General features: G+C 65.0%; 56 protein-coding genes (1 of these 56 running past the window's edge). 27 read left to right on the plus strand and 29 right to left on the minus strand.

The window, feature by feature from the left end; all coding sequences use genetic code 11:
- The first annotated feature begins 254 nt into the window (after positions 1-254).
- Complete coding sequence (locus tag ASE02_RS13990; RefSeq protein ID WP_056735155.1) at positions 255-686, plus strand: Rrf2 family transcriptional regulator; 432 nt, start codon at positions 255-257, stop codon at positions 684-686.
- On the opposite strand, the gene ASE02_RS13995 is transcribed toward ASE02_RS13990, so the two are convergent.
- Complete coding sequence (locus tag ASE02_RS13995) at positions 683-1,111, minus strand: CBS domain-containing protein (protein ID WP_056735156.1); 429 nt, start codon at positions 1,109-1,111, stop codon at positions 683-685. The genes ASE02_RS13990 and ASE02_RS13995 overlap by 4 nt on opposite strands.
- Before the next feature lie 75 nt (positions 1,112-1,186).
- Positions 1,187-1,822, minus strand: a complete 636-nt coding sequence (locus tag ASE02_RS14000) for a rhomboid family intramembrane serine protease (protein WP_200957679.1) — start codon at positions 1,820-1,822, stop codon at positions 1,187-1,189.
- A 217-nt stretch (positions 1,823-2,039) separates the two neighbouring features.
- Between ASE02_RS14000 and hfaA the strand changes: the two genes are divergently transcribed.
- The 5 genes from hfaA (at position 2,040) to ASE02_RS14025 (ending at position 8,604) form a co-directional block, all read left to right on the plus strand.
- Entirely contained in the window at positions 2,040-2,429 is a 390-nt protein-coding gene (hfaA, locus tag ASE02_RS14005; protein ID WP_056735157.1) for a holdfast anchoring protein HfaA, read from the plus strand.
- A complete protein-coding gene (gene hfaB, locus ASE02_RS14010; protein ID WP_056735158.1) occupies positions 2,422-3,426 on the plus strand; it encodes a holdfast anchoring protein HfaB in 1,005 nt (334 codons plus the stop codon). Before hfaA ends, hfaB begins: the two co-directional genes overlap by 8 nt.
- A complete protein-coding gene (hfaD, locus tag ASE02_RS14015) occupies positions 3,356-4,597 on the plus strand; it encodes a holdfast anchor protein HfaD (protein WP_056735159.1) in 1,242 nt (413 codons plus the stop codon). The genes hfaB and hfaD overlap by 71 nt, the downstream gene beginning before the upstream one ends.
- Positions 4,598-4,691: 94 nt before the next feature.
- Positions 4,692-7,568, plus strand: coding sequence for a pitrilysin family protein (locus ASE02_RS14020; RefSeq protein ID WP_056735160.1), 2,877 nt, complete (start codon positions 4,692-4,694; stop codon positions 7,566-7,568).
- Between the two features lie 292 nt (positions 7,569-7,860).
- A complete protein-coding gene (locus ASE02_RS14025; RefSeq protein WP_056735161.1) occupies positions 7,861-8,604 on the plus strand; it encodes a VOC family protein in 744 nt (247 codons plus the stop codon).
- Here the strand turns inward: ASE02_RS14025 and ASE02_RS14030 are convergent.
- Complete coding sequence (locus ASE02_RS14030; protein ID WP_200957680.1) at positions 8,601-9,455, minus strand: hypothetical protein; 855 nt, start codon at positions 9,453-9,455, stop codon at positions 8,601-8,603. The genes ASE02_RS14025 and ASE02_RS14030 overlap by 4 nt on opposite strands.
- 199 nt (positions 9,456-9,654) lie before the next feature.
- Here ASE02_RS14030 and ASE02_RS14035 point away from each other — a divergent pair, with 199 nt between their 5' ends.
- Positions 9,655-10,200 carry a PAS domain-containing protein gene (locus ASE02_RS14035; RefSeq protein ID WP_056735163.1) on the plus strand — a complete coding sequence of 182 codons (546 nt, stop codon included), beginning with the start codon at positions 9,655-9,657 and terminating at the stop codon, positions 10,198-10,200.
- 10 nt (positions 10,201-10,210) lie between these two features.
- Here the strand turns inward: ASE02_RS14035 and ASE02_RS14040 are convergent, their stop codons facing one another.
- The 3 genes from ASE02_RS14040 to ASE02_RS14050 all read right to left on the minus strand — a co-directional run bounded on the left by ASE02_RS14040 (position 10,211) and on the right by ASE02_RS14050 (position 13,499).
- Positions 10,211-10,804, minus strand: coding sequence for a TetR/AcrR family transcriptional regulator (locus ASE02_RS14040; protein ID WP_056735200.1), 594 nt, complete (start codon positions 10,802-10,804; stop codon positions 10,211-10,213).
- A gap of 61 nt (positions 10,805-10,865) precedes the next feature.
- A complete protein-coding gene (locus ASE02_RS14045; protein ID WP_056735164.1) occupies positions 10,866-11,813 on the minus strand; it encodes an aldo/keto reductase in 948 nt (315 codons plus the stop codon).
- A gap of 27 nt (positions 11,814-11,840) precedes the next feature.
- The gene (locus ASE02_RS14050; RefSeq protein ID WP_056735165.1) at positions 11,841-13,499 is read right to left on the minus strand and encodes a choline dehydrogenase; all 1,659 of its coding nucleotides are present in this window, start codon (positions 13,497-13,499) and stop codon (positions 11,841-11,843) included.
- Between the two features lie 224 nt (positions 13,500-13,723).
- Between ASE02_RS14050 and ASE02_RS14055 the strand changes: the two genes are divergently transcribed.
- Positions 13,724-15,370, plus strand: a complete 1,647-nt coding sequence (locus tag ASE02_RS14055; RefSeq protein ID WP_056735166.1) for a HAMP domain-containing sensor histidine kinase — start codon at positions 13,724-13,726, stop codon at positions 15,368-15,370.
- Between the two features lie 8 nt (positions 15,371-15,378).
- Here the strand turns inward: ASE02_RS14055 and ASE02_RS14060 are convergent, their stop codons facing one another.
- The 5 genes from ASE02_RS14060 to ASE02_RS14080 all read right to left on the minus strand — a co-directional run bounded on the left by ASE02_RS14060 (position 15,379) and on the right by ASE02_RS14080 (position 19,419).
- Positions 15,379-15,843: a hypothetical protein gene (locus ASE02_RS14060; protein WP_056735167.1), complete on the minus strand. Its 465-nt coding sequence runs from the start codon at positions 15,841-15,843 to the stop codon at positions 15,379-15,381.
- Between the two features lie 79 nt (positions 15,844-15,922).
- The gene (locus ASE02_RS14065) at positions 15,923-17,440 is read right to left on the minus strand and encodes an acetyl-CoA hydrolase/transferase family protein (protein ID WP_056735168.1); all 1,518 of its coding nucleotides are present in this window, start codon (positions 17,438-17,440) and stop codon (positions 15,923-15,925) included.
- Between the two features lie 44 nt (positions 17,441-17,484).
- On the minus strand, positions 17,485-18,036 hold the full coding sequence (locus ASE02_RS14070; RefSeq protein ID WP_156406058.1) for a helix-turn-helix domain-containing protein: 552 nt from the start codon (positions 18,034-18,036) through the stop codon (positions 17,485-17,487).
- A 14-nt stretch (positions 18,037-18,050) separates the two neighbouring features.
- The gene (locus ASE02_RS14075; RefSeq protein WP_235536699.1) at positions 18,051-18,848 is read right to left on the minus strand and encodes an enoyl-CoA hydratase-related protein; all 798 of its coding nucleotides are present in this window, start codon (positions 18,846-18,848) and stop codon (positions 18,051-18,053) included.
- Positions 18,849-18,888: 40 nt separating this feature from the next.
- On the minus strand, positions 18,889-19,419 hold the full coding sequence (locus ASE02_RS14080) for a gamma carbonic anhydrase family protein (protein ID WP_056735170.1): 531 nt from the start codon (positions 19,417-19,419) through the stop codon (positions 18,889-18,891).
- Between the two features lie 321 nt (positions 19,420-19,740).
- On the opposite strand from ASE02_RS14080, the gene ASE02_RS14085 reads away from it, so the two are divergent.
- A complete protein-coding gene (locus ASE02_RS14085) occupies positions 19,741-20,511 on the plus strand; it encodes a PhoH family protein (protein ID WP_056735171.1) in 771 nt (256 codons plus the stop codon).
- Positions 20,512-20,600: 89 nt separating this feature from the next.
- Positions 20,601-21,302 carry a DUF4336 domain-containing protein gene (locus ASE02_RS14090; protein WP_056735172.1) on the plus strand — a complete coding sequence of 234 codons (702 nt, stop codon included), beginning with the start codon at positions 20,601-20,603 and terminating at the stop codon, positions 21,300-21,302.
- On the opposite strand, the gene ASE02_RS14095 is transcribed toward ASE02_RS14090, so the two are convergent.
- A complete protein-coding gene (locus ASE02_RS14095) occupies positions 21,303-21,695 on the minus strand; it encodes a DUF1801 domain-containing protein (RefSeq protein WP_056735173.1) in 393 nt (130 codons plus the stop codon). It lies immediately after the preceding gene.
- A gap of 290 nt (positions 21,696-21,985) precedes the next feature.
- On the opposite strand from ASE02_RS14095, the gene ASE02_RS14100 reads away from it, so the two are divergent.
- Positions 21,986-24,943 (plus strand): S8 family serine peptidase, encoded by a 2,958-nt coding sequence (locus ASE02_RS14100; RefSeq protein ID WP_056735174.1) that lies wholly within the window; start codon positions 21,986-21,988, stop codon positions 24,941-24,943.
- 57 nt (positions 24,944-25,000) lie between these two features.
- On the opposite strand, the gene ilvD is transcribed toward ASE02_RS14100, so the two are convergent.
- Positions 25,001-26,848, minus strand: coding sequence for a dihydroxy-acid dehydratase (gene ilvD / locus ASE02_RS14105; protein WP_056735175.1), 1,848 nt, complete (start codon positions 26,846-26,848; stop codon positions 25,001-25,003).
- A 97-nt stretch (positions 26,849-26,945) separates the two neighbouring features.
- On the opposite strand from ilvD, the gene ASE02_RS14110 reads away from it, so the two are divergent.
- Positions 26,946-27,857: a LysR family transcriptional regulator gene (locus ASE02_RS14110; RefSeq protein WP_056735202.1), complete on the plus strand. Its 912-nt coding sequence runs from the start codon at positions 26,946-26,948 to the stop codon at positions 27,855-27,857.
- Positions 27,858-27,928: 71 nt separating this feature from the next.
- On the opposite strand, the gene ASE02_RS14115 is transcribed toward ASE02_RS14110, so the two are convergent.
- Positions 27,929-28,462 (minus strand): PEPxxWA-CTERM sorting domain-containing protein, encoded by a 534-nt coding sequence (locus tag ASE02_RS14115; protein ID WP_056735176.1) that lies wholly within the window; start codon positions 28,460-28,462, stop codon positions 27,929-27,931.
- A 320-nt stretch (positions 28,463-28,782) separates the two neighbouring features.
- Here ASE02_RS14115 and ASE02_RS22665 point away from each other — a divergent pair, with 320 nt between their 5' ends.
- Complete coding sequence (locus tag ASE02_RS22665) at positions 28,783-28,929, plus strand: hypothetical protein (RefSeq protein ID WP_200957681.1); 147 nt, start codon at positions 28,783-28,785, stop codon at positions 28,927-28,929.
- Positions 28,930-29,058: 129 nt separating this feature from the next.
- Here the strand turns inward: ASE02_RS22665 and ASE02_RS14120 are convergent, their stop codons facing one another.
- From ASE02_RS14120 to ASE02_RS14130, 3 genes are all read right to left on the minus strand, one after another.
- Complete coding sequence (locus ASE02_RS14120) at positions 29,059-29,409, minus strand: hypothetical protein (protein ID WP_156406059.1); 351 nt, start codon at positions 29,407-29,409, stop codon at positions 29,059-29,061.
- A gap of 96 nt (positions 29,410-29,505) precedes the next feature.
- A complete protein-coding gene (locus ASE02_RS14125) occupies positions 29,506-30,231 on the minus strand; it encodes a DNA alkylation repair protein (RefSeq protein ID WP_056735178.1) in 726 nt (241 codons plus the stop codon).
- 34 nt (positions 30,232-30,265) lie between these two features.
- Positions 30,266-30,472: a DUF3126 family protein gene (locus ASE02_RS14130; RefSeq protein WP_056735203.1), complete on the minus strand. Its 207-nt coding sequence runs from the start codon at positions 30,470-30,472 to the stop codon at positions 30,266-30,268.
- Between the two features lie 244 nt (positions 30,473-30,716).
- On the opposite strand from ASE02_RS14130, the gene ASE02_RS14135 reads away from it, so the two are divergent.
- On the plus strand, positions 30,717-31,889 hold the full coding sequence (locus ASE02_RS14135; RefSeq protein WP_056735179.1) for a hypothetical protein: 1,173 nt from the start codon (positions 30,717-30,719) through the stop codon (positions 31,887-31,889).
- Here the strand turns inward: ASE02_RS14135 and cysE are convergent.
- Positions 31,882-32,712 (minus strand): serine O-acetyltransferase, encoded by an 831-nt coding sequence (cysE, locus tag ASE02_RS14140; RefSeq protein ID WP_056735180.1) that lies wholly within the window; start codon positions 32,710-32,712, stop codon positions 31,882-31,884. The genes ASE02_RS14135 and cysE overlap by 8 nt on opposite strands.
- Positions 32,713-32,740: 28 nt before the next feature.
- Entirely contained in the window at positions 32,741-33,355 is a 615-nt protein-coding gene (locus tag ASE02_RS14145) for an NUDIX hydrolase (RefSeq protein WP_056735181.1), read from the minus strand.
- 80 nt (positions 33,356-33,435) lie between these two features.
- Here ASE02_RS14145 and ASE02_RS14150 point away from each other — a divergent pair, with 80 nt between their 5' ends.
- Positions 33,436-34,047: a nitroreductase gene (locus ASE02_RS14150; protein WP_056735182.1), complete on the plus strand. Its 612-nt coding sequence runs from the start codon at positions 33,436-33,438 to the stop codon at positions 34,045-34,047.
- A gap of 286 nt (positions 34,048-34,333) precedes the next feature.
- Here the strand turns inward: ASE02_RS14150 and queF are convergent, their stop codons facing one another.
- Complete coding sequence (gene queF, locus ASE02_RS14155) at positions 34,334-34,789, minus strand: preQ(1) synthase (protein ID WP_056735183.1); 456 nt, start codon at positions 34,787-34,789, stop codon at positions 34,334-34,336.
- A gap of 79 nt (positions 34,790-34,868) precedes the next feature.
- On the opposite strand from queF, the gene ASE02_RS14160 reads away from it, so the two are divergent.
- The 4 genes from ASE02_RS14160 (at position 34,869) to ASE02_RS14175 (ending at position 39,774) form a co-directional block, all read left to right on the plus strand.
- On the plus strand, positions 34,869-35,672 hold the full coding sequence (locus ASE02_RS14160; protein WP_056735184.1) for an SDR family NAD(P)-dependent oxidoreductase: 804 nt from the start codon (positions 34,869-34,871) through the stop codon (positions 35,670-35,672).
- Positions 35,673-35,872: 200 nt separating this feature from the next.
- Complete coding sequence (locus ASE02_RS14165) at positions 35,873-36,571, plus strand: TorF family putative porin (RefSeq protein WP_056735185.1); 699 nt, start codon at positions 35,873-35,875, stop codon at positions 36,569-36,571.
- A 358-nt stretch (positions 36,572-36,929) separates the two neighbouring features.
- Positions 36,930-38,720 carry a nucleoside-diphosphate sugar epimerase/dehydratase gene (locus tag ASE02_RS14170; protein ID WP_156406060.1) on the plus strand — a complete coding sequence of 597 codons (1,791 nt, stop codon included), beginning with the start codon at positions 36,930-36,932 and terminating at the stop codon, positions 38,718-38,720.
- 31 nt (positions 38,721-38,751) lie between these two features.
- Positions 38,752-39,774, plus strand: a complete 1,023-nt coding sequence (locus ASE02_RS14175; RefSeq protein ID WP_056735187.1) for an NAD-dependent epimerase — start codon at positions 38,752-38,754, stop codon at positions 39,772-39,774.
- Here the strand turns inward: ASE02_RS14175 and ASE02_RS22385 are convergent.
- The 3 genes from ASE02_RS22385 to ASE02_RS14185 form a co-directional block, all read right to left on the minus strand.
- Positions 39,771-39,923 (minus strand): hypothetical protein, encoded by a 153-nt coding sequence (locus ASE02_RS22385; RefSeq protein ID WP_156406061.1) that lies wholly within the window; start codon positions 39,921-39,923, stop codon positions 39,771-39,773. The two genes, ASE02_RS14175 and ASE02_RS22385, sit on opposite strands and share 4 nt — an antisense overlap.
- Positions 39,924-39,996: 73 nt before the next feature.
- Positions 39,997-41,286 carry a nucleotide sugar dehydrogenase gene (locus ASE02_RS14180; protein ID WP_056735188.1) on the minus strand — a complete coding sequence of 430 codons (1,290 nt, stop codon included), beginning with the start codon at positions 41,284-41,286 and terminating at the stop codon, positions 39,997-39,999.
- A gap of 12 nt (positions 41,287-41,298) precedes the next feature.
- On the minus strand, positions 41,299-42,468 hold the full coding sequence (locus ASE02_RS14185; RefSeq protein ID WP_235536701.1) for an AGE family epimerase/isomerase: 1,170 nt from the start codon (positions 42,466-42,468) through the stop codon (positions 41,299-41,301).
- Positions 42,469-42,811: 343 nt separating this feature from the next.
- On the opposite strand from ASE02_RS14185, the gene ASE02_RS14190 reads away from it, so the two are divergent.
- The 7 genes from ASE02_RS14190 (at position 42,812) to welK (ending at position 51,652) form a co-directional block, all read left to right on the plus strand.
- Positions 42,812-43,096: an XrtV sorting system accessory protein gene (locus ASE02_RS14190; protein ID WP_200957682.1), complete on the plus strand. Its 285-nt coding sequence runs from the start codon at positions 42,812-42,814 to the stop codon at positions 43,094-43,096.
- Positions 43,097-43,180: 84 nt separating this feature from the next.
- On the plus strand, positions 43,181-45,781 hold the full coding sequence (locus ASE02_RS14195; RefSeq protein WP_056735189.1) for an AMP-binding protein: 2,601 nt from the start codon (positions 43,181-43,183) through the stop codon (positions 45,779-45,781).
- A 234-nt stretch (positions 45,782-46,015) separates the two neighbouring features.
- Positions 46,016-47,491: an ATP-binding protein gene (locus ASE02_RS14200; RefSeq protein WP_082602079.1), complete on the plus strand. Its 1,476-nt coding sequence runs from the start codon at positions 46,016-46,018 to the stop codon at positions 47,489-47,491.
- Between the two features lie 129 nt (positions 47,492-47,620).
- Complete coding sequence (gene rfbB / locus ASE02_RS14205) at positions 47,621-48,685, plus strand: dTDP-glucose 4,6-dehydratase (protein ID WP_056735191.1); 1,065 nt, start codon at positions 47,621-47,623, stop codon at positions 48,683-48,685.
- Positions 48,682-49,584: a dTDP-4-dehydrorhamnose reductase gene (rfbD, locus tag ASE02_RS14210; RefSeq protein WP_056735192.1), complete on the plus strand. Its 903-nt coding sequence runs from the start codon at positions 48,682-48,684 to the stop codon at positions 49,582-49,584. Before rfbB ends, rfbD begins: the two co-directional genes overlap by 4 nt.
- A gap of 8 nt (positions 49,585-49,592) precedes the next feature.
- Positions 49,593-50,489 carry a glucose-1-phosphate thymidylyltransferase RfbA gene (gene rfbA, locus ASE02_RS14215; RefSeq protein WP_056735193.1) on the plus strand — a complete coding sequence of 299 codons (897 nt, stop codon included), beginning with the start codon at positions 49,593-49,595 and terminating at the stop codon, positions 50,487-50,489.
- A 98-nt stretch (positions 50,490-50,587) separates the two neighbouring features.
- On the plus strand, positions 50,588-51,652 hold the full coding sequence (gene welK / locus ASE02_RS14220) for a beta-1,4-glucuronosyltransferase WelK (protein WP_082602080.1): 1,065 nt from the start codon (positions 50,588-50,590) through the stop codon (positions 51,650-51,652).
- Here the strand turns inward: welK and ASE02_RS22040 are convergent.
- The 4 genes from ASE02_RS22040 to ASE02_RS23235 all read right to left on the minus strand — a co-directional run bounded on the left by ASE02_RS22040 (position 51,636) and on the right by ASE02_RS23235 (position 54,953).
- Positions 51,636-52,346, minus strand: a complete 711-nt coding sequence (locus ASE02_RS22040; protein ID WP_082602081.1) for a methyltransferase domain-containing protein — start codon at positions 52,344-52,346, stop codon at positions 51,636-51,638. The genes welK and ASE02_RS22040 overlap by 17 nt on opposite strands.
- 97 nt (positions 52,347-52,443) lie before the next feature.
- Complete coding sequence (locus tag ASE02_RS22045; RefSeq protein ID WP_082602082.1) at positions 52,444-53,364, minus strand: glycosyltransferase family 2 protein; 921 nt, start codon at positions 53,362-53,364, stop codon at positions 52,444-52,446.
- Positions 53,365-53,369: 5 nt separating this feature from the next.
- Complete coding sequence (locus ASE02_RS14225) at positions 53,370-54,251, minus strand: glycosyltransferase family 2 protein (RefSeq protein WP_200957683.1); 882 nt, start codon at positions 54,249-54,251, stop codon at positions 53,370-53,372.
- 54 nt (positions 54,252-54,305) lie between these two features.
- Complete coding sequence (locus ASE02_RS23235) at positions 54,306-54,953, minus strand: CatB-related O-acetyltransferase (protein ID WP_156406062.1); 648 nt, start codon at positions 54,951-54,953, stop codon at positions 54,306-54,308.
- Positions 54,954-55,230: 277 nt separating this feature from the next.
- Between ASE02_RS23235 and ASE02_RS22050 the strand changes: the two genes are divergently transcribed.
- Positions 55,231-55,791 (plus strand): PEPxxWA-CTERM sorting domain-containing protein, encoded by a 561-nt coding sequence (locus tag ASE02_RS22050; RefSeq protein WP_082602083.1) that lies wholly within the window; start codon positions 55,231-55,233, stop codon positions 55,789-55,791.
- Here ASE02_RS22050 and epsI read toward each other — a convergent pair.
- The gene (gene epsI / locus ASE02_RS14235) at positions 55,772-56,467 is read right to left on the minus strand and encodes an exosortase-associated protein EpsI, V-type (RefSeq protein WP_056735195.1); all 696 of its coding nucleotides are present in this window, start codon (positions 56,465-56,467) and stop codon (positions 55,772-55,774) included. The genes ASE02_RS22050 and epsI overlap by 20 nt on opposite strands.
- On the minus strand, positions 56,464-56,885 hold the 3' end of the coding sequence (xrtV, locus tag ASE02_RS14240) for an exosortase V (protein ID WP_156406063.1). 454 nt of this gene lie beyond the right edge of the window; 422 of the gene's 876 nt are visible here — the last part of the coding sequence; its start codon lies off the right edge, out of view — the gene reads right to left on this strand; its stop codon occupies positions 56,464-56,466. The genes epsI and xrtV overlap by 4 nt, the downstream gene beginning before the upstream one ends.

The following is a 56,885-nucleotide window of genomic DNA, read 5'->3' on the forward strand; positions in this document are numbered from 1 at the left end:
TCAGGATCACTCCCAAGGCTCACTCAAGCGGCTCGATCGCCACCCCCAGTCACAAACCTTTCCAAAACAAAATCAACGACTTGTCCGCCGCCAACCCCGTCTCCGTCCGGCCCGTTTCCGAGCGAGGGCGGCTTCTACCCAGAGGTTTTTGAGTCCGCAAGCCCCGATGACGAGATCACGACAAAAGAGGCTCCTGGCTTGTGGAAAAGCCAGCATCATCCTTTAAGGGACAGGCTTAGGAGGCTCTCTAGAGAATGCTGTCGCAAAAGGCTCGCTACGCGCTACGCGCCCTTGTCGAACTCGCCAGGGCCGACGGAGCCCAGGTTACGTCTGGTGAACTGGCCAGTCGCGCCGATGCGCCGCGCAAATTCCTCGAGGCGATTCTGCTGGAGCTCGCCCGTAATAAGGTGGTGGTCAGTCGGCGCGGGAAGTTCGGCGGCTACACCCTGGCTCGCGAGGCCGCTCAGATCAGCTTCGCCGAGGTGATCCGCATTATAGATGGACCGCTCGCCCTGGCCCCCTGCGTCAGCCGCCTCTCCTTCCGGAAATGCGACGACTGCCCCGACCTGGCGACATGTTCCTTGCGCGAGGCTCTATTAAGAGCCCGCGATGCGACCTCGGAGGTGCTGGAAGGCTACAGCCTCGCCGAAGCCGCCACGGGTCAAGGGGCCGAGGTCTTCTCCTAACCGGCGGCGATATAGGCCTTCAGGCCGTCGGCCTCGGTCTCGACCTCGTCGATCTTCCACTTCACCAGGTCGCCGATCGACACGATCCCGACCAGCCGCTCGTTCTGGCAGACCGGAAGATGGCGGATCCGCCGGTCGGTCATCCGGCTGAGCAGGGAATCGATCGTTTCGCTCGGCTCTGCGAAGATCACGTCATGGGTCATGCAGGAGGAGATCGGCTTGGTCAGGGCCGCCGCGCCCTCTTCGGCGAAGGCGCGCACCATATCCCGCTCCGAAACGATCCCCACCACGCGGTCGCCGTCCATCACGACCATCGCGCCGACCTTGCGGGAATAGAGCAGAGCGCAGATCGCGCCCACCGTCTCCGCGGGCGAGGCCGTAAACACCAGGTCGCCCTTGGTCTTAAGGATCTGAGACACCAACATAAGCGCGTTCTCCCTAATTCCGAGGGATACAGCGTCGCTCAGGACGCCTTGAAAATCAACGCTCTCACAAAGGTGTCAGGCGCTCTGCGGACGGGCGACCCAACCGAACAGATCGATGAGCACCAACCCCGCCAGATAGCCGAAGATGTGCGCCTCCCAGGCGACCCCGGCGTTGCCGAGGCCAGGCGCGAACCCGACCAGAGCCAGCAGCAGGTTCACCACGATCCACCCGACGGTCATGCTGATCACTGGGGGGCTCAGATACTTGCCCGGCTCCCCCTGCCCCGCCATCAGCCGCGCCGCGGCGCCGACCAGGCCGGCCACCGCGCCGGACGCGCCGACCATCAAGGCGGTTCCGCCCGGGTTGGACAGGCCATAACCCAGGCTCGCGAGCCCGCCACACAATAGATAGAAGACCAGGAAGACCAGCGCCCCTTTCAGGCTCGCGCCGAAATAGCGGGCCACCGGGGTTCCGAAGGCCAAGGCCGCGCCAGCGTTCATCAGCGCGTGCGCCCAGCTGCCGTGCAGGAAGATCGCCGTGAACAGCGTCGGCCAACGTCCTGCATCGAGGGCCGCCGAGGAGAAGGCGTAATTCCGCAGGAGCCAGTCCTGGGGCAGGAACGTCTGGAAGAAGTAGCCGACAACAATGACCAGGGTCGCCATGACCGCTGGCCACGGCGCGTTGAAGATAGGCTGGCGCTCTTCGTTCAAAACCGGCTCTCCACGCACGCTCAATAAAAAGACCAATGTTCGCCTTCTCACGCCGGCCTTAACCAAATCGCGAGGGTCTTGTCCCTTAGATACGCACAAGTTCGGCGTCGTCGCGCCTCTGGCGTGCGGTCTGACTTAGTCATTTTCGGGGTGGGGTCCACAACAGGTCATGGCCGCAGCTATCTTCGCAACATCGCGAGCGCTGGCATGCGCCTGCATGGCGAGCGCCCTGTTGGCCGCCGCTCCGGCGCACGCCCAGAGCATGTCGACCAATTCCGCGGACTTCAACGCCGGCTACGGCCGCCGCGCGGGTTCTGAGAACCATCCGGTCAATGTCGCCACCCGCGACGCCAACGGCAACCGGGTCATCATCGACGGCGTCATCCAGAGCGGCGAGGACCAGTCGGGCTTCTCCTTCGCCTCCGGCGCGGCCGACGCCTATGCCGGGGTCGGCTCGTTGGGCGGCGGCTCCACGGCCATCGGGAACAACCTCGTAGTGGTCACCCAGGGCAGCCACAACACGGTCATCGTCAACTCGACCCAGATCAACAATGGCAAGGTCTCGGCGGGTACGACCCTCAACGGAGGGGTCGCTCCCAATGATTAAGCAGAGCATCACCCGCGCCAGCGCGATGTTGAGCGTCGCGGCCCTGGCGCTGTCGGCCTGCGCCACACCGGTGGCCGGCCCCAGCGGGAACTACGCCCGCAGCATCGGCACGGCGCCGGTGACCGTGAACCCGACACCCTATTCCGACGCCCTGGTCTGCATGGCCGGCTATGCGCGCAGCACCCGGCTGGTCGCGCCCCGCATCGCGGTCGGCCGCATCGCCGACTATACCGGCAAGTCGGAGTCCGACGGCTCTGGCCGCAAGATCACCCAAGGCGCCTCGCTGATGGCCATGTCGGCCTTCGCCAAGGCGGGCATGCCGCTGGTCGAACGCTTCGACACCTCGGTCTCCGAGCTGGAGCTGAAGTACGCCAACAACAAGCTGATCTCCGATGCGCCCAACCCCGCGCCGGACCAGGCCGCCGAATACCGCCGCATCCTGGCGGGCCAGGTGCCGGGCTCGGACTTCTATGTGGCCGGCGGCGTCACCGAGCTGAACTACAACATCCGCTCGTCCGGCTTCGACGCCGCGGGCGGCGATCCCGACCCCACCGCGGCCAAGGGCTCGTTCCGCGGCCGCCTGTTCGTCATGAACATCGGCATGGACCTGCGCCTCATCAATACGCGCACGCTCGAGGTGGTGGACGTCATCTCCTACCAGAAGCAGGTGATCGGCCGCGAAGTCGGCGTCGGCTTCTTCGACTTCCTGAACGGCAACGTCTTCGACATCTCGGCCGGCGCCGGGGCTCTGGAGCCGATGCAGCTCGCCGTGCGCAGCCTCGTTGAACGCGCCGTGGTCGAGATGACCGCCAACCTCTACGGCATGCCCGGGCCCCAGGGCTGCCTGACCTCCGACCCGCTGGGCGGCGGAACTGTCGGCCTCACCGGCGGATACGTGCCGGCCTACAACAACCTGGGTACGAACAATGGCCAGACGCGCGAAGATCCTTCTCGTTGGAACGCTCGCCGCGATTCTGCCGTGCGGGGCCGCTACTAGCCAGACCGCGCCCAGCTCGGTTCTGAACAACCAGATCCAGCTCGGCGACGTCTTCAGCCAGCAGACCCTCAACGTCGTCGAGGTCACCGACCAGACCGTGGGCGCCACGACTGCGACCGGTAACGGTTTCACGGCCGGCGCCGACCGCTACGACGCCGACGTGCGCTCCTATCAAGAAGTGAACGGCGCGGTCAGCGCCGACACCCGCGTCAATGTCACCGGCCATTCGGGCGACGTCGTCAGCCTGTCCACCACGGCCACCGGCAACTCCGGCTTCGCCAACGGCTATGGCGCGACCATGACCGGCGTCTACACCCAGGCCACCACCGCAGGCGCCTCCGTCACCGGCCACAGCCATGTCGAGGCGCCCGACGGCTCGGCCGGCGAGATCTCCAGCCAGACCCAGGCCGCCGGCAACGCCCAGACCGTCGGGCTCGACTACGCTTCGACCGGCGCACGGATCGGCCAGAACAACGCCGCGACCGTCACCACCGATGGCGGCGGGATCTATGGATATGTGTCGGGGACAGCCAGCTTCGGGGCCACGACGGCGGCGAACGACGTCACGCTGTCTGGCGCCAACGGCTCGGCGGCGCGGGTGATCGTCGACCAGAACAATGTCGCGGGCTTGACCCAGGCGGCGCAGTTCACCGCCTTCGGCAACGTCCAGAACGCCCTGACCACCGCCACGGCCGCGGGCAACAACATCAACGCCAGCAACCAGGGCCATCTGCTGGACGTCGACGCGCGGCAGAGCAACACCGCCTATGTTCGCGCCCAGGCTGACTCCAACGCCTATCAGTATGGATCGGGCTCGGCGGTCGCCTCGGGCGTCGGCAACTCCATCGTCGCCGGCGACATCGGCGGCGAACTGCTGATCGACACCACCCAGTATAACGACCAGGGCGGCATCGAGGCCGTGGCGAGCTTCACCGGCGCGGAAGGCTATGACGCCTCGGCCAACGCCAGCGCCGTCGGCAACTCGGTGATGGGCTACGCCTGCTCCGACTGCGAGGGCCGGATGAGCGCCAACAACAGCCAAATCAGCAATGCCGATGTCGGCGCCCAGAGCCTCGTCACCGTCACCGGATCGGGCCGTTCGGCGCATGGCGTATCCAACGCGATGGGCAACTCGGCCACCTATTACGTCAGCCGTCCTTCGGGCCAATAAAGGCCCCAATCCCCGCCCCTATCGCGCCTTGCGAAGGCCACGCTGGCCAGCGCATGGTGCCGGGCCTAATCGCTCGCGGAAACTATAACGCTCAATGATACGTCTGTTCGGCGCGGCCTCCGCGCTCGCCATCGCCCTGGCCCTGCCCACGGGCGCATCGAGCTTCCCCTTGCCAAAATTCGGGTTTGGGAAGGAAGCTCCCGCGGCGGCGACGGTCCAGCCGAAACCCGGCGAATGGGCCCAGGCGAGATCCGACGTGGCTCCCGATCCTAACATCCGCTTCGGCGCCCTGCCCAACGGGATGCGCTATGCGATCCGCAAGCAGCAGGTCCCGCCCGGCCAGGCCGCCGTCCGCCTGCGCTTCGACGCCGGCTCGCTGATGGAGACCGACGCCCAGCAGGGCTTGGCCCACTTCCTCGAGCACATGGCCTTCAACGGCTCCAAGGCGGTGCCCGAGGGCGAGATGATCAAGATCCTGGAGCGCCTGGGTCTGGCCTTCGGCGCCGACACCAACGCCTCGACCAATTTCGACGAGACCATCTACAAGCTCGACCTGCCGCGCACCAATGACGAGACGGTCGACGCCGCGCTGATGCTGATGCGCGAAACGGCCGGAAACCTCACCCTCGACCAGGGCGCGATCGACCGCGAACGCGGCGTCGTGCTGTCGGAGGAACGCGCCCGCGATACGCCGCCCTATCGCATCTATCAAAAGCGGCTGGAGTTCTTCCTCAAGGGCCAACGCCCGCCGACCCGCTATCCCATCGGCAAGGTCGAGGTGCTGCAGACCGCGCCGGCCAAGGAGCTCGCCGACTACTACACTCACTATTACCGGCCCGCGCGCGCGGTGCTGGCCGTGGTCGGCGACTTCGACCTCGACGCCATGGAAGCCAAGATCAAGGCCAAGTTCGGCGACTGGACGCCGGTCGGCCCGGCCGGCGCTGAGCCCGACCTCGGCCCGGTCCAACCGCGCAAGACCGAAGCCAAGCTGGTCATCGAGCCTGGCGCGCCGCTGTCCATGCAGTTCGCCTGGCTGCGCAAACCCGACACCTCCCCCGACACCCTGGCCAAGCGCAAGCGCGAGCTGATCGAGCAACTCGGCTTCTCGGTCATGAACCGCCGCCTGCAGGGCCTGGCTCGCGGCGCCCAGCCGCCGTTCCTCGGCGCGGGGGTCTTTGAGAGCAACGAGTACGACGCGGCCGAGATGACCATGGTCATCGTCAACGCCGAGCCCGCTCGCTGGCGCGAGGCGCTGAACGCCGCCGAGCAGGAACAACGCCGCGCCGTTCAATACGGCGTACGTCAGGACGAACTCGACCGCGAGATCGCCGAATACCGGGCGAGCCTGAAGGCCGACGCCGCCGGCGCCGCCACCCGCACGCCCGGCCAGCTGGCCGGGGAGATCATCGGCTCGCTCGGCGAACACGAGGTGGTCACCAATCCCGGCCAGGACCTCTCCCTCTTCGAGGAGACGGTGAAGGACCTGAAGGCCGAACAGGTCTCAGCCGCGCTGACGGCCTCCTTCAAGGGCGACGGCCCGTTGCTGTTCATGGCCTCACCGAAGGCCATCGACGGCGGCGAGACCACGTTGCTGTCGGCGCTGGAAGCCTCACGGAAGGTCGCGGTCGCTGAGCCCAAGGCCTCAGTCGAGGTCGCCTGGCCCTATGAGACCTTCGGCGCGCCCGGCAAGGTCGTGGAGACCAAGGACGCCGTCGATCTCGACACCACCTTCATCCGCTTCGAGAACGGCGTGCGCCTCACGGTCAAGCCGACCCGCTTCAAGGACGACGAGGTCCTGGTCCGGGTGAATGTCGGCGGCGGCAGGCTGGACCTGCCGAAAACCGAGCAGAGCCTGAGCTGGGCGTCGGGCGCCTACATCGAAGGCGGGCTGAAGCAGATCAACGCCGAGGACATGGAACGCGTCCTGGCCAGCAAGGTCTATGGCGCGCAGTTCTCGATCACCGACGAAGCCTTCGTGTTCTCCGGCTCCACCCGGCCCGACGACCTGGACGTCCAGATGCAGGTCCTGACGGCCTATGTCGCCGAGCCCGGCTGGCGCGCGGAAGCCTTCAAGCGCCTGCAAGGCGCGGGCAAGACCATCCACGACCAGTACGAATCCACCGATTCCGGCGTGGTTTCCCGCGACCTGGCCTCTCTCCTCCACCCCAACGATCAGCGCTGGGTCTTCCCGACCCGCGAGCAGATCGCCGACGCCAAGCTGGACGACTTCAAGGCGGTCGTCGAACCGGCCCTGACCGCCGGCCCCATCGAAGTCGTCGTGGTCGGAGACATCACCGTCGAGAAGGCGACTGAGGCCGTGGCCCGCACCTTCGGCGCCCTGGCCCCTCGCCCCGAGAAGACCGCCGTCACCGGCCAGCGCGACATCAGCTTCCCGGCCGGCGTCGATAAGCCTGTGGTCCTGACCCACAAGGGCCGAGCCGACCAGTCGATCGGCTACATCGCCTGGCGCACCAACGACTTCTTCGCCAACCCGCAACGGGCCCGCGACACCGCGGTCATGGGCGAGGTGCTGGAGCTGCGCCTGATCGAAGAACTGCGCGAGAGCCAGGGCGCGACCTATTCGCCCAACGTCGCCTACAGCCACAGCTTCGTCTGGCCAGGCTGGGGCTATGTTTCGGCCAGCGTCGAGATCCCGCCCGCCAAGCTGCCTGCCTTCTTCGACGACGTGAAGAAGATCGCCGCCGACCTGCGGACCAAGGAGATCAGCCCCGACGAACTGGCCCGGGCCAAGAAGCCGCGCGTCGACCAGATCGAAAAGGCTCGTGAAACCAACGGCTACTGGCTGTCGGAGCTCGCCGGCGCCCAGAACGATCCGCGCCGCCTCGAGGCGACCCGCGCCATCATCTCGGGCACCGAACGCGTCACCGCCGCCGACGTGCAGCGCGCCGCCCAGGCGGCGCTGAAGGACGACGCCATGTGGAAGCTGGAGGTTCGTCCCGCCGGAAAATAGTGTCGCACGGGATGACGCGCGACAAACCGTCGTCTGGCCCGACTCCCGGGGCGATGGCTCTATCCGGCCCAGCGAACTCGCGGCTTGTCGCGGGACTGGAACGGCAGTTGGGGATGTTCGCCCGTCTCAGCGACCCATCGCTATATCCTCCGTCGCGCAGGCTGCGCGCGGAGGCGAGGAGGTGAGCCGGCGCCCCGCGCCGCGTTCACCGCCTTCGAAATCCAGCACAATCTACGCTGGCGATTTCCCCGGTCCGGAACGATGCTTTCCGCACTGAAGGAGACGCCGCTCCATGCTGCAGCTCGACCACCTGCCGTTCACCACGGGTGATCTCCGCGCCCTGACCGACGCGTTTCAAAGGCTGGGTTTCGTGGTCTCGCCGCGCGGCGCCTACACCTCGCCTGAAACGCCGGGCGCCAGCTGGAGCAACCACAGCATCTTCCTGCGGAAGGGCTGGCTCGACCTGTTGCACAATCCCAAAGCCGCCGCCGACGCCGGCGCGTCCCCCGGCGGCTGCCTGTTTCTGACCGATGATTTGGAGGCGGCCCTCGGCGCGCTCGAGGGTCTGCGGACCCGGCCGCCCTATCGCCTTGAACGGCGCTGGCGCGAGGATCTTGGCCTGCCGCCGGAAGCCTTCGCCCTGCTTGAGATCCGCGAACGCATCAGCCCGCTGGGGCTGGCGGTCATCGCCCATCACTACCCCTGCCACGACACCCTGACGGCCTGGTTCGAACACACCAACTCCGCCGAAGAAATCGCGGGCCTGATCTTCGGCGCCGCCGCGCCGGGTCCGATGGCCGAGCGCGCAGCACGGATTCTCGACATTTCAGGTTTTCACTATTGGGAAGCCGCGCGCTTCACCGCCGCCTTCGGCGCCGGCCAGCCGCAGGTCGCCCTGCGCGTCCGGGTCCGTTCCCTGGTCGAGGCCAAGGCCACGTTCCACATCGCCGGGATCGCCTTCGTGGAGACCCGCGAAGGCCTCCACGTCACGCCGCCGGCTCCATTGGCCTGCGGCTTTCAGTTCTTCCAAGCCTAGTAGACGTAACCGCCCACGCCGCCGTCGAGGCTCATGCTGGTGGAGACCGACTCGGCCACGCGCTCTTCTTCCTCGCGATAGGCCGTGTACTTTTCGATCTCGGTGATGGTCAGCACCTTGATCCCGGCGCCGAACCGGCGAAGCAGCGAACGCTCGTTGCAGTCACGGGCGCGGGTTTGCGGGCGGCAAGTCACCTTGCCGTCGCGGCCATGATAGAGCGCGTCGCCCTTGCCGCAGGCCAGGGTCTTGCCGCCGCTGAAGTCCACCTTGCGGTCGAAGTCGGCGATGGTCGCCTGCAGCCAGGTGCCGGCGATGCAGCGATAGAGCTCGCCGTCATAGGAGGAGTCGATGTCGCGGTCGGGGCGGACCTGCGAGGCCGGATGCGGAATCTGGCGAGCGTCGAGGCAGACCGCCTGGATGACCACGCGGCGCGTGCGCATGCGGCTGGCCTCATAGGAGATGCGCTTCATGCGCTTGCCCGCGTCGACGTTCAGTTGAACGACGCCGGTCGCCATCGGCGGCGAATAACCGCCGCCATAACCACCGCCGCCATAATAGACGGCCGCGCCCGCGCCGGCGCCGGCTCCAGCCCGCGCGCCTGCGCTGGCGCCGGCCACCGCGACGCTGACGCTCGAGACGTGGACATTGATGTTGGGCGTGCCCGGCGTGCAGCAGGGCGTGCTCGGCGGCTGCGGCGGAGGGGGCGGCGGCGTGCAGCACGGCGGCTGCGGCGGCTGGCAGCAAACCGGCGGCGGCGGGGGCGGCGCGCAGCACTGCGCGGCCGCAGCGCCGGCCAGCGTCAGAAGGCCAAAGCCCAGCAGAAAGCCCAACAGGGTCGAACGCGTCTTCATGGACGGCCCCTCCAAGGCCCGCTGACCGCCGAGGCGGAAAAGTCGATGCCGGCAGTAAACCTTGTTCAGCTTAAGAATCTCTGAGCCGCCGCAGCCGGTTTGCACCTTGCACCGTCCCGATCTGAAACGCCGGGCGACTGGCGCCGATCTGCTTGCAAGCCCCATGCGGCCACGTCCGGCCGCATCCGGAGGTGTCGAAATGTTTCATTCGAACACTCAGAAGATGATCGATTACTGGCGCAGCCTTGGCGGCTACGGCGGCCTTCCCGTGCGCGCGGCGATCAACCCGGCCGACTTTTCGACCCTGATGCCCCAGACCTTCATGCTCGGACGCACCTCGTCGGGCGTCTATCCCGTGCGCCTGTCGGGCGGACTGGTGGCCGACCTGCATCAACGCGACCTGCGCGGCCAGAACATGCTGAGCCTGGTGAGCGAGCGCGACCGCTTCAACCTGCACACCGCGCTGGAGACCGCGCGCCGCCGTCCCGAGCCGATGGTCGCCGAGATGGAAGGCCGCACCGAGGGTGCCTCGCTGATCCTGGAAATCCTGTTCGCGCCGCTCGCCGGCGCTCCGGGCTCGCCCGAGCGGTTCCTCGGCCTCTATCAACCGCTGTCGCTGGTCGCCAAGCTCAACGACATGCCGATCCGCGACCTCGCGGTGCGTTCGATCCGCGGCGTCGGCCCGGCCAATGAAGAAACCCACCGGCTGAAACTCGCCACCCTGGACGGCCGCCGCGTCGCCTAGACGCTGACGATCAGGCCGCCTGCTCGGCGTCGTCGAGGATCCGGGACACGGCCTCCTCGGCCCGCGCCCGGGCGTTGGGCGCGCGGAACAGCTTGGCGTGCTGTTGATAGGCCAGGCTGACCCCCACCAGTTCGAACACCACCTGGCGGCAATAGTCCGCCGGCGCCTTGCCAGCCTTCGGCAGGTCGGCGGCCACGCGCGCCAGGGTCTCGTGCCACTCTTTCTGCGACGCCACCAAACGGTCGCGGATCGCGCCGGGCCGCTCGTCATATTCCTGGCATGAGACGACGAACAGGCAGCCGCGCATGTCCGGCTCGCCCTCCATCCAGTCCAGCCACCGGCTGACCATCGCCTCCATCCGGACCCGACCACGCGGCAGCGCCAGGCTGGGCTCGATGATGCGGACCCGGAACCGCTCGACGGCCTCGTTCAACACCGCCAGTTGCAAGGCTTCCTTGGACTTGAAGTGCGCGAACAGCCCGCTCTTCGAAAGCTCCAGGCTCTCGGCCAACGGCCCGAGCGACAGCCCCTCCAGGCCCAGCGCCACCGCCTGGTCCAGGGCCCGGTCGACAATCGCCTCACGCGTAGCTGCGCCTTTTCTCATGCGCATCATTTAGCACGATCGGTCGTTTTTTCAACCATCCCGATAGAATTGCGCCGTGCGGTTAGGCCGCCGACGCCTTGTCCAGCAGCGCCAGGTCTTCTGCGTCCAGCCTCATCCGCGCCGAGCCCATCAGTTCGTCAAGCTGCTCCAGGCTGGTGGCCGAGGCGATGGGGCCGGTGAGACCCGGCTGGGCCATCACCCAGGCCAGGGCGACCTGCGCCTGGCTGGCGCTCTTGCCGGCCGACACCTGATCGAGCGCCGCCAGGATCGCCATGCCGCGCTCATCCATCATGCGCTTCACGCCGCGCCCGCGCGGGCTCTTCGAAAGGTCGGCCTCGGTACGGTACTTGCCGGTGAGGAAGCCGGAGGCCAGGCCGGAGAACGGGATCACCCCGACCTCGTTCTCGATGCAGGTCTGCTGCAACGCGCCCTCGAAACCCTGACGGGCATAGAGATTGTAGAGCGGCTGCTCGCTGTTGTAGCGCGCATAGCCGCCGCGCTCGCTGACCTCCAACGCCGACTTGAGCCGCTCGGCGGTGAAGTTCGACGAGCCGATGGCCCGCACCTTGCCGGCCTTCACCAGCTTGTCGAAGGCCTCGGCGGTCTCTTCCTGCGGTGTGTCTGGGTCGTCGCGGTGCGATTGGTAGAGGTCGATCCGGTCGGTCTGCAGACGCGTGAGCGAGGCCTCCACGGCTTCGACCATGTAGGCGGCTGAGAGGCCCTTCTTTCCCTCGGGCATCTCCATGCCGAACTTGGTGGCCAGCACCACCTTGTCGCGCTTGCCCGACTGCTTCAGCCAGGCGCCGATGACCTTTTCCGAGGCCCCCGCGCCGGCTGGCGTCCAGGCCGCATAGACGTCGGCGGTGTCGATGGCGTTGAAGCCGCCATCGACGAAGGCGTCGAGGATGGCGAACGAGGTCTTCTCGTCCGCCGTCCATCCGAACACGTTGCCGCCCAGCACCAGGGGGGCGATCTTCAGCTCCGACTTTCCAAGCCTGCGCAGTTCCATCGCCGTCTCCCCAATCTTGATGACGCCCTAGGCGGCTGCCTGGCCGTCCTCAAATATGGGCGCATCCTCGGCTGGCAAGGCCGCGCGGCCGCGCAACATGTCGGCGGCCTTCTCGGCGATCATGATGGTCGGGGCGTTGGTGTTGCCGCCGACCAGGGTCGGCATGACCGAGGCGTCAATGACCCGCAGGCCCTCGACGCCGCGCACCTTCAATTCGCCGTCGACCACCGCCATCTCGTCGGAGGCCGCGCCCATCTTGCAGGTGCCCACCGGGTGATAGATCGTCTCGGCGTGCTTGCGGATCCAGGCGTCGATCTGCTCGTCGGTCTCGATCTCCTTGCCAGGGAACAGTTCCTGGCTGCGATAGGGATCAAGCGCGGCCTGCGAGGCTACGTGGCGCATCATCCGAACGCCCTCGCGCATGGCCCGGCGGTCCTCGTCGGTGGCCAGGTAGTTGGCGAAGATCGCCGGATCGGCGAACGGATCGGCCGACTTCAGCCCCACCCGGCCCCGGCTCTCGGGGCGAAGCTGGCAGACGTGGAAGGTGAAGCCGTCCTTCGCCACCTCGACCTTGCCGTGCTCCTGCATGATCGCCAGCACGCAGTGAACCTGCAGGTCCGGGCGGTCGAGATCAGGGCGCGACTTCAGGAAGGCCCCGGATTCCAGGAACTGCTGACGGCCCATGCCCTTGCCGAAGAAGGCGTAGTTCATGCCGATCATCAGGGTCTTCACGATCCCCTTGCGCAGCGAGTAGGCGGTGATCGGCTGCGGGCACTCCCAGGACATGGTGACGTCCAGGTGGTCCTGCAGGTTGGCGCCGACGCCCTTCAGCGCCTTCACCACCGGAATACCGAACTTCGCCAGCTCCTCGGGATCGCCGATGCCCGAGAGCTGCAGGATATGCGGCGACTGCACCGCCCCGGCCGACAGCAGCACTTCCTTGTCCGCATGGACGACGTGCTTGGCCTTGGTCTTGTCGTCGACGTACTCCACGCCCGTGGCCCGGCCGTTCTCGACGATGATGCGAGTGGTCCGCGCGCCGGTCAGGCAGGTCAGGTTCGGACGCCCCATGGCCGGGTGCAGATAGGCGCGCGCCGCGCTCCAACGTTGCCCGTCGCGGATGGTCAGTTGGTACGGGCCCCAGCCTTCCTGCTGGAAACCGTTGAAATCGTTGGTCACCGCGTGGCCTGCCTGGCGGCCGGCCTCGATGGTGGCTTTGTAGATCGGGTTGGGCGTCGAGGCCTTGGAGACATGGAGCGGGCCTTCGCCGCCGTGCCAGTCGTCGCCGCCGCCTTCCAGGGTTTCCGAGCGCTTGAAGTAGGGCAGCACGTCCCGATAGGACCAGCCTTGCAGGCCCATCTGGCGCCACTGGTCGTAGTCGCGCGCGTGGCCGCGGATGTAGATCATGCCGTTGATCGAGGACGATCCGCCCCAGCCCTTGCCGCGCGGCCACCACAGCTTGCGGCTCTCCAGATTGGGTTCTTCCTCGGTCCAGAAGCCCCAGTTGTAGGCGCCCTGCTTGGAGATCAGCGAACCGACCCCGGCCGGCATCTTGACCATGATCGAGTTGTCCTTGCCGCCGGCTTCCAGCAGCAAAACCTTGACCTGCGGGTCCTCGGTCAAGCGGTTCGCCAACACGCACCCGGCGGAGCCTGCGCCAATGATGACGTAGTCGTAGCGATCCATGCGTCCGTCCCTAAACACTGTTAAGTTTGCCGCACCCTGGCTCAAGGCCAGCAGGGAAACAAGGCTGACGGCCCCGCTTTTTTGAGCGCCGTTACGTCAACTGTGGCGAGGCGGCCGGGCCACATCCACGGGCCCATCCCGCGGGCATGGGATTTCCGATAGGCGATTTGACCCCAGTCGTGACAGTCTGGCGGCCTTATCTACCAAAGGCTTCGCGAGACTCGATGAGCGCCCAGCAGATGGCCTCGAAGGTGGAGCAGTCCGGCGATCGCCGGCGCTTCAACGCCGAGCTCCTCGCCATACTTGTCGTGGGCGGCGCGGTGCTGGCCTCGGCCTTCCTGGGCATCCTGCTTCGCCCGGTCGGAAACCTCAGCGCCTTCTGGCCCGCCAACGCCGTGCTGCTTGGCCTGCTGGTCAGGTTCCCGCGGCTGGCACGACCTGGCGCTTGGATCGCCGCGGCGATCGCCTTCGTGGTGGCCGACGCGCTGACGGGAAGCAACTGGACCAAGGCGGTCCTGCTGACCTTCTGCAACATGGTCGGCGCGGCCACCGCCTACATGCTCATGGTGCGGCTGCCGCCTAAGGACCGGCTGCTGGAGCGGCCGTCGTCGCTCGTCGCGATCATGCTGATCGTCCTGGCGGCCTCGACGATCACCAGCATCTTCGGCGGCGCGGTCAATGTCTGGCTGTTCCACGGTGATCCCGCGCGCGGCTTCTTCATCTGGCTGGCGACCGAACTGGCCAACTACATCGTCATCCTGCCGATCGTCCTGACCTTCCCCGGCCCGGCTGCGCTCAAGCGACAGTTGGGCGGCCTCGCGCGCACGCCGCCGAAGCTGAGCGTGGCGGCGCCGTTGGTCACCTATCTGATCTGCCTGGCCATGGTGCCGGTGGTCGGCGGGCCGGGCGCGCTGGCCTTTCCGGTTCCCAGTCTGCTCTGGTGCGCACTGACCTACGGTTTGGCGGCCTCGGCGTTGCTGACCCTGTCATTCGCCGTCTGGACCCTGGTCATCCTGTCGATGACCACCGCCAGCCTCACCCATCTCACGGGCCTTGAACTGGTGTCCCTGCGGCTGGGCGTGATGCTGGTGGCCCTTGCGCCAATCACCGTGGCCAGCGCCATGGCCGAACGCAACGAACTGCTCCGCGAGGCGACCGCCGCCCGCAAGGCGGCCGAGAACGCGATGGCCGCGCGCACCTTGCTGCTCGCCACCATGGCCCACGAACTGCGCTCGCCGCTCACCGCCATCGTCGGCTTCTCAAGCATGATGGCCAAGGAAGTCTTCGGCCCTGTCGGGCACCCCAAGTACCTCGACTACGCCCAATCCATCGAGCTGGCGGGGTCGCACCTCAGCGAACTGGTCACCGACCTGCTCGACACCGCCAAGGTGGAGGCGGGACGGATAGAGCTCACCCCCGCCCCGGTCTCCAGTCGCGAAATGGTCGAACAGTCCCTGCGGCTGGTCCGCGGCCTGGCGGTGGAGGCCAGCGTCAGCCTGATCATGGAGCCCGGAGACTGGCCGCAGGTCCATGCCGACCAGCGCGCGGTCAAGCAGGTGCTGATCAACCTGCTCTCCAACGCGGTGAAGTTCTCACCGCCGGCCGGCCGGGTGGAGGTCGCCGCCGTCAGCCAGGATGATCGCCTGGTCATCAGCGTCAGGGACTTTGGCCGGGGAATCGCCGTCGAGGAACTGGCGGTCATCGGCCGCCCGTTCGTTCAGATCGGCGACGCCGCCTCCCGTCCCCAAGGCTCGGGCCTGGGGCTGACCCTCTCGCAGGCCCTGATCGAACAGCATGGCGGGCGGCTGCGCTTGGAGAGCATCCTGGGCCAAGGCGCCACCGCCCGTTTCGACCTTCCCTTGATCGGCTAGGCCCCGCTTCAGCTGGCGGGCCTGCGGAACTCCATGATCCAGTTGGTCTCCCAGGTCTTCCCGCCGTCATACGAGAACGCCTGGCTCCAACGCGGAGTGTCGGTGTCGGTCGCGCTCCAGTCGAACAGCACCTTGATCGGGATATCACCGTCCATGTCGTCGCCGGCGAACACGCCCTTGCCGTCCTTGAACCGGCCATAGACCGGCGGCTGCAGCAGGCCGTCCTTCGAGTTGATCCAATAGATCGCCCACTGATCCTGGGCCTGATCGTAGAGCCGTAGGGTCATCCCCTTGAAACCCTTGGTCGGGAAGTCGCTCTCGTCGATGGAGACCATCCCGCCCATCAGCACCTGGGCGGTCTCGCTCGAGGGGAAAACCTCCCAGTCGTCGGAGCCGACGCCGCGCTGGGTCAGCCGGCGGTTCGTCACCTCCCAGTCCCCCTGGTTGAAGTCGAAATCGTGGGCCGAGGTCATGGCGGCTCTCCCTGATGCTGCTGCATCGGAGATAGCGCCGGGCTACTGACAGCATCCTGTCAGCAGCGGCCGAACTGGGTCAGCCGCGCATGGACCCGGTCTCGATGAACCGCTGGTGCCAGGACAGCGCCTCGGTCAGCAGCGAGGGCGATTGCTGGCCATAAGCATCCCGCCTGGCGCGTCGATAATAGTCCTCCAGCCCGGGGCGATAGTCCGGGTGGGAGCAGTTCTCGATGATCACCTTGGCCCGCTGCTTGGGCGACAGGCCGCGCAGGTCGGCCAGGCCCTGCTCGGTGACGATCACCTGCACGTCCTGGGTGATGTGATCGACGTGGGCGACCTGGGGCACGATGGCCGAGATCGCGCCCTTCTTGGCCGTCGACGGTGTCACGAAGATCGAGACATAGGCGTTGCGCGCGAAGTCGCCCGATCCGCCGATGCCGTTCTGAATCCTCGAGCCCATGATGTGGGTGGAGTTCACGTTGCCGTAGATGTCGGCCTCGATCAGCCCGTTCATCGCCAGGCAGCCCAGGCGGCGGATCAACTCGGGGTGGTTGCTGATCTCCTGCGGCCGCAAGATCAGCTTGTCGCGGAAGAAGCCCATATTGGCGTTCATCGCCTCGGCCGCCTCGGGGCTCAGCGAGAACGCCGTGGCCGAGGCCATCCGCAGCTTGCCCGCGGTCAGCAGGTCCAGCATCCCGTCCTGGATCACCTCGGTATAGGCGGTCATGTTGTCGAACGGCCCGTCGACCAGCCCGGTCAACACCGCATTGGCGATGTTGCCGACCCCGGACTGCAGGGGCAGCAGATCGGCCGGCAGCCGCCCCTTGGCCACCTCGTGGCTGAAGAATTCCAACAGATGGCCGGCGATCTGGCGGGCGCCGTCGTCGGGCGGCGAAAATGGCAGGTTGCGATCCGGCGCCTGCGTCTCGACCACAGCCACGACCTTGTCTGGATCACAGCGGAAATAGGCCTCGCCGATGCGGTCGTCGGGCTTCACCAGCGGGATCGGCACCCGGTTCGGCGGCAGGGCCGTGCCGTAATAGATGTCGTGCATCCCCTCCAGGGCGGGGTTCTGCCAATTGTTGACCTCGAGGATCACCTGCTTGGCCTGGTCCAGCCAGGTCTTGTTGTTGCCGATCGAGGACGAGGGGATCAGCGAGCCGTCCGGACGGATGCCGGAGACCTCCACCACCGCGGTGTCGATCGGCCCCAAGAAGCCCTGCCACGCCATCGGCGCGACCTGGCTCAGGTGCATGTCGAAATACTCCATCTCCCCGCGATTGATCTTCTCGCGAGCGATGGGGTCGGAATTGTACGGAAGGCGGAATTCGACGCCGTCGGCCTTGGCCAAAGCGCCGTCCAACTCCGGGCCGGTCGAGGCGCCGGTCCAGACCCGCACCCGGAAGCGGCCGCCGGCCGCATGCACCGCCTCGATCCGACTGGCCAAGGCCAGGGGGACGGCCTTGGGATAGCCCGAACCGGTGAAGCCGCTCATCGCGACGGTGCTGCCCGACTCAATCAGCGCCGCGGCGTCGGCGGCGCTCATGATCTTGGACCTCAATCGGTCGCACCCGATTCTCGCGCCGTCCGCCATGCTCGCCTCCAAGAGATCCAAAAGGGCCGCAGTTCGGTTGAGCTCTAGCCGAAAACGCTCCTTGGCTCAGGGGCGATCGTGGCGGTGTTGTAGGCCTCGGCCTTACACTTCAGGTCCGCGTAAAGTTCCTGCCCCAACCGAAACCCTTCTCCGCGTTCGGTGCGAACCGCGCCCTCACCAAGTTTCTTGCGGATTCGGTGGATGACAACGTTCAGAATCTGCACCTGCCGATCCTCGGTATTGCTGTAGCCCGGCAAGGCGTCGAGAAGATCGTAACGATCCACGACCCTGGGGAAACGGGCGAAAAGCGCGCCGACAAGCGCGCGCTCTTGGGTGGTCAATTCGGAAAGCCACGATTCCGGTTTCGCCGGCACCTGGATCCCGGCCGCCGCCAGCGCGCCCTTCAGCAGATCGATCATCTCGTCCTGCTGACGGATCAGCTCCTGCTGAAAACGAATGCGCTCCGACGGCCTCGCCTTGTTGATATCCCGCATGCTCTCGCTCGCCCCCTGACGGCCGTAATTCACTTGTGAGGGGAGTTGGTGGGCGCAGACCACGGCGGCTTTGTGTTCGACGCGCAGGGTCGATTGTCGCACCTGCGCCTTGAGGGCTATCGCCCCTTCCAGGCCGGCGCGCGCTTCTGGGCGAAGGCCATCGGCCCCTCGACGAAATCCTCGGACTTGAACAGCGCCGATACGGACGGGTAGCGGGTCTGGCCCTTGATCGCCGCCTCCAAGGTCGGCTCGTCCAAGCCCTTGTAGACCGCCTCCTTCGAGGCGCGGATCGACATCGGCGACAGTTCGCAGATCTGGGCCGCCCAGCGCCGCGCGGCGTCCAGCAGCTCGGCCGGCGCGACCACTTCATTGACGAAGCCCAACGCCTGGCCTTCCGCCGCCGAAACCCGCCGACCGGTCAGGATCATGCCCAGGGCCTGCTTCTGGCCGATCATCCGCGGCAACCTGTGCAGACCGCCGGCCAGGGCCGCCAACCCGACCCGGGGCTCGGGCAAGGCGAAGGTCGCGGCTTCCGAGGCGATGATCAGGTCGCAGGCCAGCGCGATCTCGAAACCACCGCCCATGGCCACGCCGTTGACCGCCGCGATCAGCGGCTTGTTCAGATCAAACCGCGAGGTGAGTCCTGCAAAACCCGACGGCGGCGAGGCCATTCCCCCGCCCGTGGCCTGATGCTTCAGGTCATTACCGGCGGAAAAGGCTCGCTCGCCCGCCCCGGTCACGATCCCTACCCACTGGTCGGGATCGGCGGCGAAGGCGTCGAACGCCTCGTGCAGCTCGAAGTGCGCCGGCGAGTGCAGCGCGTTCATCACCTCCGGCCGGTTGAGCGTGAAGATGGTGACCGGACCTTCGCGGTCCACGCGGATGAACTCATAGGCCATCGAGGCGTCCTCCATGATTGCGGCGCCCAGGCTCGCCCGGGCGCCGCTACGTCGGTCAAGCGGTCTGCGTCAGGCCCGCGCGATAGCGTTTCCAGTTCTCGACATAGTGCATGGCGCCGCCGGCGATGACGCGAGCCTGATCATCGCTAATCTCACGCACGACCTTGCCGGGCGCGCCCATGACCAGCGAATTGTCTGGGATCTCCTTGCCCTCGGTGATCAGGCAGTTCGCCCCGATCAAACAATTTTTGCCGATCCGGGCGCCGTTGAGGATGATCGACCCGATCCCGATCAGCGAGTTGTCGCCGATGGTGCAGCCATGCAGCATCACCATGTGGCCAACGGTGACATTGGCGCCGATGGTCAGCGGGACGCCGGTGTCGGTGTGCAGGACGCTGCCGTCCTGGACGTTGGAATTCTCCCCGATGGTGATCGGATCGTTGTCGCCGCGAATTGTCGCATTGAACCAGACTGATGCGTTCTTCTTTAGAATCACTCGTCCGAGCACGGCGGCGGTGGGCGCAATCCAGTATTCATCTTCATTAGGCAGTTCGGGCGCGACATCGCCCAAGTTATAGACACCCATCCGTATACCCCGTTTATTGATCTCGAAGGCGTGCTTAACCATTCATAAACCACGCTAACATCATTCTAGTGATGCGATTCGAGAGGGCGATAGCCCTTCCGCATCACGCCGCTAGCCGGCGTCCGGTTCGCGGCCTTGCGTTCAAGCGAGGGTTTTAAGGTGTTGCGTCTGCTTCGGCGGGAAACCCCGCCCGGATCCCGAACCGGAAGCGAGCCTCCAGGCCGCTGCGCGCGCCGCCGTCGCTTCATTGCACATTCGATCGATCCTCAAGGGCGAGCCATTCCGGCGTCGCCCTTTTTTCTTGCCCCTGTGGAGGCCTAGATGACCAAGCGAGCTATGAAGCGACAACTGCGCGAAGGCGCGTTCGACGCCGGCCAGTTCGAGGGAGACGCGAAAATTCGCCGCCTCCCGGTGGACCGCGCCTGGTCGCCCTTGGCCCACAACAACAACACAGAGGATCGTGACCAGGGCTATGTGAAGACCATCAAGGCCAAGTCGCCCGGCCAGCAGCAACTGATGGACGCCATCGACGCCAAGAACCTGGTCATGGCGCTGGGTCCCGCCGGCACCGGCAAGACCTATCTGGCCATCGCCAAGGCGGTCGAGGCCCTGGAGGCCGGCCGCGTCGGCCGCATCGTGCTGTCGCGCCCCGCCGTCGAGGCCGGCGAATCCATCGGCTATCTGCCAGGCGACGCCGAGGACAAGCTCGCCCCCTATCTGCGGCCGCTTTACGACGCCCTGTCCGACCGCCTGTCGATGAAGCGGGTCCGCGCCCTGATGGCGGAAGGCGCCATCGAGATCGCGCCGGTCGGCTTCATGCGCGGCCGCACCCTGAACAACGCCTTCGTGGTGATCGACGAGGCCCAGAACTGCACCTACGGCCAGCTTAAGATGCTGCTGACCCGGCTGGGCTGGCATTCGACCATGGTGGTGACCGGCGACCCGGCTCAGTCCGACCTGCTGCCGGAACTCTCGGGCCTTGGCCCAGTGGCCGAAAAGTTCGAGGCCCTGGCCAACATCGCCGTGGTCCGCCTGCAGGATGTCGACATCGTCCGCCACCCGCTGGTGGCCGAAATGCTCGGCGTCCTCTGAGGCCTTAGCCCCACTCGGGCCGGCTCCGCAAACCGCCGCGGAGCCGGCTCCTTCTTGCCGACTCGACTAACGCACTTGAGATTGTCTCGATGAGCACCTCGTCGCTGCAGCCGTTCGGGCCGGAGATATGGCTGGCCGATGGCTCGGAAACCGAGGTGATCGGTTTCCGATATCCGACGCGGATGGCGGTGATCCGGCTGGCTGGCGGCGGCCTCTTCATTTGGTCGCCGGTCGCGCTCACGAAGAGCCTTCAGCAACAATTGCAGGACTTGGGCGAGGTCCGCCATCTGGTCGCGCCGAATTCGCTGCACCACCTGTTCCTTGAGCAATGGCGGCAGGCCTATCCGCTGGCCAAGCTCTACGCCGCGCCTGGCCTGGACGTGCGCCGCAAGGATCTTGCCTTCGACGCAGAGCTCGGCGACGCGCCGCCTTCGGAATGGTCCGCCGACCTTGATCAGGTCCTGATGCGCGGCAACAGGATCACCACCGAAGTCGTCTTCTTCCACCGCCCCAGCGGCACGGCCCTCTTCACCGACCTGCTCCAGCAGTTCCCGCCGGGCTGGTTCCGCGGCTGGCGGGCGATCGTTGCGCGATTGGACCTGATGACCGCCCCCGAACCCTCGGTGCCCAGGAAGTTTCGCACCGCCTTCGTCGATCGCCGCGCCGCCCGCGCGGCGCTGGCGCGCATTCTCGAATGGCCGGCCGGCAAGGTCGTCATGGCCCACGGCGCCCCGGTGCAACGGGACGGCCAAGCCTTCATCGCCAGAGCGTTCCGGTGGCTGACCGGCTGACTACCGGGCGCGCGACCCGTTCAGGACCGCAGCGGCGGCGACAAGCGCCCTGAAGGCGGCTTCATCCAGCTTGTCGCCCTCATGCAGATCAATAGCCCGCCGGGTGTTCCCCTCGAGGCTGGAGTTGAACAGGCCTGAGGGGTCGTCCAGCGACGCGCCCTTGGCGAAGGTCAGCTTCACGACGCTCTTATAGGTCTCGCCGGTGCAGATCATGCCGCCGCGGGACCAAACCGGAACGCCCCTCCACTTCCAATCCTCGACTACGTCGGGAAGCGCCTGCTGGATGAGCGCGCGGACGTGGGCGAGCATCGCGCCCCGCCAGTCGCCCAGTTCCTTGATCCTCGCATCGATCAGCCCGGGGGCGTCCTCGTTGGTCGTCGCGCTCTTCGCCATGTCGCTTGCAGATCCCGCCGCCATTTTCGCCATCTTGCGGCGAGCGGGACGGATCTGTCGATACCTGCGTTCGACCGCGCGCAGACCTCCGGGGGCGCCTTTCAGCCAAGCTGGGCCTAGCCTGCGGGGAATCGTCGCGCCAACCGGAAACTCTCTGGAAACTTCTTTCTTTACAATGACCCACGACTTCCACGCGGCCCGGTTCCAGCCTCTTTGCCGCATGGTGAGGACCGGCCGCAGCACGTTAAGCCCAGGGTCTAACTTCCCACCCGATCGACTGGAGAGCGCCCTTGCCCACATGGTCCAAGGCCGAAGGGCGCAACGCGCTACAGGCCCAACCCGTCCCCGAAACCGACCTGGTGGTCGCGCCGCTCTACACGCCCAGCGACGGCATGTTCGCCTCAGAATGGCACCTCAAGAACACCGGACAGACCGGCGGCCTGGCGGGCATAGACCTCAACGTCACCAGCGTGTGGGAAGACTATACGGGCCAGGGCGTCTCGATCGGCGTCTATGACGATGGGCTCGACTATCGCCACATCGATCTCGACGGCAATTACGACGCCAGCAAGCAACTGCTCGTCAACGGGGTGGTCAGCGACGCCCTGCCTACCGGCTGGGGGACCTCCAGCACGGGCGGCGACGTCCACGGAACCGCCGTGGCCGGCATCATCGCCGCTGAGAACAACGGCGTCGGCGTCGTCGGCGTGGCCTATGACGCCGATCTCACCGGGGTCGCGGTGCTGCGCTCCTCCGCGCCGACCGACATGTTGACCGCGATCAACGCCATGGACCGCTTCGACGTCGTCAACGCCAGTTGGAGCTATGTCGGCAGCTTCGTGGCCAACTATTCCGGCGGCACGGCCTTCTGGAACAGCTTCGCGGCCGGGGTGAGCGAAGCGGCCGACCTCGGCCGCGGCGGCCTCGGCACGATCATCGTCAAGGCCGCCGGCAACGGCCGCGCCCAGGGCGAAGAGACCAACTACGACAACTTCACCAACGACCGGCATGTGATCGCGGTCGGCGGCGTCGACCACAAGGGCATGGTCACCAGCTCCAGCACGCCCGGCTCGTCGCTGCTGGTCGTCGCCCCCAGCAGCAACGGCTCGGTCGCCATCACCACCACCGACCTGTCCGGAGCCGCCGGCCAGACCTCGACCGACTATCGAACCGACTTCGCCGGCACCTCCGCGGCGACCCCGATGGTCACCGGCGTGACGGCCCTGATGCTTGAAGCCAATCCGGACCTGGGTTGGCGCGACGTCCAGGACATCCTGGCCTACTCCGCGCGACGGGTGGGCGGCGCCGTCGGCGCGGCCCCGTCGGGTTACGAGGAATACCGCTGGGCCTTCAACCATGCCGAGGATTGGAACGGCGGCGGGCTTCACTTCTCGAACGACTACGGCTTTGGCCTGGTGGACGCCCTGGCGGCGGTGCGCCTGGCCGAGACCTGGGAACCTCACGGCGTATCGGCCAACGAGATTTCCTTGAGCCGGTCAGCGAGTCCGAACGCCGTGATCCCCGACCGCAGCACCGAGAGCGTGAGCTTCACCCTGACCCTGACGGACAAGGTCCGTATCGACCACGTCGAGCTCAGCGTCGACATCACCCATCCGAACCGCGGCGACCTGAAGATCACCCTGACCTCGCCGGACGGCACGGTCAGCACGCTGCTGGACCGTCCGAAGAACGGCTCCGACACCACCGACAACCTGACCTTCAAGCTCTCCAGCAACGCCTTCTGGGGCGAAACCAGCGGCGGGAACTGGGTGGTTACGGTGAGCGACGGCAAAAAGGGCGGCGTTGGGACCGTGAACTCGGTGACGCTGACAACCTTCGGTGACGAGGTGAGCGGCTCCGACACCTACATCTACACTAACGAGTACGCGACGGTGGCCGGCGACGCCGCCCGCTCCACGCTGAGCGACATCGACGGCGGCGTCGACACGCTGAACGCCGCGGCGGTGAGCAGCGCCTCCGTCATCGACCTGCGCCCCGGCGCGGCCAGCACCATCGCCGGCAAGCCGCTGACCCTCGCGCCCGGCGCCGTGATCGAGAATGCGCATGGCGGCGACGGGGCCGACACCATCACCGGAAACGCCGCGGCCAACATCCTCGACGGCCATCGTGGCGACGACAGGCTGACCGGCGGCGCTGGCGATGACCGTCTCAATGGCGGCGACGGCCAGGACACCGCGGTCTATGCGGGCGTACGCGCCAACTACAGCTGGACGCTCGACGCCTCCGGGACGGTCGTCGTCGTCGACAACGTCACCGGCGAAGGGAGCGACCATCTGGTCGGCGTCGAGGTTCTGCAGTTCGCCGACGTCCAGGTCGTCGTGGCGACCGGCGCGGTCGTCGAACCCACGCCGCCGCCCACAACGCCTCCGCCGACGACGCCCTCACAGCCGACGATCACCGGGACCGATGGCGCCGACAGCCTGTCGGGCGGCGGCGACAACGAGATCCTGCTGGGCCTGGGCGGCGGCGACACCCTGAATGGCGGCGCCGGCGCCGACCGGCTCGAAGGCGGAATGGGCGGCGACAGCTACTATGTCGACAACACCGGCGACGCGGTCGTCGAAGCGGTCGGTGAGGGACTCGACCGGGTGTACAGCTCGCTCTCGACCTACACGTTGACCGACAACGTCGAGAACCTCACCCTCTTGGGGAGCGGAGGGTCCGGCGTCGGCAACGCGCTGAACAACCAGATCGTCGGGAACAGCAGCGCCAACCAGATCTCGGGCGGCGATGGCGCCGACGTCGTCGATGCGGGCGCGGGCAATGACACCTTGCAAGGTGAGGCCGGCGCCGACGCACTCTACGGTCGCGGCGGGGCCGACGTGATCGACGGCGGCGACGGAAACGACACGCTGGTCGGCAGCACCGGCGGCGACGTCCTGACTGGCGGGGCCGGCGCCGACATCTTCGATTTCGACACAGCCGCCGACAGCACGGCGACCGCCCCCGATCGAATCCTCGACTTCACGCAGGGGTCCGATCGGGTAGACCTCGCCACGATCGACGCCCAAGCCGGATCGACGACCAACGAGGCCTTCCACCTTGTGGGGCAGGCCGCCTTCTCAGGCGGGTTGGGCGAGGTGCGCTACCAGATCTACGATCTCGCGGGGACGGCGGACGACCGCACGATCATCCAGGGCGACACGAACGGTGATCGGATCGCCGACTTCGAGATCGTGCTGTCTGGACGACTGACCTCCCTGCAGGCCAGCGACTTCATTCTTTGAGGTCGCCACGCCGGCGCCCAGCCCGGGCGTCGGCGTGACGACGCGATCTGATCGCGTTCAGCGCGCCTGGTCGACGTCGCGGACCGCGCCGCGCGCGGCGCTGGTGGTGAAGGCGGCGTAGGCGCGCAAGGCCGCCGAGACCTTCCGCGTGCGGCCGTGGGCCTTCCAGGCCTTATCGCCCAGCGCCAACATCGCCGCGCGCCGCTCGGCCAGCACCGCGTCGGAAACCTTCAGGTCCATGCTCCGGTTGGGGATATCGATCTCGATCCGATCACCGTCCTCGACCAGGGCGATCAAGCCGCCCTCGGCGGCCTCGGGCGACACGTGGCCGATCGACAGCCCCGAGGTGCCGCCGGAGAAGCGCCCGTCGGTGATTAGGGCGCAGGCCTTTCCCAGGCCCTTCGATTTCAGATAGCTGGTCGGGTAGAGCATCTCCTGCATCCCCGGCCCGCCGCGCGGTCCTTCGTAGCGGATCACCACCACGTCGCCCGCCTTGACCACGCCGGTGAGGATGGCGCTGACCGCCGCGTCCTGGCTTTCGAACACCCGCGCCGGACCAGCGAAGACTAGGGAGCCCTCGTCGACCCCGGCGGTCTTCACGATGCTGCCCTCAAGGGCGAGGTTGCCGCTCAAGACGGCCAAGCCGCCGTCCTTGGAGAAGGCGTGCTCGACCGAGCGGATGACGCCGCTCTCGCGGTCGAGGTCGAGCTCCTTCCAACGCCGGGCCTGGCTGAACGCCACCTGGGTCGGCACGCCGCCGGGCGCGGCCTTGAAGAAGGTCTGCACGGACTCGCTGTTGGTGCGGGCGATATCCCAGCGATCGAGCGCCTGGGCCAGGGTGGCGCTGTGGACCGTGGGCTGGTCGGTCTTCAGCAGGCCGCCGCGGTCGAGTTCGCCTAGGATCGCCATGACGCCCCCGGCCCGGTGCACGTCTTCCATGTGCACGTCGGACTTGGCCGGCGCCACCTTGGACAGGCACGGCACCCGGCGCGACAGCCGGTCGATGTCGGCCATGGTGAAGTCGACGCCGCCCTCGTGGGCCGCCGCCAACAGGTGCAGCACGGTGTTGGTCGAGCCGCCCATGGCGATGTCCAGGCTCATGGCGTTCTCGAACGCCTCGAAGCTGGCGACCGAACGCGGCAGTACGCTGTCGTCGTCCTGTTCGTAGTGACGGCGCGTGATGTCGACGATCAGGCGCCCAGCCTCCAGGAACAGCCGCTCGCGGTCGGCATGGGTGGCGAGCACCGAACCGTTGCCCGGCAGCGACAGGCCAAGCGCCTCGGTCAGGCAGTTCATCGAGTTGGCGGTGAACATTCCCGAGCAGGAGCCGCAGGTCGGGCAAGCCGCACGCTCGATGTCCGCAACCTCTTCGTCGGTCATCGATTCATCGGCCGCCGCGACCATGGCGTCGACCAGATCGAGCGCGACCTCCTTGCCCCGCAGGACGACCTTGCCGGCCTCCATCGGACCGCCGGACACGAACACCGTCGGGATGTTGAGGCGCAGCGAGGCCATCAGCATGCCGGGCGTGATCTTGTCGCAGTTGGAGATGCAGACCATGGCGTCGACGCAGTGCGCGTTGGCCATGTACTCGACGCTGTCGGCGATCAGTTCGCGCGAGGGCAGGCTGTAGAGCATGCCATCGTGGCCCATGGCGATGCCGTCATCGACCGCGATGGTGTTGAATTCCTTGGCCACGCCGCCGGCCTGCTCGATTTCGCGCGCCACCAGCTGGCCCAGGTCCTTCAGGTGCACGTGGCCCGGCACGAACTGGGTGAACGAGTTCACCACCGCAATGATCGGCTTGCCGAAGTCGCCGTCCTTCATGCCCGTCGCGCGCCACAGGCCGCGAGCGCCGGCCATGTTGCGGCCATGGGTGGAGGTGCGTGAGCGATAGACGGGCATGGCGAAATCCAGATGTTGATCTGGTGTCGATAGCGCCTCGCCGAACGGCTGTGAAATATATTAGTGTGAGCCCATTAGGTCGCACAGGATATGATTGGTGGACACCCGGCAGCTCAGGCATTTCGCGGCGGTCGCCGAGTTCCTGCACTTCGGCCGCGCCGCCAGGCAGCTGAACATGACCCAGCCGCCGCTCAGCCAATCGATCATGGCGCTGGAGCGTGAGCTGGGCGCGCCGCTGTTCGTTCGCAGCAAGCGCAGCGTCGCCCTCACCCCGTTTGGCGAACAGTGGCTGGTCCATGTGCGCGCCGCGCTCGCCGGCGTCGCCGCCCTGCCCGAGCTCGCCAAGCGACTGCGCGACGGCGAGGCCGGCCGCCTGGAGCTCTCGTTCGTCAGCACCGCCGACTACAGCATCCTGCCCGACCTCGTCCGCCGCTACGCCACCCTGCATCCGGCCGTCGAGATCGCGCTGACCGAGGCGACCAGCGACCTGCAGATCGCCGCGCTGCTGGACGGCAAGGGCCATGTCGGCATCATCATTCCGCCCGCAGGCGGAGACCTGCCGCAGCCGCTGAGCTACCGCAGGCTGGTGTCGGAACCGCTGGTCGCGGCCGTGCCTGAGAGCTGGATCGAAGAGGGCCGCCTGTCGCTCGCCGGAGACCAGCTACCTCCCGAGGCCATCATCGGCGCCCCGCTGATCATCTTTCCCCGACGATCGGCCCCGGCCTTCTACGATCTCGTGACCGGCTATTTCACCGCCCATGGCGGCGCTGCTCGCATCGTCCAGGAAGCCATCCAGATGCAGACGATCATCAGCCTGGTCTCGGCCGGAATGGGGGTGGCGCTGGTCCCAGCGTCTCTGCGCAGCCTGGCGCGCACGGGGGTTCGCTACATCGGCCTGAAGGGAGCCGCGCCCACCCTGGAAAGCGGGATCGTCTGGCGACGCGACGACGCCACGCCGACGCTGGAGCGCTTTCTCCAGGTGGCCTTGGCGCCTATCGGCCCGCCCTAAGGCGCGCCAAGCAGACAGCAAAAAGCCCGGCGACGCGAACGCCGCCGGGCTTCTTTGGTCGAATGCAGGACCTAGACGGCGAAGGCGGCCGAGGTGCGACGACGACGCACGGCGCCGCCAACCAGCCCGAAACCAACGATCATCATCGCCCAGGTCGCCGGCTCAGGCACCGCGCCCCAATCGGTCGAGCGGACCACCCAGGTTTCGGCATACCAGTTGCCACCACCGGCTGCGCCAAAGATCGCGCCGCCCTGGGCATCGCCATAATCGCAGTGCGAATAGGTCGTGAACCAGGCCGAAGCGCAGGCGAAGGAACTCGCCGTGCCGAAGTCGGCGACCGAGGGGCCAGCCGCCAGCTCAGCGCCGGTCGGCAGACGCCAACCTTGGGTGCTCTGATAGCCAAGATCCAGCACAGGACCGGTGCCGCAGGTCGTGCCGTTCGCGCCGCCGGACGGCGGGCACGGGCTGGCCCAGGCCCAGTCATTGGCGCCAAAGCTGATGTAGTTCGCCGACGGAATCGGCGCATTGATGGCGGCCGAAGCCGGCGCTGAAACGCCAGCCGCGCCGAGCGCGAGAGCCGCGAGCGCGGCCAATTTGATATTCATGGAAGCTTCCCCAGTCGCAATTAATGGAATTGGCCGAAGCTTAGCCTTGTTAATGCTTCATTAACAATGGCGGAAATGGGGCGCCTCCAAATGATTGAATACAGTCCACCAGATATGGTCGCTGCTCCACCACATCATTTTCCGGGATGTTCGAGAGTTATCGCCAAAATTCCGAGCAAATCGATGACCTTGGTGGCCACCCCTCTTCCCCACAACCGAGTGCGCAGGCGATTTAACCGCTCCGGCCCAATACACCCGACCCGCCCAGAAATAACGGAAGCGCAGTTGCCACTAGAGCTTGGCGATGATGATCTGCGGCGATGTTCAGGTGGATACTCACGGCGATCAGCATTCCGGTTCTCAGCATGGCGACCGATCCGGCCGCCACGACCGAGTTCTCGCCAACGCTCACCCCGCCGATGATGGTCGCGCCGGCTGCGCGCGCACCCTTCTCGATGACGCCTTAGTTTCCCGCCGACTGGGCCGGCGCTCAGACCACGGCGAGGTCCGCTTCGAAGCAGTCACTCAGAGGGGTCCGCCGCGTGCATCCCATCAAGGAGCGCCTGGATGGTCAGTTCGCCATTGCTGGTCCGTTTCTAGGTGGCCGGATCCAGGTTGCATTCATCAGCAAGCACTGTGAGCAACATCGACACGTCAGCCCCTGTCAGCCACAGGTCCCTCTTGAGCCTCGTGTCGAGGGTGACGTGCGAGAGAGCATTGAGCGTGATCCGTCGAAGAGTTTGGATCAGCAGCTTGCCTTCCGAGGTCTCAACCCAAGGCGCCGCACGCGGCGTGCGGTCGATCCGTAGGCGGTAGGCGCTGATGCGCAACACCGGGTAGAGGCCGCCCGCCATAACCAGCATGGCAAACAGAAAGGACCATGTTCGTAGCTGGGGCGGCAGGCCAAACACGTCGCCGGCCACCTCGCCGGCCACGACAACGGCCAAGCCTGCCGCGAGCCACGGAAATGACGCCCACTGTATAGTCCTCACCAGCTCCGAAGGCGGAGTATGCTTGGCCACGGCCACGGCCACGGCCAAGCCTCAGCCGCCCCTCATCCCCATCACCTGCGCCCGTTCGTCCGGCGCGAAATGCTCGACCGCGTAGCGCAGCATGGTGCGCGGCATGGTCGCCGCGTGGCGCTCCAGGAAGGCCAGCAAGCGACCCCGATCTTTCTTGCCCGCCTCGCGCAGCAGGCCGCCGACCGCCTTGTGGGTCAGGTCGTGGTCATCGCCGACCAGGATCTCGGCCAAGGCGAAGGTGTCGTCCAGATCACCGCGTGAGACGAAGTGCAGGGTGGCGATGATCGCCGTGCGCCTTTCCCAAAGGTCGCCCGAACGCGCCAACCGGTAGAGCAGGTCGCGCGGCTTATCGGCCAGATAGGCGCCCACCACGAACTTGGCGCCCAGGTCCACTAGGTCCCAATTGTTGATGCGGTCGTGACGGCGGACATAGAGGTCGAACAGCGCTTTGCGCTGGTCCGCTGTCGTCGCCTTGCGGCCGGCCTGCTTGGCCATGATGCTGACCGCGCCGGCCCGCGCCTCGTGGACCTCGCTGCCTAGCAGCGCCTCGATCTCGCCTAGCGGCATGTCGATGAAGGTCTTGGCCAGGTCGAAGACCTGGCCCATCCGCACGCCGACGAACACGTCGCCGGCGCCGTACTGCCCCTCGCCCGTCTTGAAGTAGCGCTGGATCTTGGCCAGCTCTTCGTCGGAGCGAAGGGCGCCCAACCGCGCCAGGAACTGCTGGGCGTTCGGCGCGTCGGACATGGCCCCCTCCGTTCAGGCGGCCAGGGCTGGCCGCTTAGGGCAGGTCTTCGGCCAGGATGGCCATTTCGAACATGAACGACCCGTCGCCGTCCTCGTCCTCGAAGACCACCCCGATGAACTCCTCGCCGATATAGACCTCGGCGGAGTCCTTCTGCTTGGGGCGGGGGACCAGGGTGATCCGCGCATTGGCGAAGGTGCCGCGCAGATGGCCTTCAACCTTGCGGATAGTTCTCTCGTCCAGCACGCCGTGCTCCTTCGGATTCAACAGTGGCGGAACCTACATCGCTTTGCGCTCTCGAGGAAACCGTGGCGGCTCGTATTCCTGGGGACGTCCTGCCCCGAACGGCCTATGAATCGCAGATCAGATCGCGAAGGAAACCCCCAGTGGCCGGGTGATCAACCCATACGACCGCCGATAAGGCCTGCGGGCCGCGTCGGCGCTTGCGTTGATTTCCGCCTCGTTTCGGGCCTCTGGGACAGCCGCCATGGCGTTCTTTCGCAACACCACCGTCAACCTGCTGAACCTGCACTATGGCGTCCACGCCCTGGCACTCAGCGGCGGCGGCGCGTTCTTCGCGGTGTTCCTGCTGCGGGCGGGCGTCCCAGCCCATGGCGTGCTGGCCTCGCTCGCCGCGATCCTGATCGGCCGGTTCTTCATCCGCCCCTCGGTGCTGATCCTGGGCAAGCGCCATGGCCTCAAGCCGCTGGTGATCGCCGGCACGATCCTGACCGCCCTGCAGTACCCGCTGCTGGCCGAGGTGAACGGCGTCGGTTGGCCGCTGCTGGCGTTGTGCGCGGTCTCCTCGCTGGGCGACACCTTCTACTGGACTTCCTACCACGCCTATTTCGCCTCGCTCGGCGACGCCGAGCACCGGGGCCACCAGGTCGGCGCACGCGAAGCCATCGCCGCCCTGGTCGGGATCGCCGCGCCGCTGCTGACCGGCTGGGCCCTGGTCACGCTCGGGCCGCGCGTGGCGTTCGGGGCCACGGCGCTGGCCCTGGCGCTCTCGGCCCTGCCGCTGCTCAAGACCCCCAACGTTCTGGTCGCCGCCGACGCCCCCGGCGCGCTGCACGCCGCCTGGCCAGGGGTGCTGATGCTCGCGGCCGACGGCTGGACCGCGGCGGGCTACGTCTTCGTCTGGCAGATCGCCCTCTTCCTCTCGCTGGGCGAGAGCTTCGCCGCGTTCGGCGGTGCGATGGCGTTGGCCGCTGTCGCCGGCGCGATCACCGGCCTGCTGCTTGGCCGCTTCATCGACGCGGGGCATGGGCGGCGGGCCGTGTGGCTGGCGGCCGGGACGATGGCCGCCGCGCTCATCTTCCGGGCCACCGGATACGGCCACCCTGCTGTCGCGGTGGTCGCCAATGCGGCGGGCGCGCTGGTCAACGCCTTCTACACCCCGACCATGATGACGGCGGTCTACAACCAGGCCCAGGCCTCGCCCTGCACGCTTCGCTTCCACGTCGCGACGGAGGGCGGCTGGGACGCCGGCGGCGCGGCCGGCTGCCTGGCGGCGGCCGGACTGCTATGGGCGGGCGCGCCGCTGTGGGCGGCGATCCTGCTGTCGCTGCTGGGAACCACCGCCGCCTTCGCCCTGCTACGCCGATACTATGGCGCGCAGGCCTCAGGTGTCGCCCAGGCGCCGACGCCGGTCAGATGACGTAGTCGTACACGGCCTCGGCCAGGGTGTGGTCCATGCTGCGCGCCGGCTCTTCGCAGGTCGGGCAGTTGACCAGCCGCGCGGGCACGCCGGCCGCCGTGCAGTGGGCGGGCACGGGCTTGAGCACCACCGAACCCGACGCGATCTTGGCGTAGTCGCCGATGGTGATGTTGCCCAGCACCTTGGCGCCCGCACCCAGCAGGACGCCCTTGCCGATCTTGGGGTGGCGGTCACCGCGCTCGGCGCCGGTGCCGCCCAGGGTCACGTCCTGCAGCATCGACACGTCGTCGCCGATCACCGCGGTCTCGCCGATGACGATGCCGGTGCCGTGGTCGATGAAAACGCCCGAGCCGATCCGCGTGGCCGGGTGGATATCCACCTGGAACACCTCGGACATGCGGCTTTGCAGGTAAAGCGCGATGGTCTCGCGGCCCTGATGCCACAGCCAGTGCGCCACCCGCTGGGTCTGCAGGGCCTGGAAGCCCTTGAAGAACAGGAACGGCTGCACATAGCCCTTGCAGGCCGGGTCGCGCTCGAACACCGCCTTCAGGTCGGCCTCGACCACGCCGACCAGGCGCGGGTCGCTGCGATAGGCCGCGTCGGCCAGTTCGCGCAGGCTCATCGCCCGCAGTTCCTGGTCGCCCAGCTTTCGCGCCAGTTGATAGGACAGGGCGTCGCCCAGGTCCTCGTGGCTTAGAATGACGGCGTTCAGCAGCGAGGCGAGCGCGGGCTCGGCCTTCGCGGCGCGCTCGGCCTCCATGCGCAACGACGCCCAAACCGGCGGCGGCGCAGTCGGATCGATGACTTCAAGGCGTTGGCTCAAAGGCTCCTCCCGTCCCAAAGGCGGTCCCCTATCCTAACATGGCGCGCGCAAGCGCGTCCGGCAAATGGCCCTCGCGAGCCATATGGTACGCCCGCAGCAGCATCGCCACTGTCAGGGCGTCACGAATATGTCCGTCGCTCGCCGCATCGAGGGCCTCGCGGAACGGGACCCTCACCTGCGCGATCTCCTCGGTGTCGTCGGCATGGTGCGTCTCGCTCGCCGGCGCCAGTCCGGTGGCGAGGTATCCCACCGCCAGCTCGTCTGTCACCGAGTTTGACAACTGCATCCGCAGAACCTCGCGCCAGTCGCGCGCGCAAAGCCCGGTCTCCTCGGCCAATTCACGCTTGGCGCCGTCCAACGGATCCTCGCCTTTCGGCCCGCCGCCCTCCGGGATCTCCCAGCTATAGTCGCCGAACGCCAGCCGATGCTGACCGACCAGGACGATGCTTCCGTCCTCATGGATCGGCAGGATGGCCAAGGCCACATTCTTGAACCCGACCAGTCCGTAGCAGGCCGGCGCGCCGGTCGGCGCCACGGCCTGCTGCTCGGTCACCGCGATCCAGGGGTTTTCGTAGACAACCCTGGCCTCGCCCGGCCTCCAGGGCGTTCCATGAGCTTCGAGCCACGCAGGTTTTTGCGACATATTCTCAACTAGCCTTGCAGATCGGGCCGTTGGTCCCCAATAAAGGCTTCCCCTATCGGCTTTCCTAACGAGGCGCTCCCTTGACCATCGCTCTTCCCAACGCGCCCGCCTTCGGAACGCCCGTCGAACAGCGCCCTCACCCGGAGCTGCTGAACTTCCTGGCTACGCGGCGCTCGGCCTCGGCGGTGACCCTGGCCGCGCCGGCGCCCAGCGGCGACGAGATCGCCGCCCTCATCAGCCTGGCCGCCCGGGTTCCCGATCACGGCAAGCTCTCGCCGTGGCGCTTCATCGTGCTGGAGGGGGATGGCAAGGCCGCCTTCGCCGCGCGCCTGGAGGAGCTCGCGCTGTCGCGGGGCGACGCCAAGGCCGTGGCCAAACTCGCCAAGCTGAAGATCCCGCCGGCCGGCGTCGCGGTGATTTCCCGCCCCAAGGTCCGCGAAATTCCGGAATGGGAGCAGGTGCTCTCGGCGGGCGCGGTCTGCACCACCCTGCTCTACGCCGCCCAAGCGCTCGGCTACGGCGCCAACTGGATCACCGATTGGTACGCCTATGACGCCCAGGCCAACGCCATCTTGGGCGTCGAGGCCGATGAAAAGGTGGCGGGCTTTATCTTCATGGGGACTCTGAAGGAGCCGCCGCTGGAGCGTGAGCGGCCCGATCCCGCGGCCCTGACGACCGTCTGGCGGCCATAAGGCCCCAAAAAAACACAACGGCCGAACGGCGATGGCGCGCCGCCCGGCCTGATGTGACACGCCCGAGGAGAGATGGGCGACAGCGTCATAACACACCGGCAACCGGTCGCCTAGTCGACACCGAGCTTCTCACGCACACAATTTGCGCGTTAGTCGCCACAGGTTCGGAAAGAGCGCTGATCCAGAGTTGTATTCGATATTCCGAATACTTTAAGGGACACCGCCGCCAGGCGATGGTTAACCGTCCGTTCTGGGACAATTAACCAATATCCGGCGCGAATGCTCGTTATCCGCGCCCGCGATATGTCGCCACGCCTTGATCAGGGACCCACAATCCCTGAGGCGCCGGACCCGACTGCCAGAAGACATCGATCGGAATGCCGCCGCGCGGGAACCAGTACCCACCGATCCGCAGCCAGCGCGGTGCGGCGATTTCGACGATTTTCCGGCCGATGGCCACGGTGCAGTCCTCATGGAACGCGCCGTGATTGCGGAATGAACCCAGATAGAGCTTCAGCGACTTGGACTCGATCAGCCAGTCGCCGGGCGCATAGTCGATCACTAGATGCGCGAAGTCGGGCTGCCCGGTGACTGGGCATAGCGAAGTAAATTCCGGCGCGGTGAACCGGGCCAGATAGAGCGTATCGCTCTGCGGATTGGGGACACGCTCGAGCACGGCCGTCTCGGGGCTGTCGAAGCCCCGGACGTCCCGGCCCAGCTGGGTCAGATGCATTTCGTCCATGCCGCGATTTATCCCGCCGCGAGGTTTGCGGCAACCGGCGCAGCCGCTATCAACAGCCAACATCGAAGGGGAGAGAACAATGTCCGGCAAGGATTTCACAGACTTCGTCGTCGTAGTGACGGGCGCCTCCACGGGCCTTGGTCGGGCCATCGCGGTCGAAACCGCGAGCCGCGGCGCCGCGGCGGTGGTGATCAACTACGCCAGCAGCGCCGAGGAAGCCCAGGAAACCGCCCGCCAGGTCGAGGCCCACGGCGCCAAGGCCGTACTGGTCCAGGGCGACGTAGCGCTCGACGCCGATTGCCGGAAAATCGCCGCGGCGGCCGAGCCCTTTGGCCGCATCGACGCCCTGTTCAACAACGCCGGCGTCACTAAGTTCGCGCCCAACCACGCCGACCTGGAGGCCGTCTCGGCCGAAGACTTCCTGCGCCTCTACAGCGTCAACGTGGTCGGGGCCTTCCAGATGGTTCGCGCCGCCCGCGCCCTGCTGGAGGCCGCGCCGCGCCCCGGCGCGGTGGTCAACACCTCGTCCATCGCCGGCGTGGCGGGTATCGGCTCGTCGGTGCCCTACGCCGCCTCCAAGGGCGCGATGAACACCCTGACGCTGTCGCTGGCCCGGGCCCTCGCGCCGAAGATCCGCGTCAACGCGATCTGCCCCGGCTTCATCGACACGCCCTGGTTCGACAAGGGCGTGGGCGCCGAGCGCGCTCAGAAGATGCGCGACGGCGCGGCCGCCTCCACGCCGCTGAAGGCCGCCTCCACCGCCGAGGATATCGCCGCCGCCGCGGTCTTCCTCGCCTCCACGGCGTCGCGGCACGTCACCGGCGAGACCCTGCTGGTCGATGCCGGGACCCATCTCGGCTACACGCCGATGTCCATGCGCTAGACGCCACAGGCGTCACCCGCAAACCACAGGCCTGCGTCATAGAGCCCCGCCCCGGGGTTTGTTAACGTTCAACAATCGAAGACCCAATAGGTAGCCCCCTCTTCGAGCTCCCCCCTTCGTTGATCTGGCGCTCGCCCGCGCGGCGATCTCCATCTTGCGACGGGTCGGGAGCTCGACTGGATCAGGGGACAACCACCGTAGTGAACGTTTTCAAAACCACGCTTCTCGCCGCTTCGGCGACCCTCGCCTTGAGCAGCGGCGCCATGGCGCAAGAGCCAACCAAGGCGCTCGACGTCTCGTTCAATCTCGGCGCGGCCACCGACTATGTGTACCACGGCGTCAGCCAGAGCGACGGGAACCCACAGCTGTCGGCCGGCGTCGACACCACCCTGTGGGGCGTCGGCTACGTCGGGACCTGGATCTCGACGGCCGACTTCGACAACGGCACCAACGCCGAATACGACCTCTATGTCGGCGCAAGGCCGCAACTCGGCCCGGTCACTCTCGACCTCGGCGTGATCTACTACGGCTACATCAACCAAGCCGTGGGCCCGAAACAGGACTTCATCGTCTTCAAGCTTGGCGGCGCGATTCCGCTCGGCGCGGCGACGCTCGGCGCGGAGGTCCACCATTCCAACGATTTCTTCGGCCAGACCGGCAAGGCCACCTATGTCGAGCTGAACGGCGCGATGCCCATCGCCGAGAAGTTCAAAGTCTCGGGCGCGCTCGGCCACCAGAAGGTCGCCTATGACGGCGACTACACCACCTGGAACCTTGGCGTCAGCTACGCCGTCAACGACGTCGTCGGCCTCGACCTGCGCTACCATGACACCGACGCCCACGACCTCGGCGACATCTACGACGGCCGCGTGGTTCTTGGCGTGAAGGCCGCATTCTAGGACACTTTGAAATATTGACATGGAGAGCCGCTCCGGCGACGGGGCGGCTCTTCTATTTTCTGGTCTCGAAAGCGACTATTCTTGGATAGTTGGGGTCAGGATAAAAAAACGACGTTCGCGCGTGGAGCGAAATCGTCGCGACCGAGTTTCATTGGACGGTCGCGTCGACGCGTCTATGTTGCCACTTGAGACGACCAGCGGAGCGCGATTCATGGAGCAAATGGCCAATCGGGCTCAAACCATCGCCGCTGATGCTCTGATTGCCGCCGGTGCTTTCTTTCTCGCCTACCTTCTTTCGTCAGGACAATTCCTGGACGCGGCGACGCCTGGACTTCCTACACTCAAGCTGTTGCAGCTCGTGGGCATCTACACCGCCCTGGCCGCGGTGTTCTCCGCGGTCTTCCGCCGCGAGCTCTCGCCCTGGCGCTATGTCTCGATCCCAGACGCGATGGTCCTTGCCCGAACCGCGTTCCTGACGGCGGGCGTCTTCCTCCTCATCATCTTCGTCCTGACCCGCGCCGAGGGCCTGCCCCGCTCGGCGCTCGCCATGGCCGTCGTCTTCCAGATGGTCGGCTCGATGGGCGCGCGGATCGTTCGCCGCGCCCTGCACGAGCACGCCCTGGACAGCTTCGCCCCGCTCAAGACCATCCGCGACCGCGCGGCCCAGGCGCCGGCCCTGCTGCTCATCGGCCCGCCGTCGCTGGCCGACTCCTATCTGCGCGACGTCGCGCGCCGCCATGACCACACCTGGTCGCCGATCGGCATCGTCGGTCCCGACGCCCGCGACGTGGGCCAGCAGGTCCGCGGCGTCTGCGTGATCGAAAGCCTGAACAATCTCGAAGCGGCCCTGACCGACCTGCGCCGCTGGAACCGCTATCCGCGCGCGGTGCTGTTCCTGGACGAGCCAGGCCACCTGAAGGGCCTGACCGCCGACCACCTCGGCCAGCTCAAGAACGACGGCGTGCGCCTCCTCCGCCTGCCCTCGATCGTCGAGTTCGCCCACCAGGACGGCATGTCGCTGCTGCCGATGCGCGAGATCAGCGTCGAGGAACTGCTGGCCCGCGACCCGATCGAACTCGACCGCATGGCGGTCGGCGCGCTGATCCGCGGCCGACGGGTGCTGATCACCGGCGCCGGCGGCTCCATCGGCGCCGAGCTCACCCGCCAGGTGGCGAGCTTCCAGGCCGGCCACATCACCCTGATGGATTTCTCGGAAACCTCGCTGTTCGAGATCGACCGCGAGATGGGCGAGACCTTCCCTGGCCTGTCGCGCAGCGCCGTGCTCTGCGACGTGCGCAATTCGCGCCGCCTACAGGCCGCCTTCACGAATGAAAAGCCTGACCTAGTCTTCCACGCCGCGGCGCTGAAGCACGTCTCTATGGTCGAGCAGCACCCCTGCGAGGGCGTGCTCACCAACGTCGTCGGCACCTGGAACGTGACCGAGGCCGCCAAGGTCTGCGGCGCGGCCCAGATGATCCTGATCTCCACCGACAAGGCCGTCGATCCGTCCAATGTCATGGGCGCCACCAAACGCCTGGCCGAGGCGGTCATCCAGGCCCAGCAGGTCGGCCCCGGCACCCGCTTCTCGGCGGTCCGCTTCGGCAATGTGCTGGGCTCGGCGGGGTCGGTGGTGCCGATCTTCCGCTCGCAGATCGAGCGCGGCGGCCCGGTCACCGTCACTCATGAAGACATCGAACGCTTCTTCATGACCATTCCGGAGGCCGCCCAGCTGGTTCTCCACGCCACCGCCACCTGCGCCGAGGGCGAGGACGCCGACCACGCGCGCCTGTTCCTGCTGGAGATGGGCGAACCGGTCCGCATCATGGACCTGGCCCGCCAGATGATCGCCCTGTCGGGCCGCACGCCCGGCAAGGACATCGAGATCGAGGTGACCGGCCTGCGGCCCGGCGAGAAGCTCACCGAGGCCCTGCTGGACGAAACCGAAAGCTCTCTGCCCTGCGCGCCCAAGGTCATGGAGGTCGTCTCGACCTCGGCCCTGCGCATCACCGCCAATCACCTGCACGAGCTGGAAACCCTGGCCGAACGCGGTGACGTGGACGAGGTTCGCAGCAAGCTGTTCGACATTGTCGCCCAGGTCCGCGGCGAGAAGCCGCCGGTTCCGGCGCTCCGGGTCGTCTCCAGCGCGTGACGTAGGCGCTCCAAGCGTCTAAGTCGTGCCTATGGCGGTTATTCTGGTCACCGGCTCGGCCGGCTTCATCGGCTCCCACCTCGCCCACCGCCTGCTTGATCGCGGCGACGAGGTCGTGGGTCTGGACAATCTCAATCCCTATTACGACCCGACGCTGAAACAGGCGCGCCTGGCGCGCCTTGAAGCCCGCGGAGGCTATCGCCACGCCAATATCGACCTGGCCGACCGCGACGCCATGGCCCGCCTGTTCGCGGACGCCAAGCCCGACCGGGTGGTCAATCTCGCCGCCCAGGCTGGCGTCCGCTACAGCCTCGAACAACCCGCCGCCTACGTAGACTCAAACCTCGTCGGCTTCGGCAACATCCTAGAAGGCTGCCGCGCCGCCCAAGTCCAGCACCTGGTCTTCGCCTCGACCAGTTCGGTCTACGGCGCAAACAGCAAGCTGCCGTTCTCGGTCCACGACTCCGTGCACCACCCGATCACCCTCTACGCGGCCACCAAGCTCGCCAACGAGTCGATGGCCCACTCCTACGCCCACCTGTTCGGCATCCCAGCTACCGGCTTCCGCTTCTTCACCGTCTACGGACCGTGGGGCCGCCCGGACATGGCGCTGTTCAAGTTCACCCAGGCGATCCTCGACGACCGCCCGATGGACGTCTTTGGCCAAGGCCAGATGCAGCGCGACTTCACCTATGTGGACGACATCGTTTCCGGAGTGGTCGCCGCCCTCGACCGCACCGCGCAGGTCGACCCGACCTGGGACGCGGCCAACCCCGACCCCGCGACCAGCGGCGTCGCCCCCTGGCGGATCTTGAACCTCGGCAACAGCCAGCGTGTCGAACTGATGCACTACATCGAGGTCCTGGAGGAAAAGCTCGGCCGCAAGGCGAAGCTCAACCTCCTGCCCATGCAGCCCGGCGATGTCGCTCGCACGGAAGCCGACGTCACCGACACCCAAGCCGCGCTCGACTACACGCCCTCAACCCCCATCGAGGTCGGCGTGTCGAACTTCGTAGATTGGTACCTGGAGTACTACCGGGTCGGAAAGAACTAGCGGCGGCGAGCGGCCTTCGGCGACGTCGCAGCCGCCTCTTCCTTCTCGCGCCGCGCCTCAAGCTGAGCGCCTTTGCGCTCAGCGACGATCGCCCAAACGAGCATGCCCAGCACGCTGAGCCCCAAGAACGGCAATGCAAGCTGATCCACGGCGGCACTTCTGCACTAGAACAGCAGGAACACTGGATGTCAGTTTACTGATCTGGCGCAATTTACCCAAAACTTAGAGGCGCAAGTCCGCCGCGCCCTGCGGAAACACGGCCTTCACGTCATACAGTACAGCACCCGGCTTACCGAGATTCCGGATCGCTGCGACACCCATTTCAATGAACTGAGTATGCGCGACCGCTACGACTATGGCGTCGTAGACACCCTGCTCCAGCGCGGCGATCGGGGTGACGCCATACTCCTCGGTGGCCTCGGCCGGATCTGCCCACGGCTCATGAACATCAACCTGGACCTCATATTCGCCGAGCTCGCGCACAATATCGATGACGCGAGTATTGCGCAGGTCCGGGCAATTTTCTTTGAACGTCAAGCCCATCACCAGTACACGAGCGCCACGCACCTGAATCTCTCGCCGGATCATGGTCTTGACCAATTCCTGGGCGATGTAGCCGCCCATGCCGTCATTGATCCTACGTCCGGCCAGGATCACCTGCGGATGATACCCGGCGTCCTCTGCCTTCGAGGTCAGGTAGTACGGATCGACGCCAATGCAGTGCCCGCCGACGAGACCAGGCGTGAACTTCAGGAAATTCCACTTAGTCCCCGCCGCTGCCAGGACCTCTTGGGTGTCGATGCCCAGTCGATTAAAGATCAAAGCGAACTCGTTGATCAGCGCGATATTGAGGTCGCGCTGGGTGTTCTCGATCACCTTGGCAGCCTCGGCGACCTTGATTGAGCTTGCCAGGTGCGTGCCCGCGCCCACCACCGCGCCGTAGAGCGCATCAACAAAAGCTGCGGCCTCCGGCGTCGACCCCGCCGTGACCTTGATGATCGACGAGAGCCGATGCTGTCGGTCGCCTGGATTAGCCCGTTCGGGGCTATAGCCGGCGAAGAAATCTGTATTGAACTTGAGCCCCGAGATCGCCTCGATCACCGGAATGCAGTCTTCCTCCGTCGCGCCGGGATAGACTGTGGATTCGAAGATCGCCACACCACCCTTCCGGATCGCCCGGCCAACCGTTCGGCTCGCCGCCAGCAGCGCGGTCAGATCAGGGCGCTTGTAGCGGTCGATGGGCGTCGGCACGGTCACGATGAAGACATTGCAATCCGCAAGCTCGGCTTCATCGGAGACGACACTCAACCTGCTCGCCGCGGCGAGCTCCTCAGCCGTCGCCTCCAGAGTGCGATCGTGCCCAACAGCCAACTCGCCGATGCGCCCGGCGTCGATGTCGAATCCCACGACGTCGTACTTCGCCGCCAACGCCACGGCGAGCGGCAGGCCGACATAGCCGAGACCGATCACGCCGATCTTCGCAGGCGTTTGCGTAAATGGGTTCAACAGCATCCGTCGGTCTCGCTAGCGCCCCGCCGTCCGGAACAGTTCCGTGCAGGCGCAGAGGATATGGTAGAACGAGGTCGCTGGCGCGGGCTCGTCGATGAAGGTTCCGTCGGCTCGCAGCTTGTCGTGCCAGACGCCGGCGGCGGGCGTCATGAGATAGAGACGCAGCGCCTCGGCCGCCGCGACCTGATCTGTCTCATTTCCGAACACCAGCTCGGCCTTCAGCCGTTCGGTCTGCGGCCACAGCCGCGCCGTCGTCTCGCGGATGCTGAAGTCGTCCCATAGCTCGTTGATGACCACGCCGCGGCCCGGGTCGAGTCCCCGACGGCCGGCGGCGTAGAGCCCGCGCGCTGCGGCCAGCGCGTCGTCCCGGCCGCGCAAACGGCCCCAACGCTCCAGCAGCCACGCCCATTCGAACTGGTGGCCAGGCTCGAGCAGGCGACCTTCGTCGCCGCCAACCAGCCGCCAGTCCGCGTCGAAGAACTCCCTCAAGAAGACGCCCTGCGGGTCGATGAAGACGCGCAAGGCCATCTCCACGATCTCGTCGGCCAGATCGTCCCAGGCCTGCCCGCCATGTTCGGCCCAGGCCATGGCGCCTTCCAGGATATGCATGTGAGCATTGGCCTGGAACGGATAGGCGATGTTTTCCTTAAAGCCCCCGGCCGGGTGCCGCATGGCGTTCAGGCCGTTCAGAACGCCCAGGGCAACCTCAGGCAGTTCGCCGCCGCGCGGATCCATGCCGTGCAACGTCGCCGTCGCCAGGAGCGCGAAGGCCTGATCGTAGAGCATCGCGGTGTCGTCCAGGACCGCGCCGTCAAGACCGACCAGACACCGGAATAGGCCGTCCTCCCGCCGGAAGCGCTCCAGGAAGAACGTCATGCCGTGCCAGGCCGCCTCCCGCCACGGCCCATCCCACCCCATCGCCCCGGCGGTGGCGTAGCTGTAGACCTGCCGGCTCTGCACGCGGGCGCGACGAAAGCCTGGGCGAGGCTCGCCTTCGATGCTGAGCGCTTCGTGGAAGCCGCCTCGCACGCGATCGGCGCCCTGCGTCCACCACAGCGGCATGGCCGCGGTCCGCGCCCAGTCGTCGTACCATCTGGCCGCCTCGGCCAGATCCCCGAACGCCTGGAAGCTCAGGCCTGACCGCGCACCAGCCTCACACCCCATCATCACAGAATCGCCAACCAACTCGCTGCACCTTGCCTCGAAGACGCCCTTCGATAACGCGTCAGGGCGCGGGCGTCACATGCGAACGGCACTGCACCGAAGTCACGCCCACGGCGCATGCGCCCAATATAGTCGGGCGCACCGCTCCAGCGCCGACGACGCAACGCGTTTTCAATGCAGAAGATCTGGTTTCATGAATGGAACCGTCCCCATTATCGGCGCGGCGCCCCCCGACCGACCAACACCTGGTTCAGGCCGGGACAATCAAGCGCTCGCACCTTAGCTTGCAACACGATCCGAAGCACTGGCTTCCCACAAACGCGTTGCAGGGTTGAGTGTGGTCTGGTTTATGCAGGCGGATGGCTTGCTCGAGTTTGAACAGCAATGCTTAGGGGCTGGTGTCTTGCAGACGATCTATGATTGGGTGACGGTCGCGATCTTCGGGGCGTTGATCGTCCTGTTTCTGCATCGCTCGACGGCGCAAGAAGAACCCCAAGACAACATCTTCCAGTACCTTCCCGCCTGCCTTGGCTGCGCCGCAGCCAACTATGTGGGCAACCAGGGCCACGGAGCGGTCGCTTTCGGGATCATCGTGGCGGTCGTAGGCTATATCGTCTACGTCTTAAAACCGTTCAATTTGAAGTTCTAAGTAGAATATTGGGGTTCCAAAAATTCCCAAACTCTGCGCGACGGTACGTCGCCTTGGAACCGGTTGAGACGGAGAAACGAGTCGTTGTGTCCGTCCGATAGCATCGTCGTCCCCGCGGGGCCCGCGGCGACGTTCGCGACGCGTCTTGAAGAGTTCGGCGACGCGATCGCTGTGATTTCCGAAGGCGGCGAACAGATCACCTACGCCGAACTGGCGGCACGTGCGGACGCCTTCGCCGCTTCTCTGGGGCCAGGTCGACGCCTGCTCCTGATCGAGGCCGCCAACGAAATCCCTCCGCTGATCGCGTATGTCGGAGCCCTGCGTCACGGCCATCCGGTTTTGCTTGCTGCAGGCGACAGCGGAGCACAGCTAAAGCAGATCATCGATACCTATCGACCTGACGCGCGTTTTCACAAATCGCAGGACGCCTGGGCGTTGGATATTCTGCCACGCCGCACCAGGATTTTGCACGCCGACTTGGCGGTCTTACTCTCGACCTCAGGCTCTACTGGGGCAGCGAAACTCGTGCGCCTATCGCAGGAAGCGGTTGACGCCAACGCCCGGTCCATCGCCGAATACCTGGGGTTGCGCGCCGAGGACCGCCCCATCACCACGTTGCCGCTGCATTATAGCTACGGCTTGTCGGTGATCACATCGCACCTCCAGGTCGGAGCCACCCTCCTGCTCACCAGTCGCTCGGTGATCGACGACGCGTTCTGGGCTTTCTTCGAGGATCAGAACGCAACTTCGATAAGCGGCGTTCCCTACACTTACGAGTTACTTGAGCGCATCGGCATGCGCGGCAAGCGCCTACCATCCCTGCGTAGCATGACGCAGGCCGGCGGCCGCCTGCCGCCTCAAACCGCCAAGACCTACGGCGAATGGGCTCGCCAAGTCGGGGTGAACTTCTTTGTCATGTATGGCCAGACTGAGGCCACCGCGCGCATGGCGTACATGCCGCCAAGCATGCTCCTCGACCATTCGGGATGTATCGGCATAGCCATTCCGGGAGGGGCGTTCCGCCTCGTCGGAGAGGACGGCCAACCGATCACGGCCACAGAAACCCCTGGCGAATTGGTCTATTCTGGACCGAACGTCATGATGGGCTACGCGCTCGAAGAAGCAGATCTTGCAAAGGGCCGGGAACTCCTAGAGCTAAGAACTGGTGACCTCGCAGTTCGCAACGCCGACGGCCTCTATCGCATCGTCGGCCGCAAGAGCCGCTTCTCCAAATTGTTCGGCCTTCGCATCAGCCTCGACGAGGTCGAGGCGACAATGGAGCGTCGCGGTCTCCGCGCAGTGGTCGCGGGCGACGACAGCCTCGTGGCGGTGGCCGTCACCGACGGCGACCCCGTCGAGATCGCCGAAACTCTATCGCGCCAATTCGACCTCCCTGCGTCGGTCATCGGCGTTGTCGCCTACTCCGAATTCCCGACCCTCAGCTCCGGAAAATTCGACTATCAGGCCATATTGAGAGCTGCGAAGGCGCAGAGCGCGGGTCTGGAGACTGCTCATCCGCCGGGTGCTGGCACCATCCAAGACGCCTTCCGCCGCACCTTCCCCCGCGCCGCCATCTCGCCCTCAGACAGTTTCATCAGTCTAGGTGGCGACTCCCTAAGCTATGTTCGCCTCTCCCTCGAAGTCGAAGAGCAGCTTGGCCTCCTACCTCCGCGCTGGGAAGAGCAGAGTATCGCGGAACTTGAGATGCTTGCTGGCCGATCCTCCGGACACAGCCGCAGCTTGTTCAGTCTACGCAACATCGAAGCAGAAGTGGCAATCCGCGCCGCGGCGATCATGGCGGTGGTCATAAATCACGCCTCGACCCTGGTGGTCGGAGGTGGCGCCCACGTCCTGCTCATGCTCTCCGGGTATAATTTCTCGCGCTATCAGCGCACTCGCTTAGTTGAGGGCGACGGCATGTCTGTGCTGGTCTCCTTCCTAAGGCGGATCATCATCCCGTACTACGCAATCCTATTAGTATATTTTGCGGTGAAACGAGAATTTGATGTCCCATCTCTACTATTGATAAGCAATTTATTTGGACGATCAGGCTCATTTCTTGAGCCTTATTGGTTTCTGGAGGCCTTGCTTCAGTCAATCATCATCTTGGTGGGACTATTCGCCCTGCCGCCGGTCAGGCGAACTGCAGCCCGCGATCCGTGGGCCTTCGGGCTCGCCCTTCTCGCAGGATCGGTGGTCGTGCGCATGGCGGCCCATACCGGATTCCACCACGACCGCCTGCTCGAACGCACACCAGATGCCATCTTCTATATGTTGGCCTTCGGATGGTGCCTGCATCAGGCGACGACGACACACCGCAAGGTCGTGCTCAGCGCCTTGGCCTCCATCATCATCTTTCTGCAGATGGTCGATCCCGGAGCGCTCTGGGGCCGCTTCCCCTACCCCTCTAATCTGTCCCACTCGCTATGGTTTGCAGTCGCTGCAGGCCTCATCCTCTGGGTCCCGAGGCTGCTCTTGCCTAATATCCTACACCAAGCTGTGGGCATCATAGCTGCGGCCAGCTTCTACATCTATCTGACCCATGGTGTGCCGGTGCACGTGCTGGTTTGGATGCTGGACATCAAGAGTCTCGCCGTCACATTGCCCGTATCGATCGCGATTGGCCTGGGCGCATATTGGCTTTCTCAGCGCGCCGCTAGCGCAGCCATGACGGGGCTGACGTGACGCAAACCGCCCAGAGCATGTCGGAAGCGGCTGGGGTTTTGGGGCGCACGACAGAGACGGACTTCCGATGTCCCGACCAATTAACGTTGACTCAACTCGGCTTGATTTAAGATTTCGCCACAATCGACGTGTTTACCAATGGCGGGTACAGGCCCACCGGCCTAAACCCGTCGAAATCTTAAATGCACCGCAGCATGCGTGCTTGGAGGCGCCGTGAGTTGGATAAATAGCTTAATGGCGCGTTCCATTGGACGCCGGCCGAAAACTTCTCAGGCTGCTCAGCCTGGCATGATCTTTTCAGCCGCCCCGCCCTCGGCGTTGAGCAACGAAGCTAGCAGGAAATCCGCAGGACCTTCTGCATTTCCGCGCTTCCAATCGACCGCCAGCGATCAGCTCAATCCACGATTGAGCGACCGTTTCGCCGCGGCGCGCGTAAAGTTGCGCGGCGCCTTCACACCGTCCCAGCCGATCACCGACCGTCGCATGTTCGCGGGCCGCATTGACGTCCTAACTACGTTGATCCGCTCCCTCGAGGACCAACGCGTCCACGTAATTATGTATGGCGAGCGTGGCATCGGTAAAACTTCTCTGGTCCACGTCCTAACCCAGGCCGCGCAAGAGGCACGTTACATTGTCGTCTACGTATCCTGCGGCGCGGGATCGAGTTTCGACGAGATTTTTCGAGCCGTCGCCGCCGACGTCCCGCTGCTTTTCCACCGCGGCTTCGCTCCCACCGCCAATGAAGCAGAAAAGGGCGGCACCCTCGCGGACCTATTGCCTAGCGGCCCGTTATCGCCACGTTTGGTCGCCGATCTCTTCGCAAAAATGACCGGCACCCGTTTGTTGGTGGTGCTTGATGAGTTCGACGTCTGCGAATCCCCAGAATTTCGTCGCAACATCGCCGAATTGATCAAAAATCTGTCGGACCGCGCGATCCGCACCCAACTTGTCATAGCCGGCGTGGCCGCGGACCTGACAGAGCTGGTCGAACACATTCCCTCGATCCGCCGCAACATCTTCGCCTTGCAAGTCCCGAAGATGACCGCCAGCGAGATCAGCCACCTCGTCGAGAACGGCGAGGAAGTCAGCGGAGTCACGTTCGACAGGACAGCGATAGAATTCATTGTCTTTGTCGCGAACGGCTCGCCCTACCTTGCTAGTCTCCTCAGCCACCACGCTGGCCTAGCGGCCATCGACAAGTCGCGCACCAAGGTCACCGCCGAGGATGTCTCCATTGCGGTGGATCAAGCCCTTGCCGAATTTCGCGGTCGGATCTCCAAGCATTCTCAAATTCAGATCGACCAAGCGGCGAAAAGCGGCGTGCGCCACGTCCTCGGCGTCATGGCTGGTGCAGCCCTATTCAACAACGGCCGCTTCGATGGCCGAGACGTTGACGCACTCTATCCCAGCGCTGCTAACGCAGCGAACTTCAAGGGCACCATCGACGAACTCGCCGCTCGGCAGATACTTATCGAGGTCCATGAGGACGAGTACGGTCGCGGCTATCGGTTCGCCGAGGAAAGTGTTCTCCCCTATCTGTGGATCCTAGCGGCCCAGAAACGATTTTTGGAAAATCGCAAAGCGCCGCCTCCCGAGAAACCGGCCGATACCGCCGTCGACAAGATCGCCGTTCAAGCCCCTGCTACCGCCCTGGACAAGACGACCGCACGACCTTCCGGCGCCAGCAGCCGGGCGGCCGATCGGTCTTAGGCGTCGAGAAGCACAGTCTGTCTCGTGCCAATTTTGAACGCTTGCGCGAGTTGAGCCAATCTGGAGCTCTGCTGGGAAGTTCATTTGTTCGCGCGAACCATCCGGTTGAGAATGTAGGGGAAATGGATTTTGCGTATTCTTGTCACCGGCGGCGCCGGCTTCATCGGCTCGGCCCTTGTTCGGCATCTGATCGCCAACACCGAGCATGAGGTCCTCAACCTCGACAAGCTGACCTATGCTGGCGACCTGCGCTCGCTGGATGGGGTCGCGAACAGCAACCGCTACGCCTTCCGCCAGGCTGACATCTGCGACTCCTCGGCGATCCGCGCGGCTCTGAGCGACTTCCGCCCGCAGGTGGTGACCCATCTGGCCGCTGAATCCCACGTCGACCGCTCCATCGACGGTCCGTCGGAGTTCATCCAGACCAATATCCTGGGCACCTTCAACATGCTCTCGCAGGTGCTGGAGTACTGGCGCGGCCTGGACGAGAGCGCCAAGGCCGCCTTCCGCTTCCACCATATCTCCACCGATGAGGTGTTCGGCTCGCTGGGCGACGACGGCTTCTTCACCGAGGAGACCGCCTACGACCCGCGCTCGCCCTATTCGGCGTCCAAGGCCTCGTCCGACCACCTGGTCCGCGCCTGGCACCACACCTATGGCCTGCCCGTGCTGGTCACCAACTGCTCGAACAACTACGGCCCCTATCACTTCCCCGAAAAGCTGATCCCGCTGATCATCGTCAAGAGCCTGGCCGGCGAACCGCTGCCGGTCTACGGCGCCGGCGCCAATGTCCGCGACTGGCTCTATGTCGATGACCATGCCCGCGCCTTGACCCGGGTGTTCGAGGCCGGGACGCCGGGCGAGAGCTACATCATCGGCGGCCGCGCCGAGCGCACCAATCTGCAGGTCGTCCACGCGATCTGCGACACCCTCGATCGTCTGCGCCCGCGCGCCGACGGCAAGTCGTATCGTGACCAGATCGCCCACGTGGCCGATCGGCCCGGCCACGACCATCGCTACGCCATCGACCCGACCAAGCTGGCCCGCGACCTCGACTGGACCGCCGAAGAGAGCTTCGAGACCGGGATCGCCAAGACCGTGAACTGGTACCTCGACAACGAGGCCTGGTGGGGTCCGATCCTGGCCCGCAGCGACGCCGGGCAACGCCTGGGCCTGAAGACCGTCAAGGCATGAGCTCCCCGCCCGCCAGGGACATCCTGCTGACCGGCGGCAGCGGCCAGGTCGGGACCGAGGTTATTGCCCTCGCGCCCGCCGGCCTGAACATCGTCGCGCCAGGCCGCGATCAGCTGGACCTCGCCGATCCCGACGCCATCGCCGCGTTGGTCGCCTCGCGCCCCTGGGCGGCGGTGATCAACTGCGCGGCCCACACCGCCGTCGACCGGGCCGAGACCGAGATCGTCGAGGCCTGGAAGGCCAACGCCCTGGCCCCCGCGGCCCTGGCCCAGGCCACCGCCAAGGCGGGCGTACCGCTCATCCAGGTCTCCACCGACTACGTATTCGACGGCTCGAAGGCCGGCTTCTATGTCGAGACCGATCCGGTCGCCCCGGTCAGCGTCTATGGCGCGTCCAAGGAGGCCGGAGAGCAGGCGGTCCGCACCGGCAACCCGCGCCACGTGATCCTGCGCACCGCCTGGGTGGTCAGCCCGCACGGCGCGAATTTCATCAAGACCATGTTGCGGCTCGCCGAGACACGGCCCGAGCTGCGCGTGGTCGACGACCAGCACGGTTGCCCGACCAGCGCGAGCGACATCGCCCAGGCGCTGCTCGCCATCGCCCAGCGGATGATCGCCGATCCCCGGGCGCCGGTCGGCACCTATCATTTCGTCAATTCCGGCGAAGCGACCTGGTGCGGCTTCGCCCGCGCCATTTTCGAGATCGCCGCCGAGCATGGACGCCCCGCGCCCAAGGTCGAGGGCATCACCACGGCGGACTATCCGACGCCGGCGCGTCGTCCGGCGAACTCTCGCCTGGACGTCGCAAAGTTGGCGCATGACTACGCCATAGCGCCGCGCCCGTGGCGGACGGCGGTCGAAGAGATCGTCGAGACGCTGCTGGCCGCGCAGAAAGAATAGGACACGCGATGAAGGGCATCATCCTGGCCGGGGGCTCCGGCACCCGGCTGCATCCGGCCACCCTGGCGGTGAACAAGCAACTGCTGCCGATCTACGACAAGCCGATGATCTATTATCCGCTGTCGGTGCTGATGTTGGCCGGTATCCGCGACATCCTGATCATCTCGTCGCCGGAATATATCGACAACTACCGGCGGCTGTTCGAGGACGGCTCGGCCATCGGCGTCAATATGGAGTACGCGATCCAGCCGAAGCCCGAGGGCCTGGCCCAGGCCTTCCTGATCGGTGAGGAATTCATCGGCGACGACCGTGTCGCCCTGGTGCTCGGCGACAACATCTTCTTCGGCGCCGGCATGAGCCAGTTGCTGAAGCGCGCCGCCGCCCGCGAGCATGGCGCCACGATCTTCTCCTACCAGGTCGACCAACCCCAGGCCTATGGCGTGGTCGAGCTGGACGACACCGGCCGGGCCATCAGCCTGGAGGAAAAGCCCGTCGAGCCGAAATCACGCCAGGCGGTCACCGGCCTCTATTTCTATGACAAACGCGTCGTGGAGCTGGCCAGGCAGGTCGTCCCCTCGGCCCGTGGCGAGCTTGAGATCACCGACCTCAACCGCATGTACATGGAAGCTGGCGACCTGTTCGTGGAGCAACTGTCGCGTGGCTACGCCTGGCTCGACACCGGTACCCACGAGAGCCTGGTCGAGGCCTCCGAGTTCGTCCGCGCCGTCCAAAAGCGCCAGGGCGTCCACGTCGCCTGCCTGGAAGAGATCGCCTACCTCAACGGATTTATCGATCGCACTCAGCTCGTCGCCCGAGGCAAGCTGTTCGAGAAAACCGCCTACGGGCGCTACCTGCTCGACATCGCGAAGCGGGAAGGGGAGCCAGGCCCAGGGGATTTGTGGTGACGCATCGTCGATCAGCACTCGACATCTAGGGTCAAAAATAGTCGCGACTGATTTTGACGGTAGCAGAACGGCACCGGGTGGTGACGCGAAGGCATATAATGAAAGCAACGCCCACAACATCGAACGCTGCGCCCAACACTCGGGTGCGCCTCCCCGAGAAGCCGAAACTCAAGCTGTGCCTAGCTGCATCGGGCGGTGGTCATGTGCGCCAACTTCTCGACTTGGCTCCGGTCTGGTCGGTTCACGACCACTTCTTCATCACCGAAGCTACTGCGCTTGGGGTGAGTCTCGCGAAGGAGCATAGGACCTATTTTGTCCCCCACGTCGCTGTGGGACAGGCCCGGCTGGGCGCTCCTATGCGCATGCTGAAAGGCGCCCTATTCAGCTTCTTCCAATCGGCGCGAATTATCTGGAAGGAGCGGCCAGACGTCGTGATCTCCACCGGCGCCGGCGCCGTGTTCTTCGCCGTCGCTTGGGCCCGCCTATTTGGCGCCCACACGGTGGTGGTTGAGTCTTTTGCGCGCTTCGATCACCCGTCTATCTTCTCCCGCGTCGCAGCTCCCTGGGCCCATGACATGGTGGTCCAATCCAAGGCGCTGGCCGCGTTCTATCCCAAAGCCAAGGTATTTGATCCGCTGCGCGTTCTGGAAGATCAGCCGCCGCCCAAGAAGCTCCTGTTGTTTGCGACCGTGGGCGCCACCCTTCCATTTGATCGACTGGTGGACACGGTGACCGCTCTAAAGGCCTCAGGAGAGATCCCGGAGGAGTTGATCATTCAGACCGGCATCGGCGGTCACACACCCGATGGCATCGAGACGTTTGAAACGCTCCCCTTCGACCAGATCCAAGAACTCCTGCGAGATGCGGCTATCGTCGTTTGTCATGGTGGTACCGGCTCGTTAATCACCGCCCTGCGTCAGGGCTGCCGTGTAATCGCCATGCCTCGCCTGAAGGAAAGAGGCGAGCACTACGACAATCACCAAGCCGAAATTACAAAGGCATTCGCCGCTCGCGGTCTCATCACCTTGGCCGAAACGCCTGCTGAACTAAGCGAAGCGCTAAAAATTGTACGCGCCCGCCCTCCAGTTATGGCGACAACCGATCCCACCGAACTGGTTGCCTATCTGAACGACATCGTGGAACGCGTTAAGCTGCGTCAGTAGTACTGCACTCATTCGGCATGTGGATTGCTATAAGAGACTTTCTCAACCCCAAGACATGTTCAAACGTAGTTTTTGCGTCCGGAAATAGGAAATGGAATTGAGCGCCGTCCAATAGACGCGCCCGATCTACAACATCAAAAGCCAGATCTACGCCTTGAATTTTCCCAGAATAGGCAATGGGGAAATTTCTCAGCATCCAAGCTCGGGTCGGCCGAGGAAACCAATGGAAAAACGGCATTCGATAGTAGTGCGGATCCAGTGGAAACCAAAAGTACGGAGTCTGGACGTAGTAATATTTAGCCACTCGCCGGGTTTCAGCGGCGAACGCCTTCATATTTTTCCATGTCTCGACATGCTCAATCACGGAGTTCGAGTGCGCAAGATCGAAACTCTTGTCGCCGAACTGCGCTAGGTCGCAGGCGTCACCAACTGCGGCGCTAAAGATATCCTCATGGCCCGCGAACTCCGAGAGCTCAGTCGCGAAACGATTTATGAGCGTAATTCTCGCCCTTTCGCCCCTGAGGAAATCCAATCCAACCCGTTGCCAATATTCAAACGTCCCCCCCATATCAAGGATGGAAATCCCGCCTTCACTCCGAGAAATAGACGAGATTACTGCTCGCAGCCGGACGTCGCGGCGCCGACGCAGTTTCGTCGAGAGGGAATTCGGATCCCGCGTGTCAGCTAACCCCATTTACATTTACCCCTTACTCAAATTTGTCGCAGCACGACCTACAGATTTGCAGCCGTAGCCGATTTGGGAATAGTGCGCTCCGAAACGACACACAATGTCAGTCTCCAAGCCAATCAGGCCGACCCCGGCGGTTCGCCATCCCCGCTAGCCAGCCGGACAATGCGTACCCCACCTGGCGCCAAGCGCCTTGGCGCGCAAAACGAAGAAAAATAAGAGCAAGGGACGCAAGCGCGGCCACAGGCAGCAATAGGGGAAAGCGGTCCCTCGTCGTCAGCAGCTTGTTCCGCTCATTAAGATACACCGGCGCTCTCGGGCGCCTCGTAATGTCGTCATAGGAACCAGTCGTCGTTCCGGCATAATGGAGAACATGGGCGTCAGCAGCAAATCCAAGACGAGCCCCCTGCCCCATCGCCCTCAAACACCACTCTACTTCCTCACAATACAAAAAATAGTCTTCACGCATCCGACCATATGCGTCAACGAACCGTCGACTCACCATCATGGAGGCGCCATTTAGGTAGTTTTGCTCTTTCTCAATTGCATCCATGCTCGGGATTACTGAGAGATCACTCCCAAATCCGATGGATTCGGCCCGAGCTAACCACGATCTCCAGCGCCCGCCGTGCGACTGCACCCGGCCGTCGGCGAGATAGATCGTAGAGCCGACCGCCTCGCAGTCCCCCCTCAACAGCCTGGAGACCTGAAGAGACATGGCGACTGAGCTCGGTTGAGTGTCCGGATTAAGTATCCACCATGCGTCTGCCGTCGGCGTCTCATCAAGGCAGCGGTTCACTCCTCCGGCATACCCGAGATTTCCGGAAGCCAGCACCGCTCTCAGCTCCTGTCCATGGGGCAGTTTGGGTGGCAGCAGGGCACTCAGCTCCCTGAATGCCTCCGGCCCACCGTTTTCACAGATGAGCACCTCAAAATCGACGTAAGTGGAGGTCGATAGAGCATCCAGGCAGCGGACGATATCGTGGGGATTTCGAAAACCGACGATGCACACGGCGACATGCATATTTGTTAGCGCCCCATCTTTTTGCGCAGCAAGTCCAGAGCGTGCCCAAAGCGCCAGAACCGCAACTTGAATAGCGTTTGGATGGCGGCAACACGCTGTTCGCCAGTGAGGAGCTGATCACTGACCAGAACTTTTGGAGCATGGAACAACGCCGACAATGGCAAGGCGAAGCTGCGGATCAACCACTTAAGGTCCCCCCCCCTCCGCTCCCTGTAAAGGCCATAGGTCTCAGCATTGACCCTGCGCCACTTCCCCCAGAGCTCTTCCCAATTGCGTCTGGCGGGATGGCCGACGACTGCCCCCGGCGCATAGCCAAGGCGAAAGCCCTTCGCCGTCGCCCGCCTTGACCACTCGAGATCTTCCGACAGCCCGACTCTAAAACCGCCCACTTGGTCAAAAACACGACGAGCGCAAAACAAGTTGCCCGCGCCCGTAAATCCCTTTTTGGTGATATAGGTCTCGAAATCGAAGGCGAACACGCGCTCGAACGCCTCGGCGCCTGACATTTTCAGAACATTGGCGACTAACACCGTCACGCGGCCGCCGATGAAATCGCATGTCGATAGCGCAGCCAGCCCCTCAACCAACCATTCCGGCTCCGGAACGCAGTCGGAATCGGTGAATGCGAGGATCTCCCCTTGGGCCAACACGACGCCACCGTTTCGCGCCGGTCCGGCCCCCTTTTCGTGAACGACCGTCAAGCGAGCGCGCCCAGCGATCACTGCGGCTACGGCGGCCTCCCCCTCTGGCGAATTGTTGTCCGCGACGATGATTTCAAAATCTGCCGCGGGATAGGTCTGACGGCCAAGCGCCTCAAGGCACAGGTCCAATGCACGCAGGTCTCGGTAGTGCGGAATGATGACACTGATGAAGGGCGCAGTACTCACGGGCGAGACTCAAAAGGCAGCGACATTCGATACACTTCACCCGCTCCAAAGCACCTAGACATCGACGTTACCACGCCGAAAGCCACGTTCGCGGAGCCAATCCTCTACTAAGGCGACCGATGGATTGAAGACCATCTGCTCACGTTTCTCAATCAGGCCACGCAGATCGGCCAAACTTAGTTCCCACCAGTTGCTGGCCTCGATCGCTTCAATCAAATTTGGTGGGAAGCGGTCACGCAATTTTCGCGCCGGATTTCCCGCCACTACAGCGTAGGCTGGGACGTCATGCGTGACGATCGCCCCAGCTCCGACGATTGCTCCCCGTCCGATGAACTTACATCCTGGCAAGATCATCGCATTGTGGCCCACCCACACATCATCCTCGATGATCAGCGGGGTGTTGCGAACCATGTCGTGGTCCACCACTCCAAACTGCCGTTCATAGATCGCCGGATGCGTCGTCATCGCCGTCATTGGATGATTAGCCAGCACAGACCTCACCGTGCTCGCGATAGAACAGAACCGCCCCACCCGCATCGGGCCCGGCATTCTCCATTGATCGAAACATCCATAGGAATAGAGCCCCACCTCGATCTGGTGATGGCTTAGGAAATACGCCCGCAGTTTCTGGCTGTCGAATTGGTTGCGGCGCATCAGGTAGACTTGGCTTTTCGAGGCCAAGCTTCTTAGCATCTTCAGCATTGCGACGCCCCTCCCATGCTAGAGAACTAGTCGGCGCCTCTTGCAAAGGCGTAAACTCAATCGCACGGCATGACATTGAGAACTTCTGGCCAATTCCGAAGACTGCCCACGTCCCGCATCCAGACAAGCGTCGCCTGATCAATGTGTGTCTCATTGGCTGGAACGAACCTTGCAGTCATCCCCCTTTGACAGGCATCTAAGTCTTCGAAATCAGAAACTCAGTCCATCGAAGTTTTGCGAATGGAGTGGGTCACCGGGCCACACGGGGGGACGATCAATGCAGTTCGCATCGAATGGTACAGCCAACAGGGCTCTTTTCGGCCTGCTGCTGCTGACAGTCACGTTTCCGCTGCCCGCCATGACGCCCGCGCTGTTATCCGATGCGGTTGGCGCGATGGCCCTGGTCTCGACTGTTTCACGGGCCGAGGCGGCACGATCTGTGCCGATCTACTTCATCCCCGTCCGACCTGGCGCCCCAAAACGGCCGATAGCCATGGTGGATGACGCTGTCCTGGACGGCATCGTGGATCCGACTTCGATCATTTACGAGGCCAGAGAGGAATCTCCCGGTTCCTTCGACCAAATTAGGCCGATGCCGGTAGTTGCTGAATTCGCCGTTCGGCCGCCTCTGTGGCGCCAACTGATCGCGCCTCCGACCGCAGGTGGAAGCGGCAACACGTTTCCATCGGCTGTCCCGGAACCCGCGACCTGGGCGATGCTGACCGGCGGCTTCATGCTGGCCGGCGCACTTCTCCGCCGCCGCCGGGATAGCCGCAGCAATTGCGCCAACAGATCAGCCCGACAAAATGAAACGGCGCCTAGGCCCTTATCGTCTTAGCCAGTTCCGTCCCGATAAGCGCTCGACGCTTGCCCGCAGGCACCGCGGCCAACAAGGCCGCGACGAACCCGTCCAACTGAGCGAAAGCTGCAGCCGAGTCGCCACTCACCACGGAAAAGCGGAACAACGCCCCGTCAGGGATGTAGCCCTGCATGGCGGTCCGAAGCCGGACCTTCCGCTGTTCGCCATTAGTGTCTGGCAGAAACTCGCCCATGCGCGTCCAGTAGACGATATTCTCCTGTCGGTCCGCCGTCTTTGCGACGACCTCACGCACTGGCACGGCCCCGCCGCCAGGGAGGTTCAACCGAGTTGTCCTGGCCGATAGAATATTGAAGCCAACAGCAGGATAGCAAGTCTCGGGCCTATGCAATTGCAAGAGGTCGCTTTGGGTATCACCGTAGGCGACGAGCATCATCACGGCCGCTCCAGTAGAAGCCTGGTGATAGATCCGGCTCACCATTTCGCTGTAGAGCATCGCCGCCAGTGAATCCTCCGATTTGGGTTGGACAAGGCCATCGGAATTCTCCGCTGACCAGTCCCCAAAGGTCAACGGTATGGCATCGGCCATCTTACCGCCCGTCAACAGCACCAGCCGAGCACGGGGCTTGAGGGCGTAGGCCGCGCCGGCGGCCGCGAGGCAGGTTCCGCCAATTAGCAGGTCGCGGCGGGCGATCATGCAGATTTCTCCCGACGTCCGAGGGCAAGAGACATAACGTTGTCCACAAGGAACACCAGCAAGAGAGCAGACGTGAACAGCAGCATCCCCGCCGCCATATGCAGGAAGCCTTGCGCTACCGCGTCACCGAAGAAATAGGTGAGCAACACTAACGTCGAAACGCGAATTATGTTCGCCACTACGGCAATCGGAATGACCAAGCAAACCAAAAGCAGCGAATACTTCCATGATGCGTTGCGTTGAAGGTAAATGTAGAAGAGGCTGATCGCCACCAGTCCGGTAATTGAATTCATCCCGGAGCAAGCGTCTTCCACCAAAAGTTGATACTGAGCCACCATCAGGGTCACGCCTTCGCGAAACACCGGCACCCCAACGGCCTGTAGACCGACTGTTGAAATATAGGAAACGAAGAGTTTCA

The organism is Phenylobacterium sp. Root700 (assembly GCF_001429025.1).
Lineage (GTDB): Bacteria > Pseudomonadota > Alphaproteobacteria > Caulobacterales > Caulobacteraceae > Phenylobacterium.

Coding starts and splice junctions, on each gene's coding strand:
- ASE02_RS13990 (WP_056735155.1), top strand. CDS start 255: ATGCTGTCGCAAAAGGCTCGCTACGCGCTACGCGCCCTTGTCGAACTC.
- ASE02_RS13995 (WP_056735156.1), bottom strand. CDS start 1,111: ATGTTGGTGTCTCAGATCCTTAAGACCAAGGGCGACCTGGTGTTTACG.
- hfaA (WP_056735157.1), top strand. CDS start 2,040: ATGGCGAGCGCCCTGTTGGCCGCCGCTCCGGCGCACGCCCAGAGCATG.
- hfaB (WP_056735158.1), top strand. CDS start 2,422: ATGATTAAGCAGAGCATCACCCGCGCCAGCGCGATGTTGAGCGTCGCG.
- hfaD (WP_056735159.1), top strand. CDS start 3,356: ATGGCCAGACGCGCGAAGATCCTTCTCGTTGGAACGCTCGCCGCGATT.
- ASE02_RS14020 (WP_056735160.1), top strand. CDS start 4,692: ATGATACGTCTGTTCGGCGCGGCCTCCGCGCTCGCCATCGCCCTGGCC.
- ASE02_RS14025 (WP_056735161.1), top strand. CDS start 7,861: ATGCTGCAGCTCGACCACCTGCCGTTCACCACGGGTGATCTCCGCGCC.
- ASE02_RS14030 (WP_200957680.1), bottom strand. CDS start 9,455: ATGAAGACGCGTTCGACCCTGTTGGGCTTTCTGCTGGGCTTTGGCCTT.
- ASE02_RS14035 (WP_056735163.1), top strand. CDS start 9,655: ATGTTTCATTCGAACACTCAGAAGATGATCGATTACTGGCGCAGCCTT.
- ASE02_RS14040 (WP_056735200.1), bottom strand. CDS start 10,804: ATGAGAAAAGGCGCAGCTACGCGTGAGGCGATTGTCGACCGGGCCCTG.
- ASE02_RS14045 (WP_056735164.1), bottom strand. CDS start 11,813: ATGGAACTGCGCAGGCTTGGAAAGTCGGAGCTGAAGATCGCCCCCCTG.
- ASE02_RS14050 (WP_056735165.1), bottom strand. CDS start 13,499: ATGGATCGCTACGACTACGTCATCATTGGCGCAGGCTCCGCCGGGTGC.
- ASE02_RS14055 (WP_056735166.1), top strand. CDS start 13,724: ATGAGCGCCCAGCAGATGGCCTCGAAGGTGGAGCAGTCCGGCGATCGC.
- ASE02_RS14060 (WP_056735167.1), bottom strand. CDS start 15,843: ATGACCTCGGCCCACGATTTCGACTTCAACCAGGGGGACTGGGAGGTG.
- ASE02_RS14065 (WP_056735168.1), bottom strand. CDS start 17,440: ATGGCGGACGGCGCGAGAATCGGGTGCGACCGATTGAGGTCCAAGATC.
- ASE02_RS14075 (WP_235536699.1), bottom strand. CDS start 18,848: ATGGAGGACGCCTCGATGGCCTATGAGTTCATCCGCGTGGACCGCGAA.
- ASE02_RS14080 (WP_056735170.1), bottom strand. CDS start 19,419: ATGGGTGTCTATAACTTGGGCGATGTCGCGCCCGAACTGCCTAATGAA.
- ASE02_RS14085 (WP_056735171.1), top strand. CDS start 19,741: ATGACCAAGCGAGCTATGAAGCGACAACTGCGCGAAGGCGCGTTCGAC.
- ASE02_RS14090 (WP_056735172.1), top strand. CDS start 20,601: ATGAGCACCTCGTCGCTGCAGCCGTTCGGGCCGGAGATATGGCTGGCC.
- ASE02_RS14095 (WP_056735173.1), bottom strand. CDS start 21,695: ATGGCGAAGAGCGCGACGACCAACGAGGACGCCCCCGGGCTGATCGAT.
- ilvD (WP_056735175.1), bottom strand. CDS start 26,848: ATGCCCGTCTATCGCTCACGCACCTCCACCCATGGCCGCAACATGGCC.
- ASE02_RS14115 (WP_056735176.1), bottom strand. CDS start 28,462: ATGAATATCAAATTGGCCGCGCTCGCGGCTCTCGCGCTCGGCGCGGCT.
- ASE02_RS22665 (WP_200957681.1), top strand. CDS start 28,783: ATGTTCAGGTGGATACTCACGGCGATCAGCATTCCGGTTCTCAGCATG.
- ASE02_RS14125 (WP_056735178.1), bottom strand. CDS start 30,231: ATGTCCGACGCGCCGAACGCCCAGCAGTTCCTGGCGCGGTTGGGCGCC.
- ASE02_RS14135 (WP_056735179.1), top strand. CDS start 30,717: ATGGCGTTCTTTCGCAACACCACCGTCAACCTGCTGAACCTGCACTAT.
- ASE02_RS14145 (WP_056735181.1), bottom strand. CDS start 33,355: ATGTCGCAAAAACCTGCGTGGCTCGAAGCTCATGGAACGCCCTGGAGG.
- queF (WP_056735183.1), bottom strand. CDS start 34,789: ATGGACGAAATGCATCTGACCCAGCTGGGCCGGGACGTCCGGGGCTTC.
- ASE02_RS14160 (WP_056735184.1), top strand. CDS start 34,869: ATGTCCGGCAAGGATTTCACAGACTTCGTCGTCGTAGTGACGGGCGCC.
- ASE02_RS14175 (WP_056735187.1), top strand. CDS start 38,752: ATGGCGGTTATTCTGGTCACCGGCTCGGCCGGCTTCATCGGCTCCCAC.
- ASE02_RS14180 (WP_056735188.1), bottom strand. CDS start 41,286: ATGCTGTTGAACCCATTTACGCAAACGCCTGCGAAGATCGGCGTGATC.
- ASE02_RS14200 (WP_082602079.1), top strand. CDS start 46,016: ATGGCGCGTTCCATTGGACGCCGGCCGAAAACTTCTCAGGCTGCTCAG.
- rfbD (WP_056735192.1), top strand. CDS start 48,682: ATGAGCTCCCCGCCCGCCAGGGACATCCTGCTGACCGGCGGCAGCGGC.
- rfbA (WP_056735193.1), top strand. CDS start 49,593: ATGAAGGGCATCATCCTGGCCGGGGGCTCCGGCACCCGGCTGCATCCG.
- welK (WP_082602080.1), top strand. CDS start 50,588: ATGAAAGCAACGCCCACAACATCGAACGCTGCGCCCAACACTCGGGTG.
- ASE02_RS22040 (WP_082602081.1), bottom strand. CDS start 52,346: ATGGGGTTAGCTGACACGCGGGATCCGAATTCCCTCTCGACGAAACTG.
- ASE02_RS22045 (WP_082602082.1), bottom strand. CDS start 53,364: ATGCATGTCGCCGTGTGCATCGTCGGTTTTCGAAATCCCCACGATATC.
- ASE02_RS23235 (WP_156406062.1), bottom strand. CDS start 54,953: ATGCTGAAGATGCTAAGAAGCTTGGCCTCGAAAAGCCAAGTCTACCTG.
- ASE02_RS22050 (WP_082602083.1), top strand. CDS start 55,231: ATGCAGTTCGCATCGAATGGTACAGCCAACAGGGCTCTTTTCGGCCTG.
- epsI (WP_056735195.1), bottom strand. CDS start 56,467: ATGATCGCCCGCCGCGACCTGCTAATTGGCGGAACCTGCCTCGCGGCC.